This window comes from Nocardia sp. 2TAF39 (assembly GCF_052114905.1).
Taxonomy (GTDB): Bacteria; Actinomycetota; Actinomycetes; order Mycobacteriales; family Mycobacteriaceae; genus Nocardia.
Genome location: NZ_JBFRFQ010000047.1, coordinates 1 through 54849, shown reverse-complemented (window position 1 = coordinate 54849; position 54849 = coordinate 1). Strand labels below are relative to the sequence as shown.

Below are 54849 nucleotides of genomic sequence, written 5' to 3'. Positions count from 1 at the left end.
GTGTCTGCGTCCGCATCCTGCAACGCCTGCTTGCGCTCACCGCCGCGATCTGGCACAACGACACCACCAACGCACCGATCCACCGGTCACTGACCGCCTACGATCACTGACCAGCGGTGAGACCCACCGCTTGGAATCATTCATCTAGACGCGCGTACCAGGTCGCGTTGCGTGAAAACGCGGTGACCAGCCCGTACACCGTATCGTCGAGGGGGTCGTATTCGACGGCGAACAGTTCCTCGCCGGTCTCGGGATGCCCGGGCAATGTTCCGTACGCGAACCCACGCCGGTTCGGTTCGTCGAGCAGGTATACCACCCGGCAGGGGGCGGTGATCCCGAGCGGGCCGACACCCAGCCTTACGATCACGGTGCTGCCGGGTTCGGCGGTCGGGGTGTCGGCGTATTGAAAGAACCTGGTGCCCTTCTGCATTCGGTAGGCAAGGATCTCCGCGCCCGCCCGGTCGAACAGGGCTCGGCCACGGCCGATCGGGCGGCGCAGTCGAAACCGGTGATACCCCTCCGGCAGCACACCCCTGGTCGCGCCGACTTCCGGGTAGGTGAACGGCGGCTTGCCGGACGCATGCTTCATATGCCGATCTTCGCTGCGACGGCCGCGCATGGGAAGAGCGACCGCCCATCCTGTGAAGCGGAGAATCCTGCCGTACCCCAGCAGCCGGAATACGTGGTCCCGGGAATCCCGAGTGGCGTGCTGAGGTTGGCTGTCGGCATGCGTGGATTTATCACCGACCCGGCCGGGCGGGCCGGATTGCGGCTGACCGACGAACTACCTGAGCCGAATCCTGCCGCCGACGAAGCAGTCGTCGCGGTCCGGGCCTTCGCGATCAACCACGATGAGCGCAACCTCATAGCGCGCAGGCCCGACGGCTGGCGCCCTGGACAGGATGTGGCCGGGGTCGTCGTCCGCGCCGCCGCCAACGGCACCGGACCCGCGGTGCGTACGCGGGTGGTGTGCTACCTGGACTGGGAGGGTTGGGCCGAGCGGGTGCCGGTTCCGGTACACCGGATGGCCCCACTGCCTGACGCCGTCGGCTTCGAACAGGCCGCGAGCCTGCCCATCGCGGGCATGACCGCGTTGCGTGCGTTGCGGGTAGGCGGCGCGGTACTCGGCCGCCACGTACTTGTGACGGGCGCGACCGGCGGTGTCGGCCAGTTCGCGGTACAGCTCGCGCGCGCCGCCGGGGCCAGGGTCACCGCTCTGGTCAGCAAACCCTCCCGCGTCGAGCAAGCCCGTGCCCTCGGCGCGCATCGGGTAGTGACCTCGCTCACCGACGAATCCGGCGCGCCGTTCCACCTGGTGCTCGACGGTGTCGGCGGCCCTGTGCTCGCCGACGCTATCCGAGCCATTGCGCCAGGCGGACATCTCGCCTGGTATGGCAACCCCGGCCGCGACGGTGCCCACATCGCCCTCGCCGACTTCTACGCGCAAGGGTGGAACGCCCACATCGTGGGCTTGATCAGCCCTGCCCCCGAAGAAACCCTCGGCGAGGACCTAGGCATTCTGGTGCAGCTGGTCGCGGATGGTCTGCTACGCCCACACATCGGACTGACTCTGGACTGGACCGCGACCGCGGACGCCTTCGCCGCCCTGGCCGACCGCACCCTGCAGGGCAAAGCAGTGCTCACCATCCCGGCGTGAGCCGATTATTCGCCAGTGCTGCGCCTACCGCGCGACAGGTGGCGTTCGCCTGCTGGCCCGGTTGAACTGGAACCGGTGGACCGCCTTTCCGGTGTCTGGAGTGGACAGACCTACCGATCGAGTGGGCCGTAGACGCATTCCTGCAGCCGCCCACCGCGCGAGTTACAGGCAATGGTCTGCCGAATATTCGCGAGCAACCTTTACAGCCGAACCGGTTTGAGTCGTAGGGGCGTGAGGTGGATGAGGCCCAGCGGATCCAGGTATTCGCGCTTGCGGCGCCGGTCGCTCTCAGCGCGTGCGCCCCAGTGCAGGCACGTCATTGCGCATCCCGGATGTCCGGCCTCCAGCGATCCGATTCGGGTGCCGCGCGTGACCCGCGTGCCCACCTGCACCTCGGCCCGTACCGGCTCATAGGTAGTGCGCAGCCCGCCGGCGTGATCGATGGAAACGACCGGCTTGTCGGCCACCGTTCCCGCGAACACGATGATCCCGTCACCGGCGGCGAGCACCGCCTGTCCCTCGGCTCCGGTCAGATCGACCCCGCGATGCCCGGGCAGCCAGTCCTGCGCAGGTTTGTCGAAACGTCGCACTACCGCCGGGCGCGGTTGCAGCGGCCAGCCGAATCGCCCCTCGGGGGCTGCCTTCGCGATCGGCTCCGTGGTAATAGCCGCGATGAGGCCCACCCCCAGCATCGAGGAAAGGAGTCGGCGTGTCCGGACCCCGGTAACGGGAGTCATCCGAGCCTGAGCGGGATATCGGCCGCCGTGGGGACGGTTGCGGATGGTCTGAGACCGGCGGAATTCAGCGTGAGTGTTTCGGGGTGGTCGCCGTCGGCGAAGCGTTGGTCGGACTGTCGCAACGGCAGTGGCGCGCGCCGCAGCAGCTGGGTGAGCGGTGGCAGGCAGGCCGAACCAGTACACGCGCCGAGCGCGGTTTTCGGTTCGAACGGTCTGGGACCCGCGGAATTCAGCGTGAGTGTTTCGGAGCAGCCGACATCGCCGCGGCGCTGGTCGGACAGTCGAAGTGGCAACGGTGCGCGGCGCAGCAGCTCGGCGAGCGGCGGCACGCACACCGAACCCGTGCACACCCCGAGCACGGGTTCTGGCTGTGCGACAAGCGGCTCGGCGGCGGCCGGCGGCGCGGAGGCGACGCCGAGTACGAACAACAATGGGATGAGCAGTGTCGTCGCGGCGGAGATCGGCTTCGAGTTCATGCCTCCACCTTCGTTCGGCGACCGCGTCTCCGACACCCCGATGCACTGAATGTGGATAACATTCTCGCCTGTGAACATCCACTGTTCCAGCTGGTCAAAGGCTTCAGATCGGTCTGATTTAGGTCCAGGTGCCGAGAAGCCGTAGACTGGGTGAGCGGTTTGTGCCTGCACAGACCGACTTCGCGCGCCACCGTGCTTGTCACGGCGCTGTTCGAATCGAACTCAACACTTCTCGAGTTTGCGGCAGCGTGTTCGGAACAGGGAATCGCCGGCTGGTCCCCACCCTTGCGGTCGGGTCCGACGATTCGGTGGCGCCAGGGCAGCGGATCGCCGATTCGCTGCGTCAACCGGCAAGGAAAGAGAGATACGGGAGCTATGGCTGTCGTAACTATGAAGCAGCTGCTCGACAGCGGCGCGCACTTCGGACACCAGACGCGGCGCTGGAACCCGAAGATGAAGCGGTTCATCTTCACCGACCGTAACGGCATCTACATCATCGACCTGCAGCAGACGCTGACCTACATCGACAAAGCCTACGAGTTCGTCAAGGAGACCGTCGCCCACGGCGGCACCGTTCTCTTCGTCGGCACCAAGAAGCAGGCCCAGGAGTCGATCGCTGCCGAGGCGACTCGCGTCGGGATGCCCTATGTGAACCAGCGCTGGCTGGGTGGCATGCTCACCAACTTCTCCACCGTGCACAAGCGCCTGCAGCGCCTCAAGGAGCTCGAGGCCATGGAGCAGACCGGTGGCTTCGAGGGTCGCACCAAGAAGGAAATCCTCATGCTGACGCGTGAGATGAACAAGCTGGAGCGCACCCTCGGCGGTATCCGCGACATGCAGAAGGTGCCCTCGGCCATCTGGGTCGTAGACACCAACAAGGAGCACATCGCCGTCGGCGAGGCGCGCAAGTTGAACATCCCGGTCATCGCGATCCTGGACACCAACTGCGACCCCGACCTGGTGGACTACCCGATCCCGGGCAACGACGACGCGATCCGTTCCGCGGCCCTGCTGACCAAGGTCGTCGCCTCCGCGGTGGCCGAGGGCGTGCAGGCGCGTGCAGGCCTGTCCTCGGCCGACGCCAAGCCGGAAGCGGGCGCGGGCGAGCCGCTGGCCGAATGGGAGCAGGAGCTGCTCGCGCAGGCCGCTCCGGCCGCCGAAGCTGCCCCCGCCGAGACCCCGGCCGAGACCCCGGCCGAGACTCCGGCCGAGGCCTGAGGCTCGTAACCAGCTGTTTCAGCGGTGATCACGAGCGAGTGCCATCGTGATCACCGCTGCCCAGTACTCACACTTCTCCAAAGGAGGCTCGCCGAGAATGGCGAACTACACCGCTGCCGATGTGAAGCGGCTCCGGGAGCTGACCGGCTCCGGCATGATGGACTGCAAGAACGCGCTGGCCGAGACCGACGGTGACTTCGACAAAGCCGTCGAGCTGCTGCGTATCAAGGGCGCGAAGGACGTCGGCAAGCGTGCCGAGCGCACCACCGCCGAGGGCCTCGTCGTCGCCAAGGACGGCGTCATGGTCGAGATCAACTCCGAGACCGACTTCGTCGCGAAGAACGCGGAGTTTCAGCAGCTGGCCGAGCAGGTCGTGGCCGTGGCCGCGTCCGCAAAGCCCGCCGACCTGGAGTCGCTGAAGGCGCTGGACCTGGACGGCAAGACCGTTGACGAGGCCGTGCAGGCCCTGGCCGCGAAGATCGGCGAGAAGCTCGAGCTGCGCCGCGTGATTTCGCTGGACGGCCCGGTCGCCACCTACCTGCACAAGCGTGCTTCGGATCTGCCGCCCGCCGTCGGCGTCCTGGTCGAGTACACCGGTGAGGGCGACGCCGCGGCCGAGGCCGCTCGCGCCGCCGCCATGCAGGTCGCCGCACTCAAGGCCAAGTACGTGACCCGCGACGAGGTTCCGGCCGACATCGTGGAGAACGAGCGCCGCATCGCCGAGCAGACCGCTCGCGAGGAGGGCAAGCCCGAGGCTGCGCTGCCGAAGATCACCGAGGGCCGCGTCAACGGTTTCTTCAAGGACGTTGTGCTGCTCGAGCAGCCGTCGGTCACCGATTCGAAGAAGACAGTCAAGGCGCTGCTGGACGAGGCCGGTGTCACCGTGACCCGCTTCGCCCGCTTCGAGGTCGGCGCGAACTAGCTCCGCCACCCCCACAGCGGGCAGGCCCCCCGTCGACCGGACGAGCGCCGGTTGACGGGGGGCCTTCTGCTGCCGCCCGAACCGAATAAGGCAGGATAGGTGCCGCTCTGCGTTGCCTAGGCCACATGCGCCTGCCATGAACACAACTCGCCGGAAGAACGACAATCCACCGCCGAAGGAGACTCAGACCGATGACGGACCCGGGGACCGATCGCCCAGGATATCGCCGGGTGCTCCTCAAACTGGGTGGGGAGATGTTCGGCGGCGGCAAGGTCGGGCTCGACCCGGACGTCGTGCAGACGGTCGCCGAACAGATCGCCGAGGTGGTCGCCACCGGCGTCCAGGTGGCCGTGGTGATCGGCGGCGGGAACTTCTTTCGCGGCGCGGAGCTCGAGGAGCGCGGCATGGAGCGCGCTCGCTCGGACTACATGGGGATGCTCGGGACCGTGATGAACAGCCTTGCGCTGCAAGACTTTCTGCAGAAGCAGGGCATCGACACCCGAGTGCAGACCGCGATCACCATGGGGCAGGTCGCCGAGCCCTATCTCCCGCTGCGCGCCAAGCGGCACCTGGAGAAAGGGCGCGTGGTCATTTTCGGCGCGGGCATGGGCATGCCGTACTTCTCTACCGACACCACCGCCGCGCAGCGCGCCTTGGAGATCGGCGCGGACGTGGTCCTGATGGCCAAGGCGGTCGATGGCGTGTTCACCGCGGACCCGCGGGTCGATGAGACCGCGACGATGTACTCCGAGATCACCCACAAGGAGGTCATCGAGCGCGACCTCAAAGTCGCGGACGCGACCGCCTTCAGCCTGTGTATGGACAACCAGATGCCGATTCTGGTGTTCAATTTGTTGACCAAGGGCAATATCGCCCGCGCGGTCGCCGGTGCGAAGATCGGCACGTTGGTTCGGTCCTGACGCCGCTGACCGCGGATGACGACGCTGTGGAGGAAACGGTCGTGATTGAAGAAGCGCTCTTCGACGCCGAGGAGAAGATGGAGAAGGCCGTCTCGGTCGCGAAAGACGATCTTGGAATCATTCGCACGGGTCGGGCGAATCCGGGCATGTTCTCCCGGGTCGTCGTCGACTACTACGGGTCGCCGACCCCGATCACCCAGATGTCCAGCATCACGGTGCCGGAGCCGCGCATGGTCGTGATCAAGCCGTATGAGCAGGCCCAGCTGGGCGCGATCGAGACCGCGATCCGCAATTCGGATCTGGGTGTCAATCCCACCAACAACGGTGACATCATTCGGATCTCGGTGCCGCAGCTGACCGAGGAGCGCCGCCGAGAGCTGGCCAAGCAGGCCAGGGGCAAGGGGGAGGACGCCAAGGTGGCTATCCGCAATGTCCGCCGCAAGACGATGGACGAACTGTCGCGCATCCAGAAAGATGGCGAAGCGGGTGAGGACGAGGTCGGGCGTGCCGAAAAGGAGCTCGACAAGACCACCGCCAAGTATGTCGGTCAGATCGATGAACTGGTCAAGCACAAGGAAGCCGAACTGCTCGAGTTCTGAGGCCAGCGGCGGGGTGAGGGCAGGGCCCGGAGGCGGTAGCTTGCGTAACCACGAAGGGCAGGGGGAATGCCGCCAATTGAACACAGCGGTGTGAGCGCAGGGCCCGGAGGCGGTAGCTTGCGTAACCACGAAGGGCACGGGGGAATGCCGCCAATTGAACACAGCGGTGTGAGCGCAGGGCCCGGAGGCGGTAGCTTGCGTAACCACGAAGGGCACGGGGGAATGCCGCCAATTGAACACAGTCGAGGGCCCGCCCGGGCGGGGGACGAACGGAACGACGAGTTGAGCGACGGGACAATCGTGGCCGAGAACGCCGCCGCGACCGGTGCGGCTGAGGAGCCGACGCCGGTGAACGGTACAGCCGATGCCGGGCAGGAGCATGCGAGCAATGCCGGCGCGTCCGAATCACTGGTCACGGCTTCCGATACCGACGCCCCGGCCTCCGCTTCCCACGCCGCCGACCGGCCGGTGCCGAGCGGTTCGCGCGCTGGCCGTAATCTGCCCGCCGCGCTGGCCGTCGGTTTCGGCCTCGGGCTCTCGCTGATCGCGATCCTGCTGTTCGTGCCGAAGGTATTCATCGGCGTTGCTGCGGCCGGTGTCGGCGTGGCGACCTGGGAGGTCGCCAAGCGGCTGCGTGAGGCCGATGTGCTGGTCCCGCGGATCCCGCTCATCCTCGGGGGCCAAGCGGTGTTCTGGCTCGGCTGGCCGTACGGCGCGAGCGGGGTCGCGGGGGCCTTCGCCGCCACCACGCTGATCTGCATGGTGTGGCGTCTGTTCGACCACGGCCTGCATACCGCGCCGCGAAACTTCTTGCGTGACACCGCTATTACGGTCTTCACGCTGGCCTGGATCCCGCTGCTCGCCTCGTTCGCCACCCTGCTGCTGCTCGAGCCGAACGGCAACCTGCGGGTACTGACCTTCATGATCCTGGTGGTCTGCTCCGACGTCGGCGGCTACGTGGCCGGTGTGCTGTTCGGCAGGCATCCGATGGTGCCATCGATCAGCCCGAAGAAGTCGTGGGAGGGTTTCTGCGGCTCCCTGTTGTTCAGTGTGATCGGCGGTCTGCTCACGGTGACGCTGCTGCTGGAAGCCAATTCCATGATCGGCGTTGTCCTCGGTGTCGGCCTGGTTGTCGTCGCCACCTGCGGCGATCTCATCGAGTCGCAGATCAAGCGCGAACTCGGTATCAAGGACATGGGCACCCTGCTGCCCGGCCACGGCGGCATCATGGACCGCCTCGACTCCATGTTGCCCTCGGCGTTCGTCTCCTGGCTGGTGCTGTCCACCCTGCTCTGAGTCCCGTCAGGCTTTCTTGGCGACGCGCCGCAACTGCAGGATGCGAGCGCCGCCGACCAGCGCCATCACCAGCGCTCCGCCGATCACCGACAACAGCACCGCGACGCCGAGCGGAAGCGAAAAGTGCCAGAAGAACAGGCTCACTTCGACCGTCTCGAGATTCTGCAGAATGAAGATCAGCAGCAATACCAGGATCAGCGCGCCCGCGATCAGAGCGGTCCAAGTGTGACCGGTGCGCGAGGACAGTGACTTGCTCGTCGTGGGCCGAAGAGCGGATTCAGTGACCGGCGGCGCGCCGGGCCGGTTGGGCGACACGTCCGGGTCCGGGTCCGGCGTGTGTTCAGCATGGGTGGACATATGTCGATCATTGCCGACCGCTATCACGCCCGCACGCGTTTCCCGCAACGAACCAGGCATGTCGGGCAATGCGGGCGAGTGCGCGGGCGGTTCGCGCGGATGGGAGAATGGACCGATTATGACCGTCTCCCTGCCCCTTGTGTTCGATGCTCCGCGCCGTGGCATGCCGCCGAGGCACTTCGCCGACCTCGATGCCGAGGGAAGGCGCGCGGCTGTCGAGGAGCTGGGCCTGCCGAAGTTTCGTGCCGATCAGATCGCCCGCCAGTACTTTGCACGGTTGCAGGCCGATCCGGAGCAGATGACCGATCTTCCCGCCGCCGTGCGGGACAAGATCGGTGCGGCGCTGTTCCCTCCGCTGCTGAGCGCAGTCAAGCACGTGGCGTGTGACGACGGCGAGACACGGAAGACGCTGTGGCGTGCGGGTGACGGCACGCTGCTGGAAAGCGTGCTCATGCGCTATCCCGACCGCGCGACGCTGTGCATCTCCAGCCAAGCGGGTTGCGGTATGGCCTGCCCGTTCTGCGCCACCGGACAGGGCGGCCTGAACCGCAACCTGTCCACCGCCGAGATCGTCGACCAGGTGCGGGCCGCGGCGGCTGCCCTGCGGGACGGGGAAGTATCGGGCGGCCCCGGCCGGCTCTCCAACATCGTCTTCATGGGTATGGGCGAACCGCTGGCCAACTACAAACGTGTGGTTGCCGCGGTGCGCCGGATCACCTCGCCCGCGCCCGACGGTCTCGGTATCTCTCAGCGCAACGTGGTGGTCTCTACCGTCGGGTTGGCCCCGGCCATCCGCAAGCTGGCCGATGAGGGTCTCTCGGTCACCCTGGCGGTCTCCCTGCACACCCCCGACGACGAACTGCGCGACACCCTCGTTCCGGTGAACAACCGCTGGCCGGTCGCCGAGGTTCTGGACGCGGCTCGCTACTACGCCGACCAGACCGGTCGCCGCATCTCGGTCGAGTACGCGCTGATCCGCGATATCAACGATCACCCGTGGCGCGCGGACCTGCTCGGCGAGAAGCTGCACAAGGCACTCGGTTCTCGGGTGCATGTCAACGTCATCCCGCTGAACCCCACCCCGGGCAGCAAGTGGGACGCCAGCCCGAAACCGGTTGAGCGTGAGTTCGTTCGGCGGGTGAACGCTCAGGGTGTGCCGTGCACGGTCCGTGATACCCGCGGCCAGGAGATCGCCGCCGCCTGCGGGCAATTGGCTGCCGAAGGCTGAGCGGATCATCTCCCGGCAACTGGTCGGACACAGCGAACAAGGCTGGGGCCGATCCTCTGGTCCGGCAGGTCGTCGGCACGGTGGGACGATGCCCGCCGGGTCGATCACGATCTGATCGGCGGTGCCTGGCAGCGTCCGGTCTACCCAACCGGCCGCCCGGCCGAGACCGTCGATCGGGCCGCCTACACGTTCATTCGAGGTCGTCAGTGCAGTGTGAGCGCCTGAGCATCCTGCACCGGATGTCGCCACGGCGCAGGCGGCGACCATGGGGATGGCCGAACGGAGTCAGGCGGATCGTCGGAGTAGATATGTGTGCTCTCCGGAGAGCACGAGTTCTGCGCGGTGGTTGTGTACCGTGACCGCGGCAGTGACCAGCCCGTTCTCGTCCTGCGGTGTGAGATCGGTGATCGCGATCTGTGAGTACAGCGTGTCTCCAGCGTGCACCTCGCGGTGGAAACTGCAGGAAAGGCCGGTGAACGCGATGAAGACCTCACCGATGACGTGTGGGAACAGAGTGGCGCCGGGCGCGGTGAACGCCAGCACTTGGAGTCCGTGCACCACCGGTGCACTGTGGCCGTGCGCGGTGGCCCACTGCGCGTCGTAGTGCACAGGATGGTTGTCCGCCGACACCGCTTGGAACGCCGAGGCGTGCGCATCGGTGACGGTTCGACTGGGTGCTCGGAACACCTCGCCGATCTCCAGTTGTTCGAAGGTCCTGGGCGCCACGATGGCATACGCGGAGGGATCGAAGGGCTTGTCGTCAGCTGTGGTCATCGCACGGTCCTTCGGTTGATTGTGTGGTGAAGATTCTCCGGTCATCGCCGAGCCCGCGCAGTACATCCGGAAAGCCGGTGCAGACTAGGAATGACAAGGGCGCAATCGTCGAAGGCCGAGCGGCAGAGCCCGGAGCAGGAGGTCCCGACGTGAACGGACGCTATGCGGTGCTGGGGTCCACCGGAGCGCAAGGCGGGGCGGTAGTCGCGGCGTTGACCGAAGCCGGCGCGTCGGTGCGGGGTATCACCCGTCATCGGCAGTCGTCGCGCGCGCAGCGGCTGGCACAATCGGGAGTCGAGGTCGTCGCGGCGGACCTGTCCGACATCGATGCCGTTGGACGCGCGTTCGACGGCGTCGACGCTGTGTTCGCGCTGACGACACCGTTCGAGGATGGACCGTCGGCCGAGCTGGACCAAGGAGCCACCATCATTGCGGCGGCCCGGCTGGCTCAGGTGCCCCATCTGGTCTTCTCGTCGGTCTCGGACGCCGACCGCCACACCGGCATACCGCATTTCGACAGCAAGGCCCGGGTCGAGGAGGCGCTCAGGGCTTCGGGAGTTCCGTACACCATCGTCGGACCGACGTACTTCTATGACAATCTGCTCGGCGACATCGAGCAGCTTCGGGCAGGCCGCATCGTGATGCCGATCCCCGCCGATATTCCCCTGCAACAGCTGTCGCGGCGAGATCTCGGCCGGTTCGTGGCGGTGATTCTCGGTGATCCGTTGCCGTTCCGTGGCGTGCGGATCGACATCGCGTCGGACGACCCCACTCCGCGGCAGATGGCGTCCGTCTTGAGCGGTGTCCTCGACCGCACTGTCGACGTGACGACCGTCGACCCCCATCAGATCTCGTCTCCAGACATGCGGGCGATGTTCGAATTCCTCTCCGGGACCGGCTACAGCGCCGACATCTCGCGTCTGAAGTCGCTCTACCCCGACGTCGGTTGGCAGACATTCGAGGACTGGGCGCACGACGCCCTCGGTTGATCGCTCGATCGCTGATGCCGAGTCAGTGAGTCGTGAGGGCGATCACCCTCTCAGGTGCGAGGAATCGATTGCCATGACGGTCATCGCGGCGCGCTCGTAGCCGAACCATTCGACGTCGGGGTTGATCGTGTGACCCGACGACGAGACCAGTCCCCCGAAGCGCCTGCACGCAGAACGACCACGCCTCGGTGCCCACGGGATCCGGTCGGAGTGCCCGCCGGCGGACGGCGAGTCGCCGCTCCAGACCGGTGCAGGCGGTGATCACCTCGGGCGGTCGAATGCCCGATTGCGTCGGCAGCGCGGAGGCGAGGCCCGCGCTAACCGCGGTTCTTCGCCGGGCGATTGGTGGCGGCGCGACGTTCGGCTTCCTTCGCCTTGATGCGCTCGTTCTCCGCGCGGACCGCGGCGTAGTTCTCTCGTTCGCGGATCAACCACTCTGGCGGGTCGGCGAGCAGCGCGCCGATCTCGTCGGCGGTCAGCGCGTCGGAGACCTGGGCGCGGGTCAGGCCTGCATTGGAGACGCCGAGCTTGCGGGCTACGACATCACGGGGGAAGGGGCCGGTGCGGCGCAGTTCGGTGAGCCACTCTGGGGGATCGTTGCGCAGCTCATCGAGCTGGGCGCGGGACATCGGCGCGTTGCGGAACTCCTCGGGCGCGGCCGGAAGGTAGATGCCGAGCTTGTTCGCCGCCGTGAGCGGCTTCATCATCTGCGGGTTCTTGTCCGGGCTCACTGGGACAGCTTAAAGGGCGCAGCCGGACGAATTCCGACCGCAGCCCTGCGCTGGGTGGCGCCAAGGTTCCAGGCAGCCGCATTTGTGCCGGGCCGAGGGAAGGCGAGGCAGCGGTGTATGTACCGGGCCGAGCGAACGCGAGGCAGCCGCGTATCCGGCGGCGCAGGCGGTCCCGACCAGGTGGTGGCATACGCTTCCATGAATGAGCCGGTTCGAGTCGATCGATGTCGTGCGCCTGCGCTGGTTCGTCGCCGTCGCGGAGGAATTGCACTTCGCGCGGGCGGCGAAGGGGCTGCGCATCTCGCGCCAGAAGCTGAGTCACACGGTGATCGACTTGGAAAACGAGTTCGGGACAAAACTTTTCGTGCCCGGCGCGCGGCCGACCCAGCTGACCGACGACGGGCGGGAGTTGCTGGAGCGAGCCCGGGAGGTCGTCGCGCGGGCCGAGTCGGCGGGCAATGACACGCCTCAGGTCCCGGCAGCCCTGCGGGTGGGCTTCGTACCCGGCGTCACCGTGTCCAAGTGGAGTCGGATTTGGGGTGAGCGGGTTCCGGATGTTCCGCTCGAGGTTATCGCACTTCCGCAGGCCGACCAGGAGGCCGCAGTGCGCGAGGGCCGCGTCGACATGTGCTTCGTCCGTCTGCCGATCGATCGGGCAGGTATGAGCGCCATTCCGCTCTACCGGGAGGTGCCGGTCGTCGTGGTGCAGAAGGACCATCCGCTCTCGGTGTTCGACGAAGTGAGCATGGCCGACCTCGTGGACGAACGCTTCCAGGACACCGCGGACGTCGACGCGGTGGGTAGCGCGCTGGAACTTGTCGCCGCGGCGGGCGGGGTGGCCATCGTGCCGCATTCGCTTGCCCGCCTGCACCATCGCCGCGATCTCGTCTACCGGACGATGACCGGCGTCCCGGACACGGAGATCGCCCTGGTCTGGCCCGCCGACCGCACGACCGACATGGTCGAGGAATTCGTCGGTGTCGTCCGTGGCAGATCCGAGCGCAGCTCGCGCGCCACGGCTCGGACGAAGAACGCCGAACCGCAGAAGAAGTCCTCGGCCAAGCGGACCGGCGGCCGTTCGAATCCCGCCGACAAGACGCCCGCCCGGCGACGCGGGCGTTAGTGGGATCCGTCGCCCGCCACGGACGGTGGTCGACGCCGAACCTTGAAGGAGTTCCCCACCCCGTCGCGCTCTTTTTCGCCACCGCCCCTGACCGGACGCGATTGCGCCACGCGTCTTCGACGCGATCAGCGCTGCCGCTGCCGGGCTGTTGCCACTACTGCCTCCGGCGGGCCGGCCGGGCCGGATCGTGCCACCCCTCGGCCGAGCTGCGCCTACGGAGATCGTTCGCCCGCCGGATTCTGTTCAGATCAGGCGAATCCTGTTCGTGTGCAATAGAACTCGAGCGCGAGGGCGCGAACCCGGCCGACGGGTCGGCGTCGACCGGCGATCAGCCCGCGCAGGACCGGTTGAACTCAGCGGTCGCCGCGTCCATATCGGTGACGTTTTCGTCGGTGAGTGCGTGGGCGTAAGCGTCGATGGCGTCCTTGTCCGAGCCCGTGGCGTCGATGGCCGCGAGCTTGGCGGTCAGAGACCGCTGCACGGCCGGGTCCAGGTTCCCGCCGGACTCGGCGATGGCCGCGTTGATAACGTCGGTGGCCGCGCTGCACGCTGTCGACTGGGCATGCGCGGGGCTTGCGGGCAGGAGCAGCAGGGAGCCGATGGCGCTCGCGGCGAGCACGGTGGCGGAGAAGGTCTTGGTCATTGCGTCCTCGGTGTCGTGGGAACAGAAACCGAGGTCCGCGCCCAGGCTGGGTCGCGGACCTCGGGCGACACGGTACCGGACGTAGCCGTCGGCACAGGACGAATGGAATTGTGCGAGAAGAATTTTCGTATCGTGGAACTAGCGCGGCTTGCGCCGCAGCAGCGAGTCACGAATCAGGATGCCCGCGATCAGGGCGGCAAAGCCGACCAGGAACAGGTCCTCGATCCTGCCCTTGTGGTTGCCGACCAGCATGGCGAGCAGGATCAGCGCGACGATCCAGCCCGCGATGCGGAAGGTGCGACGCGACTCGCCGCTCCAGCCCCAGGCGGCGGAGGGAACTTCGGCGGTGTCCACGTGAGTGATGATGCCCCGCTCGGTGTCGGCGTGTTCGAGTTCCGTGGCGGCCACGATCGCTCCTTAGCTGGTTCGGGTACCGCTGTTCCGGTACACACTCGATGAGCTACTGCCGCATATCGTGGCATACGACGGTGTGTCGTTGTAAGTCGACCTGCGCCCACGGAACGTGTTCGGGGCGGTAGGACAGAATGAAGGCGTGTCCGACATCGTGAGAGTCCTGCTCCTGGGCAGTACCGGCTCCATTGGTACCCAAGCGCTCGAGGTTATCGCCGCCGATCCCGACCGTTTCGAGGTGGTCGGCCTTGCCGCGCGCGGCGGCAACACAGCGCTGCTCGCCGCCCAGATCGCCGCTACCGGGACCCGCAATGTCGCCGTCGCCGATCCGACCGCCGCCCAGCGGCTGGACCTGCCGTTGGGCGGGCCGGGCGCGGTGACCGAGCTGGTGCGTCGCACTGAGGCGGACGTCGTGCTCAACGCCCTGGTCGGTTCGCTCGGGCTGGAGCCGACCCTGGCCACCCTGCAGTCGGGCACCCGCCTTGCGCTGGCCAACAAGGAATCGCTGGTCGCGGGCGGCTCTCTGGTCACTCGCGCCGCAGCCCCCGGCCAGATCGTTCCGGTCGACTCGGAGCATTCCGCGCTGGCGCAGTGCCTGCGCGGCGGTCGCGCCGAGGAGGTCGACCGGCTGGTGCTCACGGCCTCCGGCGGTCCTTTCCGCGGCTGGACCACGCAGATGCTGGAGTCGGTCGATCCCGCTGAGGCCAAAGCGCATCCGACCTGGTCGATGGGATTGATGAACACCTTGAACTCCGCCTCGCTGGTGAACAAAGGGCTCGAGCTGATCGAGACGCACCTGCTGTTCGGCATCCCCTATGACCGCATCGACGTCACCGTGCACCCGCAGTCGATCGTGCACTCGATGGTCACCTTCACCGACGGCTCCACACTGGCCCAAGCCAGCCCGCCGGACATGAAACTGCCCATAGCGCTGGCCCTCGGCTGGCCGGACCGGGTGCCCGGCGCCGCGGCGGCGTGCGACTTCGGCACCGCCGCCACCTGGACCTTCGAGCCGGTCGACAACGAGGTCTTCCCAGCCGTTGAGCTGGCCCGATGGGCGGGGCAGGCGGGCGGCAGCGTGACCGCGGTGTACAACGCCGCGAACGAGGTTGCGGTGCAGGCGTTCCTGGACGGCGCGATCCGCTTCCCCGACATCGTGCGAACGGTGGCGGCCGCGGTCGAGGCGGCCGAGCAGTGGCGCGCCGAGCCGAACTCGCTCGAGGAGGTCCTCGCCGCCGACACCTGGGCGCGCGAGTTCGCCGCCGCCCGCGTCCGCGCCTGAAGCGCACCGAGTCGGCCCGGGCGGGGTAGTCGAGACGATCGGACTCGCGTGGCGACCACGTCCTGGCACACTGGACACACAGGGTCGGTCGCTGTCCGGTTAGGGTGTTCTTGGTGCTCGCGGCCAGGAGCGGACGCGTGCGTGCGGGATATTCGAGCTGCGCAAACGCAGGAGGGCTGTAGAGCAAATGGTGTTCGCGTTGGGATTCGTGCTGTTCGCGCTCGGCATCACACTATCGATCGCGCTGCACGAATGTGGGCACATGTGGACCGCTCAGGCGACGGGCATGAAGGTGCGGCGTTACTTCATCGGCTTCGGGCCGAAGGTGTTCTCGTTCCGGCGCGGTGAGACCGAGTACGGTCTCAAGGCACTTCCGCTCGGCGGCTTCTGCGACATCGTCGGCATGACGGCCCTCGACGAGCTGCGCCCCGAGGAACTCGACCGCGCCATGTACCGCCAGGCCACCTGGAAGCGGCTCGTGGTCATGTCCGGTGGCATCGCGATGAACTTCGTACTCGGCTTCATCCTGGTGGTCGTGCTCGCGGTCGGCTGGGGGCTGCCGAGCTTGCAACAGCCGCCCGCCACCGCACTGGGCACTATGAGCTGCGTGCCGCAGCAGAATCCGGATGGTTCGACCCAGACGTGTACCGGCACCGGCCCGGCGCAGCGCGCCGGATTGCAGCGTGGCGACGTCGTCAAGGAAGTCAACGGCGTCAAGGTGGATACCTGGAAGGAGTTCCAGGCCGAAACCCAGAAGCAGAGCGGTCCGTTCAGTTACGTTGTCGAACGCGACGGCCGGACCCTCACCATTCCGGTCACCCCGGAGCGGGTCATGCGCTACCCGGAAGGCGGCGGCGCGGGCCGCGAGGTCGGCGCGGTCGGCGTCGGCTCGGAGTACTACGACCCGGTCAAGTACAACGTCTTCGCCGCGATTCCGGCGGCGGGCGGGTTCACCGGCGAGATGTTCGTCCGCACGTTCCAGTCGCTGGCCCAGATGCCGGAGAAGGTGTCAGCGCTGTGGACTGCGGTGACCGGCGGCGAGCGTGACCCCGAGACCCCGGTCAGCGTGTACGGCGCGAGCAAGATCGGCGGCGAGACCGCGGAGCGCGGGCTGTGGGGCGTGTTCATTCTGGTGCTGGCCAGCTTGAACTTCTTCCTCGGTGCGTTCAACATTCTCCCGCTGCTTCCGCTCGACGGCGGGCACATCGCCGTGGTGCTCTACGAGAAGATCCGCAACACTGTCCGCGGCTGGAAGGGACTGGCGCCCGGTGCACCGGTGGACTACCTGAAGTTACTGCCGGTGACGTACGTCGCCGTGGTGATCGGCGGTGCCTACATGGTGCTCACCCTGGTGGCCGACATCGTCAATCCCATCCGCTTGTTCCCCTGAGTTCGCCCGCACGAGGTAGCCTGTCGCGGGCATCGGGGACAGCGCGTTGTCATGGGCGTCACAGGGTGGCCGTCTGTCGCGCGGCTAAGCTCGAAAGGCGAACGGCCCGGAATGAACGTAGGAAAGTAGGCAGCCGAAGGTGACCAGCACAATCGGATTGGGTATGCCAACCGCACCCGCGGCCGTTCTCGCTCCCCGGCGCAGGACTCGCCAGCTGATGGTGGGCAAGGTCGGTGTGGGCAGTGATCATCCGATCTCAGTCCAGTCGATGACCACGACCAAAACGCATGATGTGAATGCGACCCTGCAGCAGATCGCGGAGTTGACCGCGTCGGGGTGCGACATCGTGCGGGTGGCCTGCCCGCGTCAGGAGGACGCGGACGCGCTGGCGACGATCGCCCGCAAGTCGCAGATTCCGGTGATCGCCGACATTCATTTCCAGCCGCGCTACATCTTCTCGGCGATCGACGCCGGGTGTGCCGCGGTGCGCGTGAACCCAGGCAACATCAAGGAGTTCGACGGTCGGGTCAAGGAGGTCGCCAAGGCGGCCGGCGCGGCGGGGATTCCGATCCGCATCGGTGTGAACGCTGGTTCGCTGGACAAGCGGATGCTGGAGAAGTACGGAAAAGCGACGCCGGAGGCGCTGGTGGAGTCGGCGCTGTGGGAGGCGAGCCTGTTCGAGGAGCACGGGTTCGGCGACATCAAGATCTCGGTCAAGCACAACGACCCGGTGATCATGGTGGAGGCCTATCGGCAGCTGGCGGCCAGATCGGACTACCCGCTGCACTTGGGCGTCACCGAAGCGGGTCCGGCGTTCCAGGGCACGATCAAGTCCGCGGTGGCGTTCGGTGCTCTCCTGTCGGAGGGGATCGGCGACACGATCCGGGTGTCGTTGTCGGCACCGCCTGCCGAGGAGGTCAAGGTCGGCGGGCAGATCCTGCAGTCGCTGAACCTGCGTCCGCGCAAGCTGGAGATCGTGTCGTGTCCGTCCTGTGGGCGTGCGCAGGTCGACGTGTACACGCTGGCCAACGAGGTGACCGCCGGTCTGGAGGGCATGGAGGTTCCGTTGCGGGTGGCTGTCATGGGCTGCGTCGTGAACGGACCGGGTGAGGCGCGTGAGGCCGACCTCGGTGTGGCCTCCGGCAACGGCAAGGGCCAGATCTTCGTCAAGGGACAGGTCATCAAAACCGTCCCGGAGGCGCAGATCGTCGAAACCCTCATCGAAGAGGCGATGCGTATCGCCGAGGAGTTCGGCGAGGACGCGGGCGCCGGCGAACCGGTCGTCACCGTCGGCTGAACCCCCGCCTACCTGGGCCTTCGACATAGCCATACCGCATCACGGCGGATCGTGGCAGGCTGTCATCGTGCGGAGTCTGCTGGAGCCGACGCGACGGGCCAAATACGCCCCGGCGCGCCAGCTCGCGAAACGGGACCTGGCACAGGTCTTGCGTGTGCTGGATGCCGATCCGGTGGCCTCGTGCATGGTCGCCGCCCGGTTGCAGGAGTTCGGCTTGGACACCCGTTGTGGCCAGGGCGAACTGTGGAGCCGGGGCGGTCCCTCGGAATCGCTGTGCTTCTCGGGTGCGAACCTGGTACCGCTGCTCGGCGACCGTGGCGCGCTGCGTGCGTTCGCCGACCGGGCGATCCGCTGGCCCCGGATATGTTCCTCGGTGGTGGGCCGCAGGGAGCTGGCACTGCCGCTGTGGGAAATGCTGGCCGACCGCTGGGGTCCGGAACGCGAGCTGCGCGGGGAACAGCCGCTGCTCGCCCTCGCGCAACCGCCGCTGGTCACGCCCGATTCGGAGGTCCGCCGGGTGCGCCCCGACGAACTCGACCGCTATCTCTCGGCCGCGATCGCGATGTTCATCGAGGAGGTCGGTGTCGATCCCAGGGCGGGCGACGGTGGCCGCGGCTACCGTCGGCGGATTCAGAGCCTGATCGAATCCGGCCGAGCTTGGGCGCGCTTCGAGGACGGCGAGGTGGTCTTCAAGGCCGAGGTCGGCTCCCTGTCCCGGCGCACCGGCCAGATCCAAGGGGTCTGGGTGCATCCGGAGCATCGCGGGAAGGGCTGTGGCACCGCGGGCACCGCGTCGATCGCGAACGCGGTCGTCGCCTCCGGCCGCACCGCGAGCCTGTATGTGAACGACTACAACGAGGTCGCCCGCCGCGCCTACAGTCGGGTCGGTTTCCGGCAGATCGCGACCTTCGCCACCATCCTGGTCGACTGAGCACGGCCGGGGTGACGTTCGACCGTCCGAATTCCGGAGTGCCGCAGACATTTGCCCGACAGTGGCTATTACCATCGGTGCCGATGTCGACTCGGATTTTCGTCTCGCTCACCGTCGTGGCGCTTGCGGTCGCCGCGGCCGGTTGCGCGAGCGAGTCGCAAGGGCCCGTCCCCGCCGCCGACGCATTCGTCGCGGCGTTCGCCGCTCACGATGTGGACGCCGCTGCCGAGTTCACCAATCTGCCGGAAAAGGCAAGCGGCGCACTGCGTTCCGCGTGGGACAAGCTGCAGGCCGAACAGCTCACCGCGCACACCGGCGCGGCGCGCGTGAGCGGCGACACCGCCACCGTCGACTACACCTACGAGTGGCGGCTGCCCAAGAACCGGACCTGGAAATACACCGGGCAGTTGCAGATGGGCCGCAACGACGGACGCTGGATGGTCCGCTGGAACTCCTCTGATATCCATCCCAAACTCGGCGCCACCCAAACCTTGGCGTTGCGGTCCACCCCGGCGCCCCGTGCCAGGGTCAACGAGCAGTCCGGCAGCGACGTACTGGTTCCCGGCAAAGTATCCCGGGTCGCCTTCACCGCCGCGGAGGCCACCGACGCCGCCGCGGTGGCCACCTCATTGGCCGCCGCGCTGAACCGATTCGACAAGTCGCTGACGCCCGGGTCGATCCTCGCCGCGGCGAAGGCCGGCACCGGCGCGTACACCGTCGCGCTGCTCAACGAGAACGAATCCGGCCAGGTGGGCAAGGATCTCATCGGGCTGCCCGGCGTCACGCTGACCCAGCAGTGGGACCTGGTCGCCACCGACCGCGATTTCGCACCCGACCTGCTCTCCCACGTGCGTAAGACGGCGATCGCGGAGGTGGACGGCAAGGCAGGGTGGAGCGTGGTCACCATGAACGCCAACGGCGTCGACACCGACGTGCTCACCGAGGTGCCGGCCCAGCCCGCGCCGTCATTCTCGCTGAGCATCGACCGCAACGTGCAGAACGCCGCGCAGCGTGCCGTGGAACCGCGCACCGAGCAGACCATGATGGTGGTGTTGCGCCCTTCCACCGGCGCGATTCTGGCGATTGCGCAGAACAAGGCCGCCGACCGGGACGGCCCGATCGCGACGATCGGCCAGTACCCGCCCGGTTCAGTGTTCAAGACGGTGACCGCCGCCGCCGCGATATCGAACGGCCTCGCCACGCCGGACACGGTGCTGCCGTGCCCGAGCCGGATCATCATCGGCGAGCGGACCATTCCCAACTACAACCTGTTCACCGTCGGCGACGTGCCGATGGCCAGAGCCTATGAACGCTCCTGCAACACCTCGTTCGCCAAGCTCGCCAGCGAGCTTCCTGGCTCTGCGCTGCACGATACCGCCGCGAAACTGGGTGTGGGGCCTCGTTATTCGGTCGTCGGGCTGCCGGCGGTGTCGGGCTCGGTCCCACCTGCCGACGGTCTGATCCAGCGGACCGAGGACGGTATCGGCCAAGGCAAGGTGGTGGTCAGTCCATTCGGCATGGCGCTGATGGTGGCGACCGTCGCGCACGGCTCGGCGCCGGTGCCCTATCTGATCGCGGGGCGTCCCACCGAGATCGACGGTGACCGTCCTGCCCTCGCCCCCGAGGTGGTCGACGGGCTGCGCGCGATGATGCGTCTGGTGGTTACCGGTGGCACGGCCGAGCGAATCGCCGATCAGGGTGAGGTGTACGGCAAGACCGGCGAGGCCGAGGTCGAGGGTGGGTCGCATTCGTGGTTCGTCGGTTATCGCGGTGACATCGCGTTCGCGACGCTGCTGGTCAAAGGCGGCAGTTCCGACAATGCCGTCGCGGTCACCCGGGACATGATCGCGGCGTTGCCCGCGGGGTACTGACCGGTCCAGTTCCCGGGCCGATCATCCTGCCACTGCTGACGCGAATGGGCCCGCTCGCAATCACCATTTCACTCGCGTATGTTTCGCCCCGCTGCTGCGGCGGGGCGGGGTGCGCGGATGACGAGGGTGGGTTTCGTCGAGCACACGGCGCTATGCGAGCCCTGACCTGCCGAGGAATGCGCGCAGGTGTGGGTTGACGGCGCCTGCGTCGGTGAGGCTCAGGAAGTGCGCGCCGCCGTCGATGATCACCGGCGGTTCGGCGTTCGGCAGGGCCTCGGCCAGCTCGCGGGCCCGGTCGACGGGGTAGGCGGCGTCGGCCGAGCCGTGCAGGACCAGGGCCGGGCAGCGGATCTCCGCCGCGCGGTCGAGCACGCCGTCCCGCTCGACCAGCGGGGTGAGCACGCGGTCGATGTGCTCTCCGGACAGCCTCCGCCACTTGGCCTGCCACTCGGTCGGATCGTGCTGGCCCAGGCAGATCGTGGCGTTGAGGTCGAGCAGTTCCTGGGTCGCACCGTGTTCCCGCCATGCGGCGGCGGCCTGCCGGTAGCCGGCGGCAACCTCCGGATCCTCCGCGGTGCCCGAGGTGCCGAGCAGTGCGAGCGCGGCCACCCGGTCGGGCGCCAGCAGTGCCATTCGCTTGGCGATGAACCCGCCCTGGCTGGTGCCCACCACGGCGCACCGGGCCACCTCGAGCACGTCGAGCAGACCGAGCGCGTCGCGGGCCACGTCCCAGTAGGTGAACGGGTGGTCGGCGGGGGTGCCGCCGTGGCCGCGTTCGTCCATCGCGATCAGCCGGAACGTCCCGCCGAGCGACTCCACCTGTGGGGCGAACATGTCGGCGTCCATCAGGTAGCTGTGCAGGAGCAGCACCGCGGGCCCGGTGCCGCCGTGGTCGATGTAGCTCACCAGTTGACCGTCGTTGACCTTCGCCGTTGTTCGCATGGGCCATAGTCTTTCAGACCGGCGTCGTCTTCGGCAGTCTGTCGTCGTTTCAGAGACGCGCACATGCCGAGATGAGGTCATAGCGGCTGCATCGCCGACGACACGCGCCGGATCCTCCTCGGCGAGCGGTGGTTTATTCGCTCGAATGGCAGATGAACCGTGCCTAGCATTGCCAGGGTGGGACAGAACAACCCGACCCCGCCGGTCGTGCGAGGAACCGCCGCGATCGGGGTTGCGGTTGCGGGGATCGGCTACGCGGTGCGGTACGACAAGAAGTGGTCGTGGCTGACCTGGCCGAGCCCGGATGGGATCGTGGTCGCGCGGGCCTCGGACGGACCATGCCGCCCGCAGGCCTTGGCCGCGCGGCCAAGGCTTCCGCTGGATCTTGCCGGTGCGGACGGCGACGCGGTGGATGATGTGCTGACGCTGGTCACGCCGGGCTGGTGGGGGATCGAAGCACCCACCACAGTGCCGGCGCGGGTGGTGGTGCATCCGGTCCGGGACCACGCGGTCGTCGTTCCGGTCGGGAAGCCGGTTCTGGTCGACGCCCTCGACGACGATGGTCCGGGTCTTGCGGCTGATGTAGTCGAGTACTACACGGAGCAGATCCGCGCGGGGGCGCGTCCGGAAATCCTGGCGCTGGACGCTTCTCGGCCGGGCACACACCACGAGCTCGCCTTCGTCCTCGACGGCCATCATGCCCTCGCGGCGTACCAGGCTCTGAGACGAGAGCCCACGGTACGGATGCTGGCCTGCCGACCGCACTCCAGCACGCTGTGCTGGCACCCGGACGGGATTCGATCGCAGTCCGATGACGTGGGTGCGGCCGGAGCCCGGCGCGACTGCGCTTGCGCGGAGCGCGAGGAGGACTGGTGGGATTGTAGGTGTGACTATCCACTGGTGTTCGGCGTAGCCGAGTTCCGGGCCGCGCTGCGCGATCAACCACGGACCGCCCGACAGGCCCGGCCGCTGTTCGCGTCGGTCGCAGACAACGAGAAGACCTGGCCCGGCCAGCTCGTCGACGTGCCGGATGGGGTCGGCCTGATCCGCGTCGAAGGTTCCCGCTATCAGCCTCGTGCCAACAGGCTGTGGCTCGGGAGGCAACCAGCCTTCGCCGACGCCTACGTCAACCGGGGCACGCTGTGGCATCTGGTGGCGAGACTTGCCCCGGCTGAACGCCCGGACGGGATCGCCGCGCTCACCGACTGGCTTGCCGATCCCGTGATCGACCGTGACCACTCCGGCAATCCTTTCGTGTCCCGCGACCTTCTGGACCGGCTGGCGCCTTTGCTGCGGCTGCTCGCGCCGGGCCAGTACGAAGTGCAGGTCGGGGAGTCGGAGAGAGGTCGACTGGATTTCGGGGTCTTCCTCAGCGAACACGAGGGAGGCTGGCCGTGGCCGAGTGGAACCTGGGATATCCAGCACGTCGCCGGCCCTGGCGTCACACCGACCGACACTTGGCCACCACCGGACACCGACCGCGTCGCCTGGTACCGGGAACGTATTGCCGCAGGAGCGCAACCATTGATGGTGCTGCTGATGCCGGGGCCGGCGACCGCCGAGGGGCGATACATCCAGACCGACATGGGCTATCTTCTCGACGGCCATCACAAAGCCGCCGCCGAAGCTCGCTGGTTCATCAGGATTACCCCATGCTCGGACCACGAGTTCACCGAGGAGACGTTTCTCGCAGCCATCCGGCCGCACCTGAACTCCGATATCGAACCCCATCTGGAATTTCGGGGAGTCGGGTCGCTGTCCTCGGACTGGCGGTACCGCACCACCCATCCCGGTACCAGCCCTATCAACGCGGCGGAGTACTACACCCGCTACGGCGTCGAATACGGCAATCCCGCGGCGGATCGACCGCATCACATCACCGCGGACGCCCTTGTGCGCGAGCTCGCCGGTCGGCTCGACCGCCGGACGCGAAAGGAACTGCTCCGCATTGTGGAACAGCCAGCGGAATTCGAATCCCGGCTGCTGAAAGCCCTTGCCGGGCTGACGCTTACCGATGCGGAGTTCGCGATGCTGCTCGACCTGGTCCACGACCTCGACAACCCTCGACTCGCCGCACTCGCCCGTCGGTCGTCGATCGAAGGTTTCCCTCCCCGCGGGACGTAGTAGTCGCCGAAATCGTGTTGCTCGGGTGGCTAGATTGAGAACATGGCGCTGCGATACGAGCCCGACGTCTCGAAGGCCCACTGGTTCACCGAGCGTCGTGACCCTTGGACCCAACTTTGCGCGATGGGGCCCAGCGGGTTCGCGCGGTACGCCCGGCTGTTCCATCCGGCCGGACCCGATGAGGATCCCTCCGATCCTGATCCGGTAGAAAACCGCGAAGGAAACCTCGACCCCGAGGTGCTTCAGCGACTGTCGAGCATCCTTGCCGGGCACACCGGCACGCCGGATGATTGTTATTTCGGCCTATGGGACGGTTTCGGCGACATTTACGGCAGTTCGTCGGTTGCCGTGGCGTTCAGCGGGGACGAGTCCGCAGATCCCGAGTTCGCGCCCCTTGTCGCACCGGCCTTTCCGGCGGAGGTGCTGGCTGGGCCTCGTCTGCAAGTTCCGGCGCGAGACTACCTGCTGTTTCGTGGACTGCTCAGCGAGGCTGGGCAGTGGGGAGCTATCGATCTGGTTCCGGGGTGGCCACGACCGATCAACAGCCCGAACCTCATGTGGCCTGCGGATCGAGCGTGGTTTGTAGCGACCGAGATCGACCTGCCCTGGACCGGTATTGCGGGCAGTCCAGAACTCATCGAGGCATTGCGGGCCGACAAGTCACTCGACGTCGAGGAAGTCGAGCCGTCGAGCTCGCCGCGATACTGGCGTGACGAGGCCTGAGTATCCCTTCCGCATCGGGTTCCACGGGCGCCATTCCCCGCAGACTCAGAGGAGATGTCGGCTTTCGCCGCTGTCGTCTGCTCGAAGCTACCGCGTGCTGTGCGGGATCGGCTGGTGAAGGGCCGGTTGGGTAAATGATACGCATGTGTTTAGCATCTACACATGCTTACTGTACTGAGTACTGTCCGAGTCTCTTCGACCAGGCGAGTGAAGCCATGACCGGCGCCCAGCCGTTTTCTGAGGGCACTGTGCTCATGCCGTGGCAAGCCGGTCCCCGTCAAAGCATCTCCGGCTCGGTGTTCGTCAGCGTGACGGGCTTCCTGGCCGTCTCCGAGGAGGACGTGCAGCTCATCTACAAGACTGGGATGAAGCTGGGCCGGACCTGGCCGGTGATGCACGGCGCCGTCGGCCTGTGGCTGTGGGGTCGGCCCTCGGAGTTGCGCGGCGGCTCGATCTCGGTGTGGGAAACCGAGCAGGATATGCGGCGTTTCGTGCGATGGCCGGTGCACACCGACATCATGCGGAAGTGGCGCGGGCGGGTCGGTGTCGCCGCCGACGCATGGCAGCCCGCCCAGTTCGAGGTGGAGGAGGTGTGGGCACGGGCCCGCAACACGATCGAGCGGCCCCATCCCCGCGCCGGTTGACATCTCGTCGCGAACTCGGTTCTGCGCCTGCAGTTCTCGGCGCCCGCGCCGCGCTTATCGCGCTCCCCGAAGCCGCAGTGATACCTGACTGTGTCTCGGTACGCTCACTGCTCTGGGAGAACCTTGTCAGATCTCTGCGCGGATTCTTCGTCGACAACGGTCACTTCCCGGGTTCCGTTGATAGAACGTTGATCCGGACGCTCGGCCGAGCGTCCGGTAATGGCCGCCGAGAGACCACGCACGCTGGTGTCGATGCTGGGGAGTGCGAAGGCGCCGCGTGCCCGTTGTGCGGAGCGCCGCAGGTGTACGGCGGCGGCTCCGAACAGCGCGAGCGTCAGCCAGATGTAGGCGTTGCGGTAGAACACCTCGAGGTTGCTGTGCGAGCCATAGTCGAGGACAGTACCCACCGTGGGGCCGAAGAACGCCAGCACGCCACCCGATGTGACCACGACCGATGCCGCCAGTCCGATCCCTGCGACGACATCGCGGCGGCGCAATGCCAGGTCGGTCAGGCAGATCAGCAGTGGCGCGAGCCAAACCCAGTGATGCACCCAGCTGTATGGGGACACCGCGGTGGTGGTGAGTCCGCACAGCACCACCGCGGGTAGTTCGTGTCCGGTCAGTGAAAGCCGTCGCGCGAGGACCAGACAGGTCGTAGCGATGGCGAGCGCGCCTGCCAGCCAGAGCAATTGGTGACTGCCGTCCACGCTGACGGTCCGGGCGACCATGCCACGCAGTGACTCGTTCGACGGGTTCTCCGGAACGCCGACGCGAGTCGGGTCCGCGAACGCGCCGCTCCAGAATGTCAGCGAATCCTTGGGCATGGCCGCGAGGCCGATAAGCATGGTCGCGGCGAACGCTCCGATCGCCGTCGCGGCGGACCGGTATCGACCGGTGACAAGAAAGTAGATGACGAAGAAGGCGGGAGTCAGTTTGATTCCGGCGGCGATCCCGGTCAGCACACCCTTCCATCGCGAGGAGTCGGGGAGCGCCATGTCTGCCAGCACGAGCAGCAGCAGGAAGATATTGATCTGCCCGAAAGCCATGGTCTGCCGCACCGGCTCGCACCACAGCAGAAGTCCGGCGATCGACACGCCCGCCAGCGCCAGCCGCATGTCACGCCGGTAGCCGAGGATCGTCAATGCCGCCCAGGCCGACGCGGTCAGCATCGCGAAATTGCCGAACGCGCCTACGAAGGTGTATGGGTCGCCTTGGAGTTCACTCAGCTGCACGAACAGCAGCGCGGCGAACGGCGTGTATACGAATTCCCACACGCCGCGAGTGTTGCCGAGCAGCGGGGTGTCATAGACGGAAATGCCGTCGGCCACACGGTTCCCGGCGATCTGATACACGCTGAGATCCTTGAGGTGCATCATCACCTGCGGCATGTCGAGGACCTGCTTGACGTAGTACACACCGGCAGCCGTGCCCAGCACGAAGATCGCCCAGAATGCGACTGCTGGAATAGTGCGCTGCACTGGCGCAGTCCGTGCCGAGTACGGCACTATCGCTTTCGCGATCGTCGACAACGACACGCTCACTCCCAGCTATCGGCTGCAGATTCGCGTCCTCACGCTAGTGGCATCGGGGGCAAAATTTCCAACATGCATAGCGAGCACCGATTTGTCAGGTCCGTAGCAGTGTCGAAAACCGCTCGAGTCGCTATATCGCGCGGCCGGTCCGAGCGATTGATGACCGAAGTGTGACGCCTAGCGGAATGGGGACTTTTCGAGCCGGAGCGCGGGTTGTACGGGGGGCCTATATGAGGAGGTCATGTGGCTCAGGAATACAACCGGAATCCCGCGGCGGGCGCTGCCCTGTCGCCTGAGCAGTACCACGTCACCCAGGAGAACGGAACCGAGCGGCCGTTCACGGGCGAGTACTGGGACAATCACGAGCCGGGTATCTATGTGGATGTGGTGTCCGGTGAGCCGTTGTTCGCCTCGGTCGACAAGTTCGACAGTGGCACGGGGTGGCCGAGTTTCACCAAGCCGATCGATGCCGGAAATGTGGTCGAGAAGCGGGACCTCAGTCATCTGATGATCCGCACCGAGGTGCGTTCGGCGCAGGGTGACAGCCATCTCGGGCATCTGTTCACCGACGGGCCCCGTGCGGCGGGCGGCCTGCGGTACTGCATCAATTCGGCGGCGCTGCGGTTCATCGGCCTCGAGGACCTCGAGGCGGAAGGTTATGGGCAGTACAGGACTCTCTTCACGAAGGAGGACGCGTGACCGACACGCAGAGGGCGATTCTGGCCGGCGGATGCTTCTGGGGCATGGAGGACTTGATTCGTAGGCAGCCGGGGGTGCTGTCGACGCGGGTCGGTTACACCGGCGGGCGCAACGACCACCCGACGTATCGCAATCACCCGGGCCATGCGGAGGCCGTGGAGATCGTCTACGACCCAGCGGGGACGGACTACCGGGCGCTGTTGGAGTTCTTCTTCCAGATCCACGATCCGACGACGAAGGACCGCCAGGGCCACGACATCGGTACCAGCTACCGGTCGGCGATCTTCTATCTCGATAACGATCAGAAGCGTGTCGCGCTGGCCACCATCGTCGATGTCGAGGATTCGGGCCTGTGGCCCGGCAAGGTGGTCACCGAGGTGACCCCGGCGAGCGAGTTCTGGGAGGCCGAGCCCGAGCACCAGGACTACCTGCAGCGCTACCCCGACGGCTACACCTGCCACTTTCCACGGCCGGGTTGGAAGCTGCCGAAGCGGCAGACCGCCGCGCAGTAGGCGGGGCGGGCTCGTCGGCCCCACCGGGACCGGCCTGATCTGATAGTCGGCTGAGAACCTCGCGAAGGCGACACTTTCGGCCCGGTAGGCCGCGTTGATACGGGTAAGACGTCCAGCGCGACCATTACGAAGGAGCTCGTCATGAGCCTCATCGGAACCCTGCTCGGGTACATCTTGACAGCGTTCGTGTTGCTGCTGATCGCCCGGCTGGTGCTGGACTGGGTGGAGGTGCTGGCCACGGCTCCTCGGTGGGTGAGCCGGGCCCGTCCGTTGATTCGAGCCTGGACGGAGCCGGTGATCGCGCCGGTGCGGCGGGTGCTGCAGCCGGTGCGAGCAGGCGGGCTGTCGATCGATCTCGCGTTCACCGTGGTATTCGTCGTAGCGCTGATGCTGCGCTCGATCGCTTTCAGCCTGTAGTCACAGCCGCACGGGCCGGCGGCGCCGGTTCGGGACGTCCCACATGCCGCTGATCGTGGATTCGCGGAATGTTCGCACTCGTCCCGAACCGGCAGGTGCCCGGGTCGATTCGATCACCGAGGTGGGAGGCCGAATTCGGTTCGGGCCGCTGCCAGGAGAACATCGACTTCCGGGCCGAAGACCACGGCCGTCGCATGGAGAGCCGTCATCGCGGCGTCCCTGGCATCGGGTTCGGCTGCGCGGACGATCGTGGGTAGGGCGAAGGACGGCCGGTGGATCGGCCCCAGGTCGAAGGGATTCGGCGCCGATTCGCGCGGATCGGCTCGGGCGATGGATGCGACAAGCTCGGTTCCGCCCTCGTCCACCGGTCCGAAGTCCTCGTCGTGCAGACGGGCGAAAGCGGCCTCCATATCGTCGAAAGGTGGTGGTAGCGGTCGGTCTTTCCGCAGGGCTGTCAAAGCGGCTTGTACCCAAGGTCTTTCGGCAATCGCGGCTTTTTCGCAGGCCTGTGCCGCCGACCAGCGCGCCAAACGCCGCAGATCCTGCTCGCCCATCGCGGCGATCGCCTCGGCGAGGGCGCGGTCGTAGCCGGACAGTTCCTCGGCGCCGGAACAATCCCGCAGTTCAGGTATCGGATCTGCGCCCAGCGCTGTCGCTCGGCCGCGACGGCCTGCTCCCGGAACTCGGAAATGTGCAGGTGACGGGGGCCGTTCTCGTCGATGACCATGACCCATTCGGGCTCTTCGGATTCCGCCGAAACGGAGCGTTCGGGGATCGGAACATCCTCCGGCACACCGTATCCGGGCATATTCCACTGCACGGCCCGCAGTGGTTCACTGCCGCCAGATGGCCAGAGCCGGATCCGCCACACATCGCCAGGTTCGGTCGACCCGGGCCAGCCGTAGTTGACGAATCCACGGCCGCTGACCTCGATCAGATATCCGCCCTCCGGTACTGGGCAGTCCGCCGCACCGTCGACGGGCGAAGACAGATACAGCGTTCCCTCCGGGCCGACGCGCAGCCGCGACTCGCACACCTGCTGCCACTCGTCCCGATCCGACGGCGGGCGGGCACCCCACACCTGCACCGTCACCGGCATCCGGAAGTTGTTCTGGTGCGGGCTGAGCACCACCATGGCCAGGCCGTTCGAGGCAAAGGGATGCGCCGCCAGCGCACGGTCGAGGAGATCGGTTTCCTCATCCGGATCTCCCAAACCACCATCGATACAGAACTGTCCATAGTCCATGAACAGCTCCACCGTTTCTTCGCTGACCGGACCTGCCGCGGTGCTCATCGCGCCATCCTGACACGAAAGTGCCCTTGGTCGGTCACCTCGGGAGGTCGTAGCTCTCGGCAGGAATGGTGCGGGCGACCTTTTGCGGAGCACCGCCGATCAGCCCGCGCCAGGGCAGATACGGCAGCAGCCGGACGTTCAGGTTGCGGAACCGGATCATTGCCCTGCTGGGCGGTGCGTACCAGGTGCCGACGCCCTGGGCGAACTTCTGGCAGGCATCGACCATCGGGCGCATCTGCTGCTCGTAACGGCCGCAGGCAATCGTGTGATCGCCTGCGGCAGCGCTCAATTCACCCGCGAGGACATAGGCTCCGACGAGAGAGAGGTCGGCGCCCTGACCCGATAGTGGTGAAGCGCAATATCCGGCGTCACCGACCAGCGTGACCCGCCCCCGTGACCAGGTATCCATACGGATCTGGGCCATGGCGTCGAAGTAGAAGTCCTGCGCCCCATCGAGGTGCTCGAGCAGGCGCGGCACCTCCCACCCCTGGCCGGCGAAGGTGTCTGCGACGATATTCTTCTGCTGGGCCACGTCGTGGTAGTCGTAGTCGATCGGATCCGACGCCCACGCGAAAATCGCCTTTGCCTCGGTGTTTTCGCGGGCACTGTAGCTGCCGGCGATCGTTCCGGGAGTGTTGTAGTCCAGCTCCCAGCGGTCGAGTTTCAGCACGTTGGGAAGCGTATAGATCGAGATGTAGTAGCCCATGTGCTCGACGAAGTCGGACTCGGGACCGAAAACCAGCTTGCGCGTGTGCGAGTGGACACCGTCGGCGCCGATGACCAGGTCGAAAGTGCGCGGTCCAGCGTGCTCGAAGGTGGCGTGGACACCGTTGTCGTCCTGGACCAGCTCAGCGATCGAGTCGCCGAAGATGTATTCCACATCGTGACAGGTCGCGTCGTAGAGCACCTGAGCCAGATCCCCACGCTGAATCTCGGTGTCACCATTGGCCCCGACACCGTTGAACGTCTCGCTGCTGATGGCGGCCCGCACCCTGCCGTCCGCATCGACATAGGACGTGCCGCGCTTGCCGGTGCTCATCTCGTGCACCCGCTCCAGCAACCCCATTCGGCGTACCACCTCGGTGGCCGTGCCGAGCACGTCGATGGCCTGGCCGCCCTCGCGCAGGGTCGGTGACTTCTCGACGATCGTCGGGATGAAGCCGTATCGCTTCAGCCAGAACGCCAGTGTGGGGCCCGCGATGCTGGCGCCGGAGATCAGGACGTTTCGGTTGGTCATCTGCCGCATGCCCGGAACTGTACATATGTCTTGCGCAGTTGCACAATACATATGTCTTATGCGCATGCGCTAGGTTGATGTGCATGGGAAATCGAGAAGATCTGCTGACCGGCGCGCGTCAGTGCCTGTTCGACAAGGGCTACGCCCGCACCACGGTGCGGGATATCTCGACGGCGGCTGGCGTGAGCATGGCGGCCATCGGCTACCACTTCGGCACGAAAGAGGCATTGCTCACGGAGGCGCTCGCCGAGGCCACCCGCGACTGGGGCGCCGATCTCGAACGCATTCTTGCCGATTCACCTGCCACCAGCACCGATCCATGGCAGGGCTTCGCCGATCGCTGGGACGTGGTGCGTGACACGATCGCCGCGCATCGCGGCGTCTGGTCGGCCACCTTCGATGCCCTCGGTGATCCCGAGGCGCGGGAAAGGCTCGCCGCCAACCTCCAGGAGGCCAGATCAGGCCTTGCTCGGCTGCTCGACGGCGGCGACGAAACCGACGCCGACGCCGCCCGAACCGCCGGCGCCTTTTACCAAGCCCTGCTCACCGGGTTCGCAGCCCAATACCTCATCGACCCCGACAACGCACCAACCGGAAACGAGCTCGCCGAAGGACTCCGCCGAATCACCACCCAGGCCGTTCGACCGTCACGGTGAACGCGCCGCCGGCTACCGTTCGGCGCGCACCGGTCGCGGCAGCCCGTAACGATCACCGCCCACCGTCCGACGGAGGATCGTCGACTCACCCTGCGCCCTCGTTACGGTGCGGCAGCAGTTGCGGTTCTACCAGCACAACGTCGGATCGGCCCGCCCTGCAAAACAGATAGCCGAGTCTCGGACCCGCCATCTAACATCGCGCAATGGCTGTCAACCGGCGCCGTCGAGTCCTCACTGTTGTTACGTCGCGGTATCTCTGGAAGACCTACCATCAGCACCTACATGGCTGCGAGGAGGTCCTGCGACTCCGGCGACTCGGGTCGGTGGCCGGCCTGACGCTGGTCTTCGAACCCGGCGACCGGCGCATGATCCCGGACGGTGGGACGTCCGCGGCCGGTGTCGTCCGGCTCGGCGACCGCAGGCTGAACCTGAATGAGCCCGGCGTAGTTCGTGCGTTCGTCGACGCAGCCGTCGATGCGGGTTGGATGGCAGAGGCTCGCACCATCGGTCGCCGCGACGGCTGGGATCTGTTCGACGACGCGTATGCCAAATGCGCGACTTCCGCCGACAGGGACGGCAGGTGACGTCACAGGTCGCCGACACTCCGTCGAGCTGGACTGACTCGATCGGGACCAAACCTCTGATCATGGCAGGCCACAAATCACACGGCGATCAGCTGTCGAACAGGCACGCGCCCGGTGTAGGGCGAACCGTGCGCGTCCGCACCGTTCGGCACCCCACCCGAACGCGCGCATCTGCCGATGTGCACGTGCCGACTCGGCAGGCTTGATCGACTACCGGTGCTGCCGGGCGCACGTGGTCTGTGCGGCCGCGCAGCGGGGAGACCTCGCATGCCGCGCGGCCGCAATTCCTGCTTTCACGTCGAACGTGACTGTGGCGCCGCCTCTCCTGGAGTGTTCGGCTATTTCTTCGCCGCCAGTGTGATCAGGTCACTGACAGCGTTCGGAGTGGAGACGGCGACTGCGTGTGAGGCCGCGATTTCGATGGTGTGGGCGTCCGCGCGGTCCGCCATGAACCGTTGTGCCTGGATCGGGATGTTTCTGTCCTCGGTCGTGAGTAGGGCGAACGCGGGGATGGACCGCCATGCTGCCGCGGTCGCCGGTTCCTGTAGTGCGGCGAGGGTGACCGGCCGTTGGGTCGCGGCCATCAGCTCGGCGGTCTCGGCGGGGACGTCGGCGGCGAATTGTGCGGGGAATTCCTCTTGCCGGATATAGAGTTCGGTGCCCGTACCAGCGTCGGGTAGGCGGTACTGCGCCGGACGGGTGGTCGGTCCGAGCGTGGAACCGGGGTACTTGTCGGTCAGTTGCAGCGCGCTTTCGCCCTCGGCGGGGATGAACGCGGCGATGTAGACGAGCGCTGTCACGTTCTCTTTCGCCGCGGCGGCGACGGTGATGACGCTGCCGCCATAGGAGTGCCCGACGAGGACACAAGGGCCTTCGATGCTGTCGAGGACCGACCCTACATAGGCGGCGTCACTGTCGAGGCCGCGCAGCGGGTTCGCGGCGGCGATGACGGAATATTCCTGTGCGCGTAGCTCTCCGATGACTCCGTTCCAGCTGGACGAGTCAGCGAACGCGCCGTGGACCAGCACGATGGTCGGCGTCGCGGACGAGGTGGGGGGTTCGGTGCTCACGAATGTCTTCCTTCGAGTCGATCGAGGTAGGGCAGCGCTCGGGTCAGGCCGTGTGCAAAGCGGTCCGCAGCACCGCGACAGCTTGGGCGACAGCGGCTTTGGCGGCATGGGTGTCGTGCATCGAGTTGACCATGACGAAGTCGTGGATGATGCCCCCGTAGCGCGCCTGGATCACGGGGACGCCTGCGGCACGCAGCTTGCCCGCGAAGGCTTCGCCCTCGTCACGCAGCACGTCGGCTTCGGCGGTGATGACCAGCGCTGGAGGAAGCCCCGCGAGTTGTTCGGTGGCGGCGCGCAGCGGCGACGCGGTGATCTGCGCGCGGTCTTCCTCGCTGGTGGTGTACTGATCCCAGAACCATTGCATGCCCTCGCGGGTCAGGAAGTACCCTTCGGCGAACTGCCGGTACGAGCCGGTGTCGAAGTTGGCGTCGGTGACCGGATAGAACAGCACCTGCTGCGCGAATGCGACATCGCCGCGCGCCTTGGCCATGAGCGTCAGCGCGATGGCCATGTTGCCGCCGACCGAGTCGCCCGCGATCGCGATCCGGGACGGGTCGAGCGCTTTCTCGGCGCCATGGGCGGTGACCCACTGGGCGACACGGTAGGACTGCTCGTTCGCGACGGGGTATCGCACGTCCGGGGAGCGGTCGTATTCGGGGAACACCACGGCCGCGTGCACGCCGACGGCGAGATCACGCACGAGGCGGTCGTGGGTGTGCGCGTCGCCGAACACCCAACCGGCGCCATGCGTGTAGATGATCACGGGCAGGGTTTGGGTGACGCCCTGCGGCTTGACGATCCGGGCCCGCACCGACCCGGTCGGTCCGCCGTCGACGGTGATCCACTCTTCATCGATTTCGGGCTTGTAGATCGGCGAGTCCTGCACCGAGTCCACGGCTTTGCGGCCCTCTTCCGGGGGCAATTGGTAGAGGAAGGGGGGCTGCGAGGTCGCGTCGACGAACTCCTGCGCCGCCTGCTCCAGCGAGATGTTCAACGGATTTCCTGTCATTGTCGTTCCTTCCGATAGGGAGTGAATGTGCTGTGGATTTGCGGATTCGGAGAATCAAGCCAGTTCGTCGACGGCATCGGTGATTACCCTGGCGACCTCGTCGGGATGGGTTTGCATGACCAGGTGCGGCGCGTCGATCTCGACGATCGTCCGCAGCGCTGCCCGCTGGTATCCGAACCGTTCGACGTCGGGGTTGATGGTGCGGTCGGCGCTCGACACGATTCCCCAGCCCGGTTTCGTCTTCCACGCCGCCGCTGACGCGGGCTCGTTGAACGCGATCGCCGATAGCGGCCGCTGGGAGACCGCGAGCACCTGCGCCTTCGCGGTATCGAGGCCGGCCGCGAATACTGCGGGGAAAGCGTCGATGTCGACCGAGACGTCGGTTCCGGGCTCGCCGTCGCCGATCGGGTACGGCGTGTAGACGAGGTTGGCGGCCAGGTCGGAGTCCGGGAAACCGCCCTGTAGTTGTCCCAGACTCTCGCCCTCTTCCAGGGCATAGCCCGACACATAGACCAGGCCGACGACGTTCTCGGCGACTCCGGCCACGGTGATGACCGCGCCGCCGTAGGAGTGCCCGGCCAGTAGCACCGGTCCGTCGATCTGCTCGACGACGGATCTGATGTAGGCCGCGTCGGCGGATAGGCTGCGGTTGTAGACCGGTGGCGCCACGACCCGGTGACCCCGAGCGAGTAGCCGCTCGGTGACAGGGTGCCAACTGGAGGCATCGGCGAAGGCGCCGTGTACGAGAACAATGGTTGTCGCGGAGGACATTGAATTCCTAATCGCTCGGATCGGTCCGGATGGCGCTGCGCCGCCCCCAGTTTCCATCGAGCAACCCTCGCCGCGCCCCTCGCTACAGGCCGCGTAAACCCCCGATCAGGACACGGCTGCCTCGATCGACGGTTCGAACACGGCAGCTGAGCCGGTAGACCGGAAACGCTGCTGGTACTTGCGCGGGGAGATGCCGAGCCGGGCCACGAACGCGCGGCGCAACGCTTCGCCGCTGCCGTATCCGGCCGCCATCGCGGCGTCGGTGACGCTGTGCCCGGCATGCAGCATGTCCCTGGCGACCCCGAAGCGGATGAAGGCGACGTATTCGGCAGGCGATCGTTCGAGTTCGGCGCGGAAAAGCCGCGTCAGGTGTCGGACGCTGACCTGGGCATGGGCGGCCAACGTCTGAACTGTGTGCGGGAACGCCGGGTCCGCGCAGATCAGGTCGACGACCTTCCGCACGAGCGGGCTGCGCGGCGCCGGTCCGCTGAGCGACGCAGAGAACTGGGATTGCCCGCCGGCGCGCTGCATGTGCACCACCAGCAATTGCGCAACACGGCGGGCGACGTCGGCACCGTAGTCCTCCTCGACGAGGGCCAGTGCGAGATCGACACCGGCCGCGACACCGGCCGAGCTGTACAGGTTGCCGTCGCGCACGAAGATCGCGTCCGGTTCCACCGCGACCGAGGGGTATCGCCGCGCGAGGTCCGCGGCGAATTTCCAGTGTGTTGTGGCGCGTCTGCCGTCGAAGAGGCCGAGATCGGCCAGGACGAAGGCGCCACTGCAGATCGAGGCCAGCCGTCGCGTGTGCCAGGACAGGTGCCGCGCCGCCGTGATCACCTCGGGGGTCACGAACTTCGTCGGCGGCAGCTCGCTGCCGGGGATCACGACCGTGTCGAAACGACCGGCGTCGGCGGCCGCACCGCTCACCTCGATCCGTGCGCCGATCGAGGTCTGCACGCTCCTACCGTCGGCTGAGACCAGGACCACCTCGTAACCGGGCACGGTCTGGTTGGCCTCCACGAAGACCTCTGCGGGGCCGACGAAGTCGAGCATCTTGACGCCGTCGAAGACCAGAATGCCCACGCGTCGGCGAGGCGGCTCTGCGAAGTTGGGGGCCATGTCAACCAGTATTCTGGAGTCACGACTCCAAAACAAGCGGTGTGGGCGACCTCGCACGTCGATTGGTACGGTGAGCGCATGGGACGGCCGCGACAGTTCGACGAATCGGGCCTGCTCGACGCCGCCACAGAGCTGTTCTGGTCGCAAGGTTTCGACGACACATCAGTGGAGGATGTGTCGCGCGCGACCGGTGTCGGAAACGGCAGCATCTACGCCGCCTACGGCAATAAACGTGGCTTGTTCCTGGCGACGTTCGAACGCTACTGCATGCGCCGCGCCCAGTTCGTTCGCGATGCCATCGTTTCCGCGCCCGGCTCGGCGCGCGCCGCTGTGCGCGCGCTTTTCCAAGCGGTCATCGATGACTGTGCCGCGCAGCCGGATCGGCGCGGATGCCTGATGATCAACAGCATCGCCCAACTCGGCACCCGGATCCCCGAAGTCGTCACCATCGGCACCCGAACCACCACGGCAATGGAGCAGAGCGTCGCCGAACTGCTACACCAGGCTGCACGCCTCGACAATGGCGACGTCGACGAGGCCGTCCTCTCGGCGCACAGCGCCAACATCGTGGTCGTAGCACAAGGACTGATCCAACTGAGCCGCTTGGGAATTCCCAGGCGACGGTTACGCGAAATCGCCGATGTCTCGAGTCAGGCGCTGCCGGCGGCTTGGGCCGATCATGTCGTCCACTGACCATCCGGTGTGATCCGCGGGCTGGGGGTCCGTACTCGAAACAGCTTGTAACGCGTAACGGCTCATGCGGCGGTGACATATATGACTTAAAGGAATTCTTCCATTCGCCGGATTCGGTCCAGGTACAGTACGTCATCCCGGGATAGTCGACCCGTCAACAGCTCGTGCAGCCCATGCCGATGGCCGGATATTCGCGCGACTTGTTGTCGTCGCGCCGGTGACAGAACTTGAGAGGCATGTTCGGTGGATGCTGGCCCGGGTTGCGAAGCGCAGAACTTGCGACCCGCGCTGGATCACCGCCCATGTGATCGGGGTCAGCGGCGGCACCGCCGTCAGTCCCGCGCTCGGCACCCCGTGGACCGGGCAGCCGAGGAGACGGCAACGCGGGCATACTGTCGAGCGTGCAGTTCGGGATTCTCGGTTCGATCGAGGTACGCCGCGACGACGGGAGTCCCGTCGCCGTCGGCGGTCCGCAAGTACGGTCACTGCTGGCCCTGCTTGCGCTCGAGGTTGATCGGATCGTGCCGCGAGAACGGCTCATCGACGGCCTGTACGGCGAAGATCCGCCGGGCGACGCCGCGCATGCACTGCAGTCTCAGGTGTCGCGCCTGCGCCGTGCGTTGCGGGCCGCGGGCGGCGCCGGCGACCTGGTCGAGTCGTCGCCGGCCGGTTACCGCCTCGCGGTCGATCGGCGGCAGGTCGACGCGCACCGGTTCGGCCGACTCGTCGAGGAGGGCCGGAATGCGTTGTGCGACAGGGATCCTGCGGCGGCGGCGACGCTGCTGGACGAGGCCGCTGCCCTGTGGCGGGGTGCGGCACTGGCCGATGTGGCGGACGCCCCGTTCGCCGCGGCACAGATCACCCGGCTGACCGAGGCGCGGCTCGCGGCGCTGGAGGACCGGGCGGCCGCGTCGCTGGCACTGGGCGACCACAACGCAGTGGTATCCACGCTCCCGGAACTGGTTGCCGCGCATCCGCTGCGCGAGCGGGCGCGGGCGCTGCTGATGCGCGGCCTTTACGGTGCTGGTCGGCAAGCGGAAGCGCTGGAACTGTTCGAGCAGGGGCGGCTGCTGCTCGCCGACGAACTCGGCGCCGATCCGGGGGCCGAACTGGCCGAAGCGCACCTGGCGATTCTTCGCGCGGACGCCGCGCCCACCCCGGCGGTGCGGCGGCTACCCGCCCAGTTCACCGGTTTCGTCGGCCGCGAGGAGGAACTGGCTCAGGTGGCCCGGCTGCTGGCCAAGTCCCGGCTGATCACGCTGACCGGTCCTGGCGGGACCGGCAAGACTCGGCTGGCGCTGGAGGCCGGCGCCCGGGCCCAGGGTGAGGTGTGCTTCGTGGATCTGGCGCCGCTGACCGACGGCGCCCAAATCGTACCGGCGGTGGCCACGGCGCTGGGCGGGCGCGATGCGGCCGCGCATGCGGGAAGCCGGCACCGGGATGCCGAGAGCCGGGTGTTGGCGATGCTCACCGATCGACCACAGCTGATCATTCTCGACAACTGCGAGCATCTGGTGCTCGATGCCGCGCGACTCACCCATCGGCTGCTGCTGGCCGCTCCGGGCCTGCGGGTGCTTGCCACCAGTCGGGAAGCGCTGCGTATCACCGGCGAAACGGTCTTCCCGGTCGGGCAGCTGCCGCTGGCCTCCGCCGACGCGGCGCTGGCCGATCAGCTCGCGTGCGCAGCCGTCCGGTTGTTCACCGATCGGGCCGCCGCGGCACGTCCCGGATTCAGCGTGGACGCCGGAACGATCGGTGTGGTGCGGCGGATCTGCGCCCGGCTGGACGGATTGCCGCTAGCGCTAGAACTTGCTGCCGCCCGGCTGCGCACCCTCGAATTGGATGCGATCGATGCCCGGCTCGACGACAGATTCCGGCTGCTCGCCCGTGGCGACCGCACCGCCGAGCCCCGCCACCGCACGCTGCAGGCGGTGGTCGAGTGGAGCTGGGAACTGCTCGATCCGGCCGAACGCCTGCAGGCCAGGCGATTCGCAGTCTTCGCCGGCGGTACCACTGCCGCGACCGCGGCACGCGTGTGCGAGCTCGACGACGCCGATGAACTGCTCGACAGCCTCGCTGACAAATCACTCCTGGAGGCGCGTGGCGGACGGTATCGCATGCTGGAGACCGTCCGCGAATTCGCGTTGCGGCAGCTGGCCGACTCCGGTGAGCACGACCACCTGCTACGCGTCCACGCCGAATACTTCGCCCGTCTCGCTGAACACGCGGATCCGCGACTGCGTGGGCGCGACCAGTTGGACTGGCTGGACCGGCTGGCGGTCGAACATGACAACATACAGGCGGCGCTACATTGGGCGGTCGGTGCCGATCCGCATCTGGCCGCGCGGCTCATCGCGGCACAGGCGTGGTACTGGTGGCTGTGCGGACGCACCGGCAACGCCGTTGAGCTGGCTGATCGGCTACTGCCCCAATTGGATCCTGCCGCATCGGCCGAGAACTACGGGCTGTGCGCTGCGGTCGCGGCCAGAGGCGGCGATGCGCGGACTGCGATCGCTTGCGCGACTGCGGCCGTGGCCGGATCCGAAATCCCGTTGCAGCGGCCGCACGTGGTGTTCCTGCTGGCGATCGCCGGAGGCAGGATCGACGCCGAGCCGGAGCGGCAGCTGTTCGGACCCGATTCGTGGTCGCAGTCATTTCTGCATCTGGGCGAGGGGCTTCGTTTGCTCATGTCCGGCCGTCCGCTCGAGGCCGAACCCGAATTTCGCTCTGCTCTCTCGGGTTTTCGTGACACGGGGGATCGGTGGGCGATCGCGACGACCTTGGACAAACTCGCCGCCGTGGCCGACGGGCGCGGTGATCGGATCCGCGCGCTCGACTTGATCGACGAGGCCGTAGCCCTGAACACGAAGCTGGGCACGGTCGACGACACAGCCGATCTACTCATCCGTCGCGGCGATATTCTCGCCAACAGCGAAGGCGCGCAGCGAAATTCGGTCGCCGCCCAGGACGCCTATGTGCGCGCCGCCGAGCTGTCCCGATCGGTCGGCGCAACGGATATGCACGCCAATGCGATTCGCGGACTCGGAGACCTGGCCCGGGCGACGGGCGACCGTGATGAGGCGCGCGAACTGTATCGCGCCGCACTGACACAGTGCCCCGGGGGACTGGCCGGTGCCGATACCCGGGCTCGCATCCTGATCGGGCTCGGCTGGACTGTCGTCACGGACGGAGATCCCGCGCAGGGGCTCGCGGCGCTCCGAGAGGCCTTCGAGCTCGCGTTTCGCCACCGGTTGCGGCTGGTGGCGGCGAGCGCGACCGAGGGACTGGCGGCGGTCGCCGCCGCGACCGGCGAACCGTGTCGGGCGGCAACGCTCCTCGGCGCAGCCGAGACGCTCCGCGGTCCGGATTCGGCAGGCGATCCCGAGGTCGCGTCGGTGACCGCGCGATGCCGCGGTGAACTGGGGGAGCAGGAATATCTGGCGGCCTACCACCGCGGCGTCGGATGGACCGGTGTAGAGGTGTCCGCGCTGCTCGGTGAGTGGTGGTGAGCTGATGGTGGGGGTGCGGGAGCGTCGCGGCTGACGCTGTCCACATGACTACGGCACCACAGCCCATCATCAAACCGCTGGGGCGGCCCGCGAACGTCATCGACCTGGCCGACTACTGACAGTCGATCACGAATTCGGGCATCGGTCGGGTGGCGTGCGGCTCGGTTCTCGTCGCGATTCGACACCACTCGGCCGGTGGGTCGATGGCGGCCACCTGGCTGGGTCGGAGGAGACGTCACCGTATGGCCACGACTGTTGGTCCGGCGAATTTCGCCTACTGCTCGTCGAGAATCACCGCCGGGGCGCCGCCGTCGCGCGTGCTCGCCGGCCGCTCGGCCAGGATCGGAAACTGACCTGTGATGCCCTCGCGTTCCTGCACAATGGCCACTACCCGCTTGCGGGCCAGGAACCAGCCGCCGACCAGCAACGGAACCATGACCACCACTGTGGCGATCACTGAAACGCGCTGCACTTCGTCGTCACTGAAGGCCATCAGCGCGACCACCCCCGCCAAGAACAGCAGCGTCGCCACGCTCGTGTAGGGCGCGCCGATCAACCGGAACTTCGGACGTTCCATCCTGCCGCTGCGCGACCAGCGCCACAACTGCAGCTGGCAGACCATGATCGCCGACCAGGTCGAGATGGTGCCCAGAGCCGACATGTTCAGCACGATCTCGAAGACCTTTTCCGGCACCACTACATTGAGCCCGACGCCGATCAGCGCGATCGCGCCGGTCGCGAGAATGCCGACATAGGGCACACCACCCTTGGACATGCGCGACGCCACCGACGGCGCACTGCCGTTCATCGACATCGAGCGCAAGATCCGGCCGGTCGAATACAGGCCCGCGTTCAAGCTGGAGAAGGCCGCCGTCAGCACCACCAGGTTCATGATCGAACCGGCGCCTCCGACACCGAGTTTCGAGAAGAAGGTGACGAAGGGGCTCTCACCGGCCTTGAAAGCCGTGTAGGGCAACAGCAGTCCGAGTAGCACCAGTGAACCGACATAGAACAGCGCAATGCGGGCAATGACCGAATTGATGGCCCGCGGCATGATCTTTTCCGGATTTTCCGCCTCACCAGCCGCTGTTCCGACCAATTCAACTGCGGCATAGGCGAATACGACTCCTGTTGTGACGGTTATCAGTGGTATCAGACCGGTCGGCAACAACCCGCTGTGGTCGGCGATCACACTCACACCGGTGTGCTCCCCCTTGATAGTGAACCGGCCGGCCAGGAAGACTGTGCCGACGATCAGGAAGGTGACCAGTGTGACGACCTTGATCAGCGCCGCCCAGAACTCCACTTCGCCGAACCAGCGCACCGAAATCAGGTTGACGGTGACCACCAGGGTCAGCGCCACCAGCGCGATCAGCCACTGCGGAACCGCTTCGAAGGCTCCCCAGAAGTGGACATAGGTGGCGATGGCCGTGATGTCCACGATCCCGGTCGTGCTCCACTGGAAGAAGGACATCCACCCGACCGCGAAAGCCAGCTTCTCACCGTAGAACTCGCGGGAATACGAGACGAACGATCCGGAGGAGGGGCGATGCAGCACCAGCTCGCCCAGCGCCCGCAGGATGAAGAACACGAACACGCCGCAGACGGCGTACACCAGGAATAGTCCGGGACCGGCGCTGGCCAGCCGACCGCCCGAGCCGAGAAACAGTCCGGTGCCGATGGCGCCGCCGATCGCGATCATCTGTAGCTGACGCGGGCGCAGCGCCTTGTGGTAGCCCGCATCGTCGGCATGCGGTACATCCACTGGCGCATCGGACGGAGGTCGAACTGTTGTCATAGCGAAGACCCACTCACGTGATGGCGACCATATCAATGTGTAATGTACCGTCATTCAACGGCACGTTCAATAGCGGTGGGGGATCGGTGCTAGAGGCTGGCAACGCGACGAAACAGCTTGGCGTACGGTGCATTCGAGATGCGGATGTGCCTGGTTACGGCCGGTTCGGTGTGTTGTCGCGAGTCGGTCAGGAGCGGTTCTTCCCTCTGGCAGACGCGGATCGGTGACTGATTGCGGCGCGGTGCCGTCGAAGTCAACAGCCGTCGGCCCCATGCGGGCGAGCAGCTCCGGTCGAGTGGCTGGTTCGAAAGGCGGGGTGAGTATGAACCGGAGTGGATTGTGGCCGTCCAGTCCGAGTGAGACAGCACGTCGCTGTCCCTGATGCCGCACCGTCATCGGAACGCACTGTCATTGCCGACACGTGAGCGCCCACTGGACCTCGACTGTCCGGTGTCGTTCACACTGGGAGCGTGAGAACACCCAGTGGCGGATTCCCGCGGCGTCGGATGCGACTGTTGCCTGGCCCAGTGCTTGTATCGATCACTTGCGCAATGGATCTCGCCGGTCTGATCGTCGATGACAGCCTCGCCCAGGTATCGCCACACCGGGACCGCCCACCAGATCTGAACGGGTGGCACGTTCGTCAACCACCCGGTATCTGGCGAATCGAATCCGAGGTGATCGAAGAGCGAAACGCGGAAATCCGAAGGCTGCGAGGGAAGGTGATCTGGGGCCGAGAGTTCCAGCTGGGGCAGGCGGGACTGTTGCAGGAGAACGGCGCGGAGTCTGTGAGGTTGGCGACGGACGGCACAATCTCTTGTACCTACGAGTCACGCCTCGATGGGCATCGCTCCGCAGGTGAGTTGATCGAGACATTGCGATCTTCCCGTGAATCAGCGAGAACACGTTTCCGGGAAACCGTGCTCGACCTGTTTCCCGACACACGGGCAGTGTCAGCATTTCTCGACGGTCCGAGCGCGGCGCCCGTGCAAGCCGACCTGATCGAAGCCGAATCCCTGGATTCGTCGATGTTCGACTACACACTGATCGCGGTTCGCGACTTCGAGGACCCACGGGAGCGAAAAGTATCTCTCGACACCGTCTTGGCGTCACCTGAGCTGGCCGGGATCTTCAATGAGACACCGTGGTTCACGAGCTACGGTGACCGTCATCGTGAATTGGTCGAATCCCAGGCCATGGGCTACCGGAAGGACGAGTTGTTCCTCGTGGGCCGGAAATCGTCGGTGATCGTGTGTGAGCGAATCTGGTCTGCCGACGACACTCTGCGCATGTACTTCGAAGACCTGGTTCTGCTTGTCCGACATTACTTGTCCTGCCGCGCTCACCTTCGACAGTTACTGACGACCACCCGTTCTCGGCTGTCCGTTGATCAACTCGGCAGCAGGTCGTCTGAGCGCATCGCACACGACATGCTGGTCTTGCGCCTCGAACTGATGAAAGTCCAATTGGCGCTGGACCAGCACACCCTGATCAATCAGGGCTTCACCCGTACGCTTGCCGAGCGGTTGCGGTGGGAACTGGGCATCGACACATCCGTGCGTATGGTGGAGGACTGGCTCTCCACCAGTGAAGCCATCGAATTGCGGGAGTCGATCGATGCGGCCAAGCGGTCCATTGCGCTCGCCGCCCGGAATAATATTCTCCAGACCACAGCCGTCATACTCGCGATCGCGGCGCTCGTCGCTACAGTGGTAATCGCTCTCGCCAGTTGACACAACAGCCCCGGTAGCTCGGTGCCCGGTGAATCGAAAAAACTCCGGGTCCGGGCAGTTGTCACCGGGTCTGCGACGGTCTTCCTCCGCGGGCGGGAATTCAACACCTGAGGAGTTCTGCAATGCCGGCTCCACGATGGATCGCCAACGCCAACCGGATCGGGCTCAACCGGATCACGAAGTTCATTGCTCCCTGGGCGCCCGGATGGGCGGTGGTGATACATCGTGGGCGTAAGTCCGGTCGGGTATTCCGTACACCGCTGTGGGCTTTCCGGCGCGAAGGCGGGTACGTGATCGCACTGACGTACGGTCCCGAGTCGGATTGGGTGCGGAATGTTCTCGCTGCCGGTGGTTGCCAGCTCGAGGCCGGGCGGCGGCGCTATGAGGTCGATACCCCTCGCGTGTACCGCGACGAGAGCGCAAGCGACATGCCGCCGTTCATCCGGTTCATGCTTCGCGCGGTGATCAAGGCGCCGGACTTTCTCAGCGTCAATGTGGTCCGTGAATCGATGTCTGCGCACTGAACTGCGGGCGAGCGGTGTCGAGGGCAGCAACTGCGCTGCCGAGCCGATGTCAACCGTGATCGGGCCGATGTCCTTCCAACGCAGATGCCGTTGGGTCCACTGGCGGGTTCGTCATGGGCCTTCCCCGGTCGTATGTGCCGGTACCGGGGGCTGCTCGCTAGTTGTGCGGGTGAGTGCGGCGGCACAGGCAGCGAGATCGGCGTGGAGCCGGCGTTGATCTGCCGCTGTCAACGGCGTGAGCATTTGCTGCTCGACAGCGCGGACAGCGACGCTCGCGCTATGCAGGTGCTCGCGTCCGGCGGCGGTGAGCTCAGTGGGCAGTGCTCGCCCGTGCGGTGCGCTCGTCGGCCGGGTGACCAATCCGCGGTCTTGCAGGCCGCGCAGCACCCCATTCATGGATTGGCGGGTGACGAAGGTACCGCGGGCGAGTTCGGCGTTGGACAGGCCGGGGCGCTGACCGAGCAGTTCGAGGCATGCGTACTGCGGAACCGTGAGTGCCAGCGGCCGCAGCGCGGCGTCCATCTGCGCACGCAGCGCGGCGGCGGCTTGTTTGAGGACGTAGCCCACCGACGCTTCGAGCTGTCCGACTGGTTCCCCTTGACTCATGTCAATATCTTGACACACAATGGGCGTGTCAATGTCCTGACATCACTATCGGAGGATCGCATGACCGTCACCGGACCGGATTTCCTTGCCCTGCAGGTTCGTGACCTGGACCGCTCGGCCGAGTTCTATGAAACCCACCTCGGGCTGCGCCGACTGCCCGCCAGCCCACCCGGCGCCGTCGTATTCGACACGAGCCCCGCCGCCTTCGCGGTTCGTGAGCCGTTGCCCGGAGTCGACCTGGACGCCGCATTCCCGAGGCCGGGGCTGGGGGTTGCGCTGTGGCTGCATGCCGAGAACGCCCAAGCCGTGCACGACCGGCTCGCCACTGTCGGCGTCCCGATCCCGGTGGCGCCGTTCGACGGGCCCTTCGGGCGCACGTTCACCTTCACTGATCCCGACGGCTACGCCGTCACCATCCACGACCAGACCTGAAGCCGGCAAGGTAGTCGCTGATCTCAACGTCTTGTCGACACCGGCGAGTGGGGTGCGCGGCAGATCTCCGCGACCGGCGGGCAGCACCGAAGCGTGGAATTCGTCCGGGTTCGTCTCCGCCGCAAGGTGATCGGCCCGATAACGTGACGACCCGCCCATACCGCGCATGGACTGAACCGATCATGGGTGGGGGCGGTCGTCACCGAGCCCCGACCGCAACACGGTCCCGCGGGCCTGCTTCGCGGCGTGCACGGTGCCGGTGGGGTTCTTCCTGGCCGCCACGATCAACCTGCGCTGCCAGCGCAGTTCGTGGGAGTCAAGGCCGGTTCGGAGCGTTCGGGCGTGCCAATGTGCCCGTGATCAATGTGGCGAGGGTGGGCTCGAGCGCGGTGGGCATGTCGAGTCGAAGTGCGGTCAGGGTGGAGTCGGCCTGGTAGGCGGCAAGTGCCACACGTCCGCGAATCCGTTGTCCTGGCTGTCGAGGGCGTAAACCTCTGGTGGTACAGCACCGCTGTCGTGCACCGGGTGTCCCGCCGTCAATTCGCCGAGCCGACGACCGAACTCGATATGCGCGGCGTCATCGAGACGTTGATTGCGCAGAATCAGCAGCTTGTGTTCTGTCAGCGCTGCGCGCAATGCCGCTATCTGCTCACGGTCTGTCTCGCTGACGTCGACACCGGTCACCTCCGCACCGAAATCAGGTCCCAGCGGCGTGAATTCGAGATCGCCGTGCACCCGGGTCGCCGTAGTCATGCCGCTGCTGCTTTCACCGCGCTCGCGACCTCGCGGCGTAGTTGTGCGAACCGTGCCGAGGCCCGCAGTTCATCGGGGTCGACACCGGTGCGCGGCAGGTCCACCGGCAGATCCAGCGCGATTTGCCCCGGTCGTCTTGTCAGCACCACGATCCGGGAACCGAGGAATACCGCCTCGTCCGCGCTGTGGGTCACGAACACGTTCGTCCTTCTCGATTCCGCGCTGACCAGACGTAGGTCGTCCTGCAACCGATCCCGCGTCAGCGCGTCGAGCGCGGCGAACGGTTCATCCAACAGCAGCAGCGAGGTGTCCGCGGCCAGGGCACGGGCGATCGCGACACGCTGCTGCTGGCCCCCGGAGATCTCCCACACCCGCCGCGCGGCAGTATCGCCGAGCCCGACCCGGGCCAGCAGTTCATCACGGCGCGCGGCCCGCCGCTCGCGCGGCACACCGGCATACTTCAGTGCGAGCTCGACATTGCCGCCCACGGTCTGCCAAGGGAAGAGACGTGGCTGCTGGAAGACCACACCGGAACCGACGCCGGGCACGGGTGCGGCACCACCCACCTCCACCTGCCCGTCGCGGACCGGTTCGAACCCGGCCAGAATACGCAGCAGGGTGCTTTTACCGCATCCCGAAGCCCCCACCAACACCAGGAATTCGCCGGCCGCGACGTCGAGATCGATCGGCCCCAGCGCGGTGACGGTTGCCGCGGAGCGACCGTATCGATGCGTCAGATTCCGGATCCGGATGCCGCCGGCCTGTTCCACTGCGGCGGGATCTGCTGCGGGCGTGGCGGTCACTTCAGCCGAGGACATTCGGTAATCCCTTCACATACAGCGCATCTCGATACACCGACAACGGCGGCACCGACGAGATCTGCTGCTGGGCGGCCAGGAATTCCGCGGCACTATGTAGGTTGGCGGCCACGTTGCCCGGTACCGTCTCGGTGCCGAGCCACTCCGGGCTGGTCAGCTGCTCGGTGCTCAAGAACACCCCTTGGCGCAACTGAGCGGCCGCGGCGTCGGGACTCGTACCGATCTGCGCGGCCACCGCTTCGGCGGCCTGCTCGGGCGAATCCCTGATGGTTTGCAGTGCGCGAGCCTGTACGTGACGCCAGGCGTCGACGACGTCCGGGTGCGCCTGTGCGAACTGTTTCGACACCACGCCGAGATCGAGGGTCGGCTTGCCCGCGGCAGCCAGCTCCTTGCTGGTGATCAGTGTCTTACCGGACGCGCGCAACTGGTCGAGGGTAGGCAGCCAGGTGTACACCGCATCGACATCGCCGCGCTGCCAGGCAGCCAGCGACGCCTGCGGCTGCAGATCGATCAGCTGCACGTCCGATGCGGTCAGTCCCGCGCGTGTGAGCGCCGCCAGCAGACTGTAGTGGGAGGTGGACGCGAATGCGGTCGCTACCCGCTTGCCGCGCAGGTCCGCGATCGATTCGACACCGGTGCCGGTGCGCGCCACCAAGGCCTCGTTCTCGCCGGCCACATCGAGCACGAACGCCACCTGATAGGGGATGTTCAACGGTGCGGCCAAGCCGCGGGCAACCGGACTGGAGCCGATGGCACCGAAGTCGATCTGCCTGGCGAGGAACGCTGTATTGACGTCGGCGCCGGAGTCGAACTTGGTCCACTTGATGTTGTAGCCGGGCAGCGCCTCCTCGAGCCACCGGTTGTTCTTCACGATCAGATCGCCGCTGGGAAAGGACTGGTACGCCAGGCGAATGGTGGGTTTGTCGGCGTCCTGCCCGGAGTGATTGATCGCGCAGCTCGACAGTCCGAGCGCGGCCACCCCCACCAGCGTCGCAATCGACTGCAGCAGTTTGTGTTTCACAGTTTCCCTCTCCACGGGGCGACGCGGCGTTCGAGCAGACGCAGCAGTGCGTCGATGAGCAGGCCGGACCCGCCGATAGCGAAGATCCCGACCAGCACCACCGAGGTGTTGTTGTAGTTGCTGGCGTCCTTGACCAGGCCGCCGATACCGGGCATACCGTTGAACAGTTCGGCAGCGACTACCGACGAGTACGCGATACCGACCGCGATCCGAATACCGGTGAACGTCTCCGGGACGGCGGCGGGCACGATCACATCGCGGATGACCTGACCTCGGGTGGCGCCGAGCGCTCGGGCCGCTTCGATCAGCCCGACCGGCGCGGCCAGCACCGCCGATGTGGTCGCGACGGCGGTCGGCGGCAGCGCGGCCAATGCGAGCAGGGTGATCTTCGGTGCCTCATCGATGCCGAGCCAGATCACCAGGAGGAAGAAGTACGCCAGCGGCGGCAACGCACGCAAGAACGTCAGCCACGGCTCCAGCAGCCGCCGTAACCAGCCGACGGTGCCCATCGCCAAACCCGCCGCCGCCCCGACGACGACACCGACTCCCACGCCGGCCAGCACCCGCCGCAGTGTCATGTACATGTGCTCCCACAGCAGGTAACCCTGATAGCCCCGGACGCCGTCATGCGTGGTCGAGGTCTCGACGAACGCGTGCCACACCGTGGACGGAAACGGCACGAACGTCTCGTTCCAGATGCGGCTGGCAGCCACCAGCTGCCACACCACAACGAACACGGCGACCGAGGCCAGCGGTAGCGACACCCGTAGCAGGCCGCGCAGCCTGGGTCCTGCCGTACCAATCCCCTCGACAGTGCTGCGGTCGACAGAGTTGGACATGGAACCACGACTTTCCGGATGGGACGACAACGCGCGCAGCCGGACGCCGCCACGCACCGGTTAGTGTTCCCTTCTGCCGCATCCGAGGACAGCGTTGGAATCGGCGTGGTTGGAATCCCGTTGCCGTACTCATCACTCGAGTCGCGGTCCGATCCGGTGGGCTTCGCGGAGTTCGACCCGAACCGCGACAACGGCATCGCCTACCGGCTGCGCCTGCCGCAAACGTGCGTGTCGGTCGAACTGCACCAGTGGCCCGGCATCTTCCACGGGTCGCAGGCGATCCTGTCCGCGAGGTGTCGCAGCGGCAGATCACCGAACTCGCCGCGACGCTGCGCCGTGCCCTGGCCGAATGAGGCTCACGGCACCGTAGCTCGCCACCTTGGAACCGTCCGATTTATCGAAACATCAAGGTGCATGCGAGGTCCCGAGATCGAAACGGATCCCGGAGCGCAGCAGCGCGGTGGCGGACAGTCCGAACATGCCGTGGAAGGTTTCGCTGAAGTGGGACGGGGTAGCGAAACCGGCGTCGGTAGCGCTTCGGGTGAGATCGCGGCCCGCCGCGGTGTCGCGGAGCGCGTGGATGACGCGGGCCCACCGCTGATAGCCGCGGAATGTGGTGCCGTACTGCTGGACGAACACGCGGAGGAAATGGGAGGTGGACAGGCCCAGGTTCGCGGCGATCGTCTCGGCCCGGAACATGCGATTCGGGTCCCGGCGGATCGTGGCGGCCACCCACTCGATCCGCGGATCGGCGACCGGAGCGGGACCGGCGACGGCCCGAGTGAAGATTCGGTCCGGATCCACGTCATCTTCACGGCACAGCTCGACGAGCTCCTGTTCCCGTCGGTGGCCGAGACCGTACGGCCCGGCGGTCGCCGTCATCTCCTCCGCGATGGCTGTGGCGGGCGCACCGGCGGGATCGACGAACAGCAGCAGGATCCACTTCCCGGGGGCGACGACACGGTGCACTGTGCGGGCGGGGGCGAACGAGCTGCCGGTGCGTATCTCCCCGTGGGCGGCGGTCTCCAGGACGAACGGCCCGTCCAGGCCGACGCTGAGCACCGCGACCGAGACGGAATGCGGGTCGACGCCGAGCTCCGGCCCGATGTACCCGACATGCCCCGGCCGCAGCCACACCATCGGCGATATCGCCGGACCGCATATTTCCGAAAGCGCACCCACGGTCACTCCTGCCAGGGTATCCCTACGTCGCTCGGAAGACAGCGGCCGACCAAGAGCAGCACGAACAGCCCGGAGGGCACATCATGCGAGGCAAAGTTCCACCCCGAGTTCGACTTCTGGCCGCACTCACGCCCCAGCCGGACTGGGCTTCGATCACCCCGGATCAAGTCATCCAATTGCGCGAAGCGCAGAACCGCAAACATCGGTCCGCGCTAGTCAGGCTCGCCACCGGTAAGCCCGATCGTGGCGTACGAATCAGCACACACGCACTCGATCTCCCGGGGCGTCGGCTGAACGTCCGCGTACACCAGCCCAGGCGGGGAGGTTCGGCGGTGCCGCTGATCATCGCGTTCCACGGCGGCGGATTCATCGGCGGCACACCGGAGCAGGACGATTGGCTCCTCAGCCACCTGGCGGCCAACTGTCCCGCTGTGGTCGTCTCAGTCGACTATCGGCTGGCGCCCGAGCATCCCGTGCCCGCACCCGTCGAGGACGCCTACGACGCGGTACCCCGCGTCGTCGAGCTGGCCCCGGTGTGGGAAGCCGATCCCACCCGGATCGCCCTGTTGGGGTCCAGTGCGGGAGCCACGCTCGCGGCTCTCACCACGATCAGGGCGGACGAACTAGGACTGCCGGTGCGCACCCAGGTACTGATCAATCCGCAGCTCGACTGGACCGACCGCGTCTTCGAGTACCCCTCGTTCACCGAGAACGCGGACAGCCCGACCGCGACACCGGCCAATTGCCGCACGGTGCAGCGTATAGCGCTTCCCGAATCGTTCGACCCCCGTGCGATTTCACCGTTGGAGAGCGACAACCTCGCGGGAATCGCCCCTGCCCTCATCCAGGCCGCGGGTCTGGACCCGCTGGAAGATCAGGCTCCGGCCTATGCCGACCGCCTGCGACAGGCGGGAGTCGCCGTGACGCTGACCCGCTACCCGGAAGCGGTGCATTCCTTCCTGAGCATGCCGGGCCTGGTTCCCGCGGCCCGTCCCGCACGTGCCGAGATCCTCGCCCACCTGCGCGGCCACCTGGTGGAGCGCCGGTTCACGACGAGATCGACGAGGACAGCAGAGCGCTGACCACCGTCGACGTTGCCACGGCGAGGGAGCAGTCCCCACCATCGTCGGATGCCGATTCGGCGGCGGGACAGAGCGTGACAGGGTTGCTGCGCCCTGGCCTGGGGAGTTTCGCCGCCGTGATGATCGTGCAGGTCATCGGTGCTGTCGCGGGCCTTGCGCCGCTGCTGGCTGTCGTCGAATTGGGTCGAACTCTGTTGTCGCCCGACCCGATCGATCACGGTCATGTCCGGAGCGTCGTGATCGCGGGTGCGTTCGGCTTGTTCGTTCGGCTGCTGTTCACGGCGGCATCGTCGGGAATCGGGCATGTTCACGACGGCCGGGTGGAATTGGTGTTTCGTCGGCAACTGACCGAGCGGCTGGGGCGGGTACCCATCGGCTGGCTCTCCATCCGCCGCACCGGCGAGTTGGCGAAGGTGGTGGGGGAGGACGTCAACTGTCAGGTGGGGAAGCGCAACGGGTCTCGCTTGCCCGCCCACTGCTCACCGACGCACCCGTGCTTGTGCTCGACGAGGTGACCGCCTTCGCCGACCCGTAGGCCGAACAGGCTGTGCGCCACTCTCTTTCGACGCTGGCGGGTGATCGGACGATTCTGGTCATCGCCCACCGGACGAAGACGGACGCCGACGCCGACATCGTCGTGGTGCTGGAGAACGGGTTGATCGTCGAGTGTGGCAGGCCCACCGAACTGTTGGCGCGGAGCGGAAAGTTCGCCGAGTTCTGGCGATCGCACCGATCCGCGAGCACCGATGGGATCGAAGCCCCCGTACTGCAAGGAGATGAGCTCCGAGGATTCGAATGCTGCTGCACGTGCTGGGACATGAGCACGCCCAGCCGGAGCGTCGCACCATGACGCTGATGACGATCACCGCGGTGGTTGAAGTTTTGTCCCGCATTTCTGGCTCCGGTGTTGCGGCCACTGTTCGGGAGCGCGCCGGCGGACGCGTGGCCCCTGGCTGATCATGTTCGGCGTCGCGGTCGCGGTGTACGCGACGCTGCGCTACACGTGTGACCTATCCGGTTTCCGCGCCGCGGGGGCGATGTTGCGGGATGTGTATCACCGTTTCGGCGATCATGTGGCTCCGCGCCGGGGCGCGGTGGTGCGGATGCTGTCGTGCGTGGCGAAACAGGTGAGCAGAACGATCAGGAATCGAGAAGCGTCGGGCACCGAGCAGCAATTAGCGTGACTGCCATGAACAGCACCGAAAACCAGACCTCTATCGAGTCCGTCATCCTCGAAGTGCCCGACACCGCGGCCGCATCGTCTTTCTACGATGCCGCGTTCGGCCTTGGCGACAAGGTGCGCGTCCGCGCCTCCGAGGCGCCGACGACCGGCTTTCGTGGCTTCATATTGTCGCTCGTGGTGTCTCAGCCGAGCACCGTCGACAGCCTCATCGGCACCGCTCTCGACGCAGGCGCGACGACGCTGAAGCCTGCCAAAAAGAGCTTCTGGGGCTACGGGGGCGTCGTCCAGGCTCCGGACGGGGCGATCTGGAAGGTCGCGACATCGTCGAAGAAGGACACCGGCCCGGCCACCCGGGAGGTCGACGATTTCGTGGTGCTGCTCGGGGTCGACAACGTCAAGGCGACCAAGCAGTTCTACGTCGACCGCGGACTGGCCGTGGCGAAGAGCTTCGGCAGCAAGTACGTCGAGTTCGACACCCCACCGTCTTCGGTCAAGCTGGCGCTCTATGGGCGCCGTGCCGCCGCCAAGGACGCCGGCGTCCCGCCGGAGGGCACCGGGTCGCATCGGATCGTCATCGGCGGCGATATCGGTCCCTGCACCGACCCGGACGGGTTCGCATGGGAAGTCGCTCCGGTCTGAGCCAGTTGGTCGGTCTGTTTGCACCGAGCACACGGACCGTTGCTCCGCAACTATCACCGTCTCGTTGCGGTGGTCCCAAAAGTCGTCTGCACCAACATCTTCAGACGAGAAGCGGGGTCGAGATCCGTCTGGAAGTGGTCTACTGGCAGACGGGTGGGGCTGGTGGCCCGGTGCACCAGGAGCGCACTCGCCGACGGTTTGCGGTGAGCCGGGCCGAGGCGCTGTCGGCCCACGCTGCCGGTGGTGCCGTCTGTCGTTCGGCGAGTGCTCCATATCCCGGGTGATCACCCAACCGCCGGTAATTCGATCCCGCCTGCGTGGCAACAGCGGTATCGTGAAGAGCGGCGTGCGGTCGCAGTCGGGCCGACGCGGTGAGGATAGCGGAGCTGTTGCACCTCCGCGGTTGCGTAAGACTCGACCGACTTCGCAAAACGACATTTCTGGCTTGTGGAAAAGAGTCGTACTCATGACTGGTCGGATCGCCGCTCATAAGATTTCCTTCCACAACGGCTCCCGCGGCGACCTGTCGGATGATTTTTCTCGTTGTTCTCGGATCCGAGACGTACCTATAGTTGCGCGTTCTACGACCTATCGGAGGTTGCAGCCATGACCGACCGCCAAGATCCGCCAGTCCCCGAGCACGGATTGATCCTGACGAATTTCTCGACTGTGCGCGACGTGACGCATTCCCCTCGTCCCTCGACGCTCGCGTAGCGGACATTGCCGCCTTCGACCAGCCGGTAGGGCCGACAATGTACGACCTGGAAGACGCAATCACCGAGCGCCGATCGACGCGGCTGTTCCTGCGGGACAAGCCGGTACCGCGGGAACTCGTGAACGAAGCGCTCACACTCGCGATGCGTGCGCCATCGAACTCGAACGTCCAGCCGTGGCACGTCGTCTTCGCATCTGGTCCGGCACGGGACCGCCTGGTGGAGGCCCTACTCGAGGATGCTCGGACCGCACCACCGAGGGTGCCGCGACTGCCCGACGCCTTCGCGCACATTCGGCAAGAACTCGGCGCCACAGTCTATGGATCAATGGGCATCGCCCGCCACGACGTACGGGCCAGACGAATCGCGGTGCTGCGCAACTGGGAATTCTTTCGTGCGCCACTGGCGGGCATTATCTGCATGCACCGCGAACTGGATTACGTCGACGCCATGGGCGTCGGAATGTTCCTGCAGACACTGCTGCTGGCCCTCACGGCGCGGGGGCTCGCCACCTGTGTTCAAGTCGCGATCGCCGGATACCCCGACACCGTGCGGAGCCAACTGGGCATTCCCGACGAGATGCGGATTCTCTCCGGCCTTGCCATCGGTTACGCCGACCGCGAGTTTCCGGCGAACGCGTTGCGCGTGCCGCGAAATCGCGCCGACCAGCACGTGGTGTTCATCGACGATTGATGCCTCGCTCGCGACAGCTGCCCGATGACCGCTGGTGGAACGGGCGCGTTCACACCGAGCGCCGTCAGGTTGTGTCAGGGTGCCGTCCGAGCCTGACGGCCGTACCTGTCGTCGAACCGGATGATGCCCTCGCGCCGACCGGGAGTCGGCTGTAGACGCTTCGACCATGATCACGTCAGTTGTCGTGGTCACCCGGTGCACCGCCCCGGCCGGGATGTGAATGACGTCGTCCGGGCCGAGCTCCTCGTTGGTGAGCTCGGTCAGACGAGCGGCTGAAACCCTACTGCACAATCAATCTAGTGTGTCGGTCCCGAAATTGCAGCTCTAATTATCTATGGTGTTGGGGTGGCGGGTTTCGGGCGTAGTGATGTCGAGTTCGTACTGGCCGGTGACGAGCGGGACCAGCTTGTCGCATGGTCGCGGGCGGAGTCGTCGCGGTTGGC

At 66.5% G+C, this 54849-nt stretch carries 57 protein-coding genes and 1 pseudogene; 34 read left to right on the top strand and 24 right to left on the bottom strand.

The window, feature by feature from the left end; all coding sequences use genetic code 11:
• Nucleotides 1-110: pseudogene (locus AB4Z47_RS24805) on the top strand (IS982 family transposase); the annotation flags it as partial.
• A 26-nt stretch (nucleotides 111-136) separates the two neighbouring features.
• Here the strand turns inward: AB4Z47_RS24805 and AB4Z47_RS24800 are convergent.
• Nucleotides 137-589: a DUF1990 family protein gene (locus AB4Z47_RS24800; RefSeq protein WP_441954041.1), complete on the bottom strand. Its 453-nt coding sequence runs from the start codon at nucleotides 587-589 to the stop codon at nucleotides 137-139.
• Between AB4Z47_RS24800 and AB4Z47_RS24795 the strand changes: the two genes are divergently transcribed.
• Nucleotides 590-1657 carry a zinc-binding dehydrogenase gene (locus AB4Z47_RS24795; protein WP_441954039.1) on the top strand — a complete coding sequence of 356 codons (1068 nt, stop codon included), beginning with the start codon at nucleotides 590-592 and terminating at the stop codon, nucleotides 1655-1657.
• A 200-nt stretch (nucleotides 1658-1857) separates the two neighbouring features.
• Here the strand turns inward: AB4Z47_RS24795 and AB4Z47_RS24790 are convergent, their stop codons facing one another.
• Nucleotides 1858-2349, bottom strand: coding sequence for a M23 family metallopeptidase (locus AB4Z47_RS24790; protein ID WP_441954037.1), 492 nt, complete (start codon nucleotides 2347-2349; stop codon nucleotides 1858-1860).
• A 41-nt stretch (nucleotides 2350-2390) separates the two neighbouring features.
• Nucleotides 2391-2870, bottom strand: a complete 480-nt coding sequence (locus AB4Z47_RS24785) for a hypothetical protein (RefSeq protein WP_441954035.1) — start codon at nucleotides 2868-2870, stop codon at nucleotides 2391-2393.
• Between the two features lie 375 nt (nucleotides 2871-3245).
• On the opposite strand from AB4Z47_RS24785, the gene rpsB reads away from it, so the two are divergent.
• The 5 genes from rpsB (at nucleotide 3246) to AB4Z47_RS24760 (ending at nucleotide 7825) form a co-directional block, all read left to right on the top strand.
• Nucleotides 3246-4088 (top strand): 30S ribosomal protein S2, encoded by an 843-nt coding sequence (gene rpsB, locus AB4Z47_RS24780; protein WP_441954033.1) that lies wholly within the window; start codon nucleotides 3246-3248, stop codon nucleotides 4086-4088.
• Nucleotides 4089-4185: 97 nt separating this feature from the next.
• Nucleotides 4186-5010 (top strand): translation elongation factor Ts, encoded by an 825-nt coding sequence (tsf, locus tag AB4Z47_RS24775; RefSeq protein WP_441954031.1) that lies wholly within the window; start codon nucleotides 4186-4188, stop codon nucleotides 5008-5010.
• A gap of 191 nt (nucleotides 5011-5201) precedes the next feature.
• Nucleotides 5202-5930: a UMP kinase gene (gene pyrH, locus AB4Z47_RS24770; RefSeq protein ID WP_327119906.1), complete on the top strand. Its 729-nt coding sequence runs from the start codon at nucleotides 5202-5204 to the stop codon at nucleotides 5928-5930.
• A 41-nt stretch (nucleotides 5931-5971) separates the two neighbouring features.
• Nucleotides 5972-6529, top strand: a complete 558-nt coding sequence (frr, locus tag AB4Z47_RS24765) for a ribosome recycling factor (protein ID WP_441954029.1) — start codon at nucleotides 5972-5974, stop codon at nucleotides 6527-6529.
• Nucleotides 6530-6997: 468 nt separating this feature from the next.
• Nucleotides 6998-7825, top strand: coding sequence for a phosphatidate cytidylyltransferase (locus tag AB4Z47_RS24760; protein WP_441954043.1), 828 nt, complete (start codon nucleotides 6998-7000; stop codon nucleotides 7823-7825).
• 6 nt (nucleotides 7826-7831) lie between these two features.
• Here AB4Z47_RS24760 and AB4Z47_RS24755 read toward each other — a convergent pair whose 3' ends face one another.
• A complete protein-coding gene (locus AB4Z47_RS24755; RefSeq protein ID WP_441954027.1) occupies nucleotides 7832-8182 on the bottom strand; it encodes a LapA family protein in 351 nt (116 codons plus the stop codon).
• A gap of 118 nt (nucleotides 8183-8300) precedes the next feature.
• Between AB4Z47_RS24755 and rlmN the strand changes: the two genes are divergently transcribed.
• Nucleotides 8301-9410 carry a 23S rRNA (adenine(2503)-C(2))-methyltransferase RlmN gene (gene rlmN, locus AB4Z47_RS24750; RefSeq protein ID WP_441954025.1) on the top strand — a complete coding sequence of 370 codons (1110 nt, stop codon included), beginning with the start codon at nucleotides 8301-8303 and terminating at the stop codon, nucleotides 9408-9410.
• Between the two features lie 285 nt (nucleotides 9411-9695).
• On the opposite strand, the gene AB4Z47_RS24745 is transcribed toward rlmN, so the two are convergent.
• A complete protein-coding gene (locus AB4Z47_RS24745; RefSeq protein WP_441954023.1) occupies nucleotides 9696-10184 on the bottom strand; it encodes a MaoC family dehydratase in 489 nt (162 codons plus the stop codon).
• Nucleotides 10185-10333: 149 nt separating this feature from the next.
• Here AB4Z47_RS24745 and AB4Z47_RS24740 point away from each other — a divergent pair, with 149 nt between their 5' ends.
• The gene (locus AB4Z47_RS24740; RefSeq protein ID WP_441954021.1) at nucleotides 10334-11173 is read left to right on the top strand and encodes an NmrA/HSCARG family protein; all 840 of its coding nucleotides are present in this window, start codon (nucleotides 10334-10336) and stop codon (nucleotides 11171-11173) included.
• Between the two features lie 317 nt (nucleotides 11174-11490).
• Here AB4Z47_RS24740 and AB4Z47_RS24735 read toward each other — a convergent pair whose 3' ends face one another.
• Nucleotides 11491-11904, bottom strand: a complete 414-nt coding sequence (locus AB4Z47_RS24735) for a DUF5997 family protein (protein WP_441954019.1) — start codon at nucleotides 11902-11904, stop codon at nucleotides 11491-11493.
• Between the two features lie 202 nt (nucleotides 11905-12106).
• On the opposite strand from AB4Z47_RS24735, the gene AB4Z47_RS24730 reads away from it, so the two are divergent.
• Complete coding sequence (locus AB4Z47_RS24730; protein ID WP_441954017.1) at nucleotides 12107-13027, top strand: LysR family transcriptional regulator; 921 nt, start codon at nucleotides 12107-12109, stop codon at nucleotides 13025-13027.
• A gap of 328 nt (nucleotides 13028-13355) precedes the next feature.
• Here the strand turns inward: AB4Z47_RS24730 and AB4Z47_RS24725 are convergent, their stop codons facing one another.
• Together AB4Z47_RS24725 and AB4Z47_RS24720 are read right to left on the bottom strand one after the other, a co-directional pair.
• Nucleotides 13356-13670, bottom strand: a complete 315-nt coding sequence (locus AB4Z47_RS24725) for a hypothetical protein (protein WP_441954015.1) — start codon at nucleotides 13668-13670, stop codon at nucleotides 13356-13358.
• Between the two features lie 138 nt (nucleotides 13671-13808).
• Nucleotides 13809-14078 carry a DUF2631 domain-containing protein gene (locus AB4Z47_RS24720; protein WP_441954013.1) on the bottom strand — a complete coding sequence of 90 codons (270 nt, stop codon included), beginning with the start codon at nucleotides 14076-14078 and terminating at the stop codon, nucleotides 13809-13811.
• A gap of 145 nt (nucleotides 14079-14223) precedes the next feature.
• Between AB4Z47_RS24720 and dxr the strand changes: the two genes are divergently transcribed.
• The 5 genes from dxr to AB4Z47_RS24695 all read left to right on the top strand — a co-directional run bounded on the left by dxr (nucleotide 14224) and on the right by AB4Z47_RS24695 (nucleotide 20852).
• Nucleotides 14224-15363, top strand: coding sequence for a 1-deoxy-D-xylulose-5-phosphate reductoisomerase (dxr, locus tag AB4Z47_RS24715; RefSeq protein WP_441954011.1), 1140 nt, complete (start codon nucleotides 14224-14226; stop codon nucleotides 15361-15363).
• A gap of 187 nt (nucleotides 15364-15550) precedes the next feature.
• Complete coding sequence (locus AB4Z47_RS24710) at nucleotides 15551-16753, top strand: M50 family metallopeptidase (protein WP_441954009.1); 1203 nt, start codon at nucleotides 15551-15553, stop codon at nucleotides 16751-16753.
• A 139-nt stretch (nucleotides 16754-16892) separates the two neighbouring features.
• Nucleotides 16893-18050 (top strand): flavodoxin-dependent (E)-4-hydroxy-3-methylbut-2-enyl-diphosphate synthase, encoded by a 1158-nt coding sequence (gene ispG / locus AB4Z47_RS24705; protein WP_441954007.1) that lies wholly within the window; start codon nucleotides 16893-16895, stop codon nucleotides 18048-18050.
• Nucleotides 18051-18117: 67 nt separating this feature from the next.
• Nucleotides 18118-18981 carry a GNAT family N-acetyltransferase gene (locus tag AB4Z47_RS24700; protein WP_441954005.1) on the top strand — a complete coding sequence of 288 codons (864 nt, stop codon included), beginning with the start codon at nucleotides 18118-18120 and terminating at the stop codon, nucleotides 18979-18981.
• Between the two features lie 83 nt (nucleotides 18982-19064).
• Nucleotides 19065-20852, top strand: a complete 1788-nt coding sequence (locus AB4Z47_RS24695) for a penicillin-binding transpeptidase domain-containing protein (protein WP_441954003.1) — start codon at nucleotides 19065-19067, stop codon at nucleotides 20850-20852.
• 150 nt (nucleotides 20853-21002) lie between these two features.
• On the opposite strand, the gene AB4Z47_RS24690 is transcribed toward AB4Z47_RS24695, so the two are convergent.
• Nucleotides 21003-21794, bottom strand: a complete 792-nt coding sequence (locus tag AB4Z47_RS24690) for an alpha/beta fold hydrolase (RefSeq protein WP_441954002.1) — start codon at nucleotides 21792-21794, stop codon at nucleotides 21003-21005.
• A 177-nt stretch (nucleotides 21795-21971) separates the two neighbouring features.
• Between AB4Z47_RS24690 and AB4Z47_RS24685 the strand changes: the two genes are divergently transcribed.
• From AB4Z47_RS24685 to AB4Z47_RS24675, 3 genes are all read left to right on the top strand, one after another.
• Nucleotides 21972-23918, top strand: coding sequence for a hypothetical protein (locus AB4Z47_RS24685; protein ID WP_441954000.1), 1947 nt, complete (start codon nucleotides 21972-21974; stop codon nucleotides 23916-23918).
• 42 nt (nucleotides 23919-23960) lie between these two features.
• The gene (locus AB4Z47_RS24680; RefSeq protein WP_441953998.1) at nucleotides 23961-24641 is read left to right on the top strand and encodes a hypothetical protein; all 681 of its coding nucleotides are present in this window, start codon (nucleotides 23961-23963) and stop codon (nucleotides 24639-24641) included.
• Between the two features lie 215 nt (nucleotides 24642-24856).
• Nucleotides 24857-25285, top strand: coding sequence for a hypothetical protein (locus tag AB4Z47_RS24675; protein ID WP_441953996.1), 429 nt, complete (start codon nucleotides 24857-24859; stop codon nucleotides 25283-25285).
• Nucleotides 25286-25389: 104 nt separating this feature from the next.
• Here AB4Z47_RS24675 and AB4Z47_RS24670 read toward each other — a convergent pair whose 3' ends face one another.
• Nucleotides 25390-26820 carry a glycosyltransferase 87 family protein gene (locus AB4Z47_RS24670; RefSeq protein WP_441953994.1) on the bottom strand — a complete coding sequence of 477 codons (1431 nt, stop codon included), beginning with the start codon at nucleotides 26818-26820 and terminating at the stop codon, nucleotides 25390-25392.
• 240 nt (nucleotides 26821-27060) lie between these two features.
• Between AB4Z47_RS24670 and msrB the strand changes: the two genes are divergently transcribed.
• From msrB to AB4Z47_RS24655, 3 genes are all read left to right on the top strand, one after another.
• Nucleotides 27061-27516 carry a peptide-methionine (R)-S-oxide reductase MsrB gene (gene msrB / locus AB4Z47_RS24665; RefSeq protein ID WP_441953992.1) on the top strand — a complete coding sequence of 152 codons (456 nt, stop codon included), beginning with the start codon at nucleotides 27061-27063 and terminating at the stop codon, nucleotides 27514-27516.
• Nucleotides 27513-28028: a peptide-methionine (S)-S-oxide reductase MsrA gene (msrA, locus tag AB4Z47_RS24660; RefSeq protein ID WP_441953990.1), complete on the top strand. Its 516-nt coding sequence runs from the start codon at nucleotides 27513-27515 to the stop codon at nucleotides 28026-28028. Before msrB ends, msrA begins: the two co-directional genes overlap by 4 nt.
• Nucleotides 28029-28169: 141 nt before the next feature.
• Entirely contained in the window at nucleotides 28170-28445 is a 276-nt protein-coding gene (locus AB4Z47_RS24655) for a YggT family protein (RefSeq protein ID WP_441953988.1), read from the top strand.
• 113 nt (nucleotides 28446-28558) lie between these two features.
• On the opposite strand, the gene AB4Z47_RS24650 is transcribed toward AB4Z47_RS24655, so the two are convergent.
• The 3 genes from AB4Z47_RS24650 to AB4Z47_RS24640 are packed head-to-tail and all read right to left on the bottom strand — an operon-like array spanning nucleotide 28559 to nucleotide 30985.
• Nucleotides 28559-28855 (bottom strand): hypothetical protein, encoded by a 297-nt coding sequence (locus AB4Z47_RS24650; protein ID WP_441953986.1) that lies wholly within the window; start codon nucleotides 28853-28855, stop codon nucleotides 28559-28561.
• A gap of 44 nt (nucleotides 28856-28899) precedes the next feature.
• Nucleotides 28900-29739, bottom strand: coding sequence for a hypothetical protein (locus AB4Z47_RS24645; RefSeq protein ID WP_441953984.1), 840 nt, complete (start codon nucleotides 29737-29739; stop codon nucleotides 28900-28902).
• Nucleotides 29740-29773: 34 nt separating this feature from the next.
• Nucleotides 29774-30985, bottom strand: coding sequence for an FAD-dependent monooxygenase (locus tag AB4Z47_RS24640; RefSeq protein WP_441953982.1), 1212 nt, complete (start codon nucleotides 30983-30985; stop codon nucleotides 29774-29776).
• Between the two features lie 74 nt (nucleotides 30986-31059).
• Here AB4Z47_RS24640 and AB4Z47_RS24635 point away from each other — a divergent pair, with 74 nt between their 5' ends.
• Nucleotides 31060-31632 (top strand): TetR/AcrR family transcriptional regulator, encoded by a 573-nt coding sequence (locus tag AB4Z47_RS24635; RefSeq protein WP_441953980.1) that lies wholly within the window; start codon nucleotides 31060-31062, stop codon nucleotides 31630-31632.
• A gap of 203 nt (nucleotides 31633-31835) precedes the next feature.
• The gene (locus AB4Z47_RS24630) at nucleotides 31836-32216 is read left to right on the top strand and encodes a hypothetical protein (protein ID WP_441953978.1); all 381 of its coding nucleotides are present in this window, start codon (nucleotides 31836-31838) and stop codon (nucleotides 32214-32216) included.
• A gap of 338 nt (nucleotides 32217-32554) precedes the next feature.
• On the opposite strand, the gene AB4Z47_RS24625 is transcribed toward AB4Z47_RS24630, so the two are convergent.
• The 4 genes from AB4Z47_RS24625 to AB4Z47_RS24610 all read right to left on the bottom strand — a co-directional run bounded on the left by AB4Z47_RS24625 (nucleotide 32555) and on the right by AB4Z47_RS24610 (nucleotide 36188).
• Entirely contained in the window at nucleotides 32555-33286 is a 732-nt protein-coding gene (locus AB4Z47_RS24625; protein ID WP_441953976.1) for an alpha/beta fold hydrolase, read from the bottom strand.
• 43 nt (nucleotides 33287-33329) lie between these two features.
• Nucleotides 33330-34295, bottom strand: coding sequence for an alpha/beta hydrolase (locus AB4Z47_RS24620; protein ID WP_441953974.1), 966 nt, complete (start codon nucleotides 34293-34295; stop codon nucleotides 33330-33332).
• Between the two features lie 54 nt (nucleotides 34296-34349).
• The gene (locus AB4Z47_RS24615; RefSeq protein ID WP_441953972.1) at nucleotides 34350-35066 is read right to left on the bottom strand and encodes an alpha/beta fold hydrolase; all 717 of its coding nucleotides are present in this window, start codon (nucleotides 35064-35066) and stop codon (nucleotides 34350-34352) included.
• A 105-nt stretch (nucleotides 35067-35171) separates the two neighbouring features.
• The gene (locus AB4Z47_RS24610; protein WP_441953970.1) at nucleotides 35172-36188 is read right to left on the bottom strand and encodes a GlxA family transcriptional regulator; all 1017 of its coding nucleotides are present in this window, start codon (nucleotides 36186-36188) and stop codon (nucleotides 35172-35174) included.
• Between the two features lie 78 nt (nucleotides 36189-36266).
• Between AB4Z47_RS24610 and AB4Z47_RS24605 the strand changes: the two genes are divergently transcribed.
• A complete protein-coding gene (locus tag AB4Z47_RS24605; RefSeq protein ID WP_441953968.1) occupies nucleotides 36267-36881 on the top strand; it encodes a TetR/AcrR family transcriptional regulator in 615 nt (204 codons plus the stop codon).
• Between the two features lie 401 nt (nucleotides 36882-37282).
• Nucleotides 37283-40390, top strand: coding sequence for a BTAD domain-containing putative transcriptional regulator (locus AB4Z47_RS24600; protein ID WP_441953966.1), 3108 nt, complete (start codon nucleotides 37283-37285; stop codon nucleotides 40388-40390).
• Nucleotides 40391-40664: 274 nt separating this feature from the next.
• Here the strand turns inward: AB4Z47_RS24600 and AB4Z47_RS24595 are convergent, their stop codons facing one another.
• Nucleotides 40665-42188, bottom strand: a complete 1524-nt coding sequence (locus tag AB4Z47_RS24595; protein ID WP_441953964.1) for an amino acid permease — start codon at nucleotides 42186-42188, stop codon at nucleotides 40665-40667.
• 551 nt (nucleotides 42189-42739) lie between these two features.
• Here AB4Z47_RS24595 and AB4Z47_RS24590 point away from each other — a divergent pair.
• Together AB4Z47_RS24590 and AB4Z47_RS24585 are read left to right on the top strand one after the other, a co-directional pair.
• Complete coding sequence (locus AB4Z47_RS24590) at nucleotides 42740-43921, top strand: hypothetical protein (protein WP_441953962.1); 1182 nt, start codon at nucleotides 42740-42742, stop codon at nucleotides 43919-43921.
• Between the two features lie 122 nt (nucleotides 43922-44043).
• On the top strand, nucleotides 44044-44445 hold the full coding sequence (locus AB4Z47_RS24585) for a nitroreductase family deazaflavin-dependent oxidoreductase (RefSeq protein WP_441953960.1): 402 nt from the start codon (nucleotides 44044-44046) through the stop codon (nucleotides 44443-44445).
• 111 nt (nucleotides 44446-44556) lie between these two features.
• Here AB4Z47_RS24585 and AB4Z47_RS24580 read toward each other — a convergent pair whose 3' ends face one another.
• Complete coding sequence (locus AB4Z47_RS24580) at nucleotides 44557-45051, bottom strand: MarR family winged helix-turn-helix transcriptional regulator (protein WP_441953958.1); 495 nt, start codon at nucleotides 45049-45051, stop codon at nucleotides 44557-44559.
• A gap of 60 nt (nucleotides 45052-45111) precedes the next feature.
• On the opposite strand from AB4Z47_RS24580, the gene AB4Z47_RS24575 reads away from it, so the two are divergent.
• Nucleotides 45112-45483, top strand: coding sequence for a VOC family protein (locus AB4Z47_RS24575; RefSeq protein WP_441953957.1), 372 nt, complete (start codon nucleotides 45112-45114; stop codon nucleotides 45481-45483).
• A gap of 414 nt (nucleotides 45484-45897) precedes the next feature.
• Here the strand turns inward: AB4Z47_RS24575 and AB4Z47_RS24570 are convergent, their stop codons facing one another.
• The 5 genes from AB4Z47_RS24570 to AB4Z47_RS24550 all read right to left on the bottom strand — a co-directional run bounded on the left by AB4Z47_RS24570 (nucleotide 45898) and on the right by AB4Z47_RS24550 (nucleotide 50102).
• Nucleotides 45898-46236, bottom strand: a complete 339-nt coding sequence (locus AB4Z47_RS24570) for a TauD/TfdA dioxygenase family protein (RefSeq protein WP_441953955.1) — start codon at nucleotides 46234-46236, stop codon at nucleotides 45898-45900.
• Nucleotides 46233-47054, bottom strand: coding sequence for an ABC transporter ATP-binding protein (locus AB4Z47_RS24565; RefSeq protein ID WP_441953953.1), 822 nt, complete (start codon nucleotides 47052-47054; stop codon nucleotides 46233-46235). Before AB4Z47_RS24565 ends, AB4Z47_RS24570 begins: the two co-directional genes overlap by 4 nt.
• Nucleotides 47041-48075, bottom strand: a complete 1035-nt coding sequence (locus tag AB4Z47_RS24560) for a taurine ABC transporter substrate-binding protein (protein ID WP_441953951.1) — start codon at nucleotides 48073-48075, stop codon at nucleotides 47041-47043. Before AB4Z47_RS24560 ends, AB4Z47_RS24565 begins: the two co-directional genes overlap by 14 nt.
• The gene (locus tag AB4Z47_RS24555) at nucleotides 48072-48914 is read right to left on the bottom strand and encodes an ABC transporter permease (RefSeq protein WP_441953949.1); all 843 of its coding nucleotides are present in this window, start codon (nucleotides 48912-48914) and stop codon (nucleotides 48072-48074) included. Before AB4Z47_RS24555 ends, AB4Z47_RS24560 begins: the two co-directional genes overlap by 4 nt.
• Before the next feature lie 405 nt (nucleotides 48915-49319).
• Nucleotides 49320-50102: a helix-turn-helix domain-containing protein gene (locus tag AB4Z47_RS24550; protein WP_441953947.1), complete on the bottom strand. Its 783-nt coding sequence runs from the start codon at nucleotides 50100-50102 to the stop codon at nucleotides 49320-49322.
• 77 nt (nucleotides 50103-50179) lie between these two features.
• On the opposite strand from AB4Z47_RS24550, the gene AB4Z47_RS24545 reads away from it, so the two are divergent.
• The 6 genes from AB4Z47_RS24545 (at nucleotide 50180) to AB4Z47_RS24520 (ending at nucleotide 54406) form a co-directional block, all read left to right on the top strand.
• Nucleotides 50180-51178 (top strand): alpha/beta hydrolase, encoded by a 999-nt coding sequence (locus tag AB4Z47_RS24545; RefSeq protein ID WP_441953945.1) that lies wholly within the window; start codon nucleotides 50180-50182, stop codon nucleotides 51176-51178.
• Nucleotides 51096-51713, top strand: a complete 618-nt coding sequence (locus AB4Z47_RS24540; RefSeq protein WP_441953943.1) for an ATP-binding cassette domain-containing protein — start codon at nucleotides 51096-51098, stop codon at nucleotides 51711-51713. The genes AB4Z47_RS24545 and AB4Z47_RS24540 overlap by 83 nt, the downstream gene beginning before the upstream one ends.
• A gap of 260 nt (nucleotides 51714-51973) precedes the next feature.
• Complete coding sequence (locus tag AB4Z47_RS24535) at nucleotides 51974-52135, top strand: hypothetical protein (protein WP_441953941.1); 162 nt, start codon at nucleotides 51974-51976, stop codon at nucleotides 52133-52135.
• Between the two features lie 2 nt (nucleotides 52136-52137).
• Complete coding sequence (locus AB4Z47_RS24530; protein WP_441953939.1) at nucleotides 52138-52362, top strand: hypothetical protein; 225 nt, start codon at nucleotides 52138-52140, stop codon at nucleotides 52360-52362.
• Nucleotides 52363-52367: 5 nt separating this feature from the next.
• A complete protein-coding gene (locus AB4Z47_RS24525; RefSeq protein ID WP_441953937.1) occupies nucleotides 52368-53000 on the top strand; it encodes a glyoxalase in 633 nt (210 codons plus the stop codon).
• Nucleotides 53001-53752: 752 nt separating this feature from the next.
• Nucleotides 53753-54406, top strand: a complete 654-nt coding sequence (locus tag AB4Z47_RS24520) for a nitroreductase (RefSeq protein ID WP_441953935.1) — start codon at nucleotides 53753-53755, stop codon at nucleotides 54404-54406.
• The last annotated feature ends 443 nt before the right edge of the window (nucleotides 54407-54849 follow it).

Bases quoted from the DNA above. Each gene is read 5' to 3' on its own strand.
- AB4Z47_RS24800 (WP_441954041.1), bottom strand. From the start codon at position 589: ATGAAGCATGCGTCCGGCAAGCCGCCGTTCACCTACCCGGAAGTCGGC.
- AB4Z47_RS24795 (WP_441954039.1), top strand. From the start codon at position 590: ATGCCGATCTTCGCTGCGACGGCCGCGCATGGGAAGAGCGACCGCCCA.
- AB4Z47_RS24790 (WP_441954037.1), bottom strand. From the start codon at position 2,349: ATGCTGGGGGTGGGCCTCATCGCGGCTATTACCACGGAGCCGATCGCG.
- AB4Z47_RS24785 (WP_441954035.1), bottom strand. From the start codon at position 2,870: ATGAACTCGAAGCCGATCTCCGCCGCGACGACACTGCTCATCCCATTG.
- rpsB (WP_441954033.1), top strand. From the start codon at position 3,246: ATGGCTGTCGTAACTATGAAGCAGCTGCTCGACAGCGGCGCGCACTTC.
- tsf (WP_441954031.1), top strand. From the start codon at position 4,186: ATGGCGAACTACACCGCTGCCGATGTGAAGCGGCTCCGGGAGCTGACC.
- pyrH (WP_327119906.1), top strand. From the start codon at position 5,202: ATGACGGACCCGGGGACCGATCGCCCAGGATATCGCCGGGTGCTCCTC.
- AB4Z47_RS24755 (WP_441954027.1), bottom strand. From the start codon at position 8,182: ATGTCCACCCATGCTGAACACACGCCGGACCCGGACCCGGACGTGTCG.
- rlmN (WP_441954025.1), top strand. From the start codon at position 8,301: ATGACCGTCTCCCTGCCCCTTGTGTTCGATGCTCCGCGCCGTGGCATG.
- AB4Z47_RS24745 (WP_441954023.1), bottom strand. From the start codon at position 10,184: ATGACCACAGCTGACGACAAGCCCTTCGATCCCTCCGCGTATGCCATC.
- AB4Z47_RS24730 (WP_441954017.1), top strand. From the start codon at position 12,107: ATGAGCCGGTTCGAGTCGATCGATGTCGTGCGCCTGCGCTGGTTCGTC.
- AB4Z47_RS24725 (WP_441954015.1), bottom strand. From the start codon at position 13,670: ATGACCAAGACCTTCTCCGCCACCGTGCTCGCCGCGAGCGCCATCGGC.
- AB4Z47_RS24710 (WP_441954009.1), top strand. From the start codon at position 15,551: ATGGTGTTCGCGTTGGGATTCGTGCTGTTCGCGCTCGGCATCACACTA.
- AB4Z47_RS24695 (WP_441954003.1), top strand. From the start codon at position 19,065: ATGTCGACTCGGATTTTCGTCTCGCTCACCGTCGTGGCGCTTGCGGTC.
- AB4Z47_RS24690 (WP_441954002.1), bottom strand. From the start codon at position 21,794: ATGCGAACAACGGCGAAGGTCAACGACGGTCAACTGGTGAGCTACATC.
- AB4Z47_RS24680 (WP_441953998.1), top strand. From the start codon at position 23,961: ATGGCGCTGCGATACGAGCCCGACGTCTCGAAGGCCCACTGGTTCACC.
- AB4Z47_RS24675 (WP_441953996.1), top strand. From the start codon at position 24,857: ATGACCGGCGCCCAGCCGTTTTCTGAGGGCACTGTGCTCATGCCGTGG.
- AB4Z47_RS24655 (WP_441953988.1), top strand. From the start codon at position 28,170: ATGAGCCTCATCGGAACCCTGCTCGGGTACATCTTGACAGCGTTCGTG.
- AB4Z47_RS24650 (WP_441953986.1), bottom strand. From the start codon at position 28,855: ATGGAGGCCGCTTTCGCCCGTCTGCACGACGAGGACTTCGGACCGGTG.
- AB4Z47_RS24645 (WP_441953984.1), bottom strand. From the start codon at position 29,739: ATGAGCACCGCGGCAGGTCCGGTCAGCGAAGAAACGGTGGAGCTGTTC.
- AB4Z47_RS24640 (WP_441953982.1), bottom strand. From the start codon at position 30,985: ATGCGGCAGATGACCAACCGAAACGTCCTGATCTCCGGCGCCAGCATC.
- AB4Z47_RS24635 (WP_441953980.1), top strand. From the start codon at position 31,060: ATGGGAAATCGAGAAGATCTGCTGACCGGCGCGCGTCAGTGCCTGTTC.
- AB4Z47_RS24630 (WP_441953978.1), top strand. From the start codon at position 31,836: ATGGCTGTCAACCGGCGCCGTCGAGTCCTCACTGTTGTTACGTCGCGG.
- AB4Z47_RS24620 (WP_441953974.1), bottom strand. From the start codon at position 34,295: ATGACAGGAAATCCGTTGAACATCTCGCTGGAGCAGGCGGCGCAGGAG.
- AB4Z47_RS24615 (WP_441953972.1), bottom strand. From the start codon at position 35,066: ATGTCCTCCGCGACAACCATTGTTCTCGTACACGGCGCCTTCGCCGAT.
- AB4Z47_RS24610 (WP_441953970.1), bottom strand. From the start codon at position 36,188: ATGGCCCCCAACTTCGCAGAGCCGCCTCGCCGACGCGTGGGCATTCTG.
- AB4Z47_RS24605 (WP_441953968.1), top strand. From the start codon at position 36,267: ATGGGACGGCCGCGACAGTTCGACGAATCGGGCCTGCTCGACGCCGCC.
- AB4Z47_RS24595 (WP_441953964.1), bottom strand. From the start codon at position 42,188: ATGACAACAGTTCGACCTCCGTCCGATGCGCCAGTGGATGTACCGCAT.
- AB4Z47_RS24590 (WP_441953962.1), top strand. From the start codon at position 42,740: ATGGATCTCGCCGGTCTGATCGTCGATGACAGCCTCGCCCAGGTATCG.
- AB4Z47_RS24585 (WP_441953960.1), top strand. From the start codon at position 44,044: ATGCCGGCTCCACGATGGATCGCCAACGCCAACCGGATCGGGCTCAAC.
- AB4Z47_RS24580 (WP_441953958.1), bottom strand. From the start codon at position 45,051: ATGAGTCAAGGGGAACCAGTCGGACAGCTCGAAGCGTCGGTGGGCTAC.
- AB4Z47_RS24575 (WP_441953957.1), top strand. From the start codon at position 45,112: ATGACCGTCACCGGACCGGATTTCCTTGCCCTGCAGGTTCGTGACCTG.
- AB4Z47_RS24570 (WP_441953955.1), bottom strand. From the start codon at position 46,236: ATGACTACGGCGACCCGGGTGCACGGCGATCTCGAATTCACGCCGCTG.
- AB4Z47_RS24565 (WP_441953953.1), bottom strand. From the start codon at position 47,054: ATGTCCTCGGCTGAAGTGACCGCCACGCCCGCAGCAGATCCCGCCGCA.
- AB4Z47_RS24555 (WP_441953949.1), bottom strand. From the start codon at position 48,914: ATGTCCAACTCTGTCGACCGCAGCACTGTCGAGGGGATTGGTACGGCA.
- AB4Z47_RS24545 (WP_441953945.1), top strand. From the start codon at position 50,180: ATGCGAGGCAAAGTTCCACCCCGAGTTCGACTTCTGGCCGCACTCACG.
- AB4Z47_RS24535 (WP_441953941.1), top strand. From the start codon at position 51,974: ATGCTGCTGCACGTGCTGGGACATGAGCACGCCCAGCCGGAGCGTCGC.
- AB4Z47_RS24530 (WP_441953939.1), top strand. From the start codon at position 52,138: ATGTTCGGCGTCGCGGTCGCGGTGTACGCGACGCTGCGCTACACGTGT.
- AB4Z47_RS24525 (WP_441953937.1), top strand. From the start codon at position 52,368: ATGAACAGCACCGAAAACCAGACCTCTATCGAGTCCGTCATCCTCGAA.
- AB4Z47_RS24520 (WP_441953935.1), top strand. From the start codon at position 53,753: ATGTACGACCTGGAAGACGCAATCACCGAGCGCCGATCGACGCGGCTG.